Source organism: Clostridium celatum DSM 1785 (assembly GCF_000320405.1).
Taxonomy (GTDB): domain Bacteria; phylum Bacillota; class Clostridia; order Clostridiales; family Clostridiaceae; genus Clostridium; species Clostridium celatum.
The window spans coordinates 1-57,671 of record NZ_KB291618.1 but is presented as its reverse complement, the minus strand read 5'-3'; the positions used below and the strand labels follow the sequence as shown (position 1 = coordinate 57,671).

Genomic DNA, 57,671 nt, shown 5'->3' with positions numbered 1-57,671 from the left:
AGTCAGAAATTCTTATTAAAAAGATTGAGAGGTGTCTAAGTTAATGGAGGCATCTTTATTCTTTATAATTGTAAAATGTGTACTTGCTCCTATAATTGCAGTATTTTTGGTGGATAAATGGAATTTGTTTAAGAGTATTACTTTTATACCCAATGATTATGTATTTGAATTTGGACTAGCTGCGTATTTAGGTTTTCTGGAGTGGTTATATGCTGGACTAGTATGGAAAATTAAAGAAAATGAAGCTAAGATTGAATGTTTATTTTACTGTAGTGGACAGCAAGAAAGTATTGAAAGTAATCCAGCTATTCAATTTAGAAATGAAGTTGCTTATATTAATGGTAAAATTAATGTTTCAGGAAAAGTAAAGAAGCTGTGCAAAAATAATGTTTTGATAACAATACCTAATTGGGTAGATATTCAAATAGATAGTTGTGATGATTTAATTGTGATAGAGAATAATGTTTGTAAAATTAAAATTGATAAAATTATCAATTTAAGAGGAGATACTATAGAAAGTACAAGTGTTAAATTTAAAATCGGATTGATAAAGAATTATTCCTCAAATCAAGAGTACTCAACAGTTATCCAGCCTAGCTTAGAAAAAAAGTTTGGCTATAAGTTTACATATAATAAATTTAATTTAAATTAATATGGAGGTAAAATGGTTACTACGAGATGGTCAGATAGTGAGAATAGCATTTTAGATAATGTTATTGAAAGGTTATTGCAAATTCCAGAAGATGATGAGATAGGGGAATCTATAGCATATGCTGATTGGAAAATTAATAAGAAATTTGATGGTAATCCTAAAATTACGCTTAACAATAGAGAAATTAGCTATAATCTAATAAAATATTCATATAATCAAATATCATCAGGAAATCAACCGATAGAGGATAGGACAATACCTAAAAATGGGTTTATAGTTGTTTATTCTAATGGGGTAGGGATTGGTTACATAATTAGTAGAAATTCAGACGGAATGAAATTGTTAAGAAAAATGTTAAAATATTCAGGGAGAAATGAAATTTCTAAAAATAGTTTTGATATAAAAAGTGATTTTTGTATGGTTGATTAGTAAAGTATATACTGGTGAAAATATTATTGAAACAGAAAGTGAGATGTTGGGAAATATTTCGCTTGATACAATAAAAGGATTTAAAGGTGATACAGAAGATTTATTAAATAAAGTTTCGGCAACTGGAGAATCAGTTATAAATATAATAAGTACACTATCATTTTTATTAGAAAGTAAAAATCTAAATCAAATAAAACTTGATTTAGAATATAGAAATCATGAAAACATAGAGTTAGTATTAACTAATAATGGTACTGTAACTACGGCTTTAGAAAGATATCAAGGTGAGTATGAGGAGTTTGATGAAGAAGAATTACTAGCCAAGTTATACTTATTAATATACATTGAAATTCTTCCGTTATTAGTACAAGCTTATAAAACCGATATAGATAATGATAATTGGAATTCACAAAAAAATATTGAATTTTTAAAGATGGTTGCAGCAGATTTATCACAAAAAGTAGAAACAAGGATAGATATGCTAGAAAAAACAAATGGTAAATAGTATTATTTGTTTGTTATAATAATTATTTAAATGGATAATAAATATGCCCTAATACATCACACGCTGAGACGGTTGTAAGGCTGATTAAGAAATAGCCTGGTATCAAAGGTTTAGCGGGTTTTTAGAAAATTTAATAGTGTGTTTTATGTTCCCTAAGACTACGGTCTTGGGGAATTTTTGCGTTAGGGGGTCTAACGATTACACGAAATTAAAATAGCGAATTTAAATATTAAAAGCTAGTAATTAAATTATTAAAATAAAGTATTGACATTGTTATTTTGTGGATGTATACTTAAAACATAAACAAAGAGATAAAAATTTTAAAGAAAACAAGTTAGTAATTAAATTATTAAAAAGAGGTAAGGAGATGTTAAAATGAAAAATGTTAAGAGAGTTATTGATGAAGTATTAGAGGTTCAAAGGGGGGCAATTAGTGTAGAGGAGTTAGATTCAAGTACAGCGATATTGTTATTAGTAGGTTATTGTTCTAACAATGATATTTCTGACAATGTAAATTTAGATGTGATTTTAAATAGTGTCGATATTAAAGCTGCTATTAAAGAAGCATTAGACAACATAGGTGAAGAAGTACAAGAAATAAGAAGTGCTGTATCATATTTAAATAATTTAAAATTATCAAGTGAAGAAATAGCTAAAATACTAGTGATATTGAAAAGTTCATTCTTTAATGCAGAACAATATAGAGATGCATTTGAATATATGTTAGGTAGTACAACAGAATTATCAGGAAAGATGGGAGTTGCGGGATCAACGCCAAATTTTATAAACAAATTAGCAGTTGAAATAGTGGAACCTAAAGATGGAGAGTTTTATGATGGAAATTTTGGAATAGGTGGAGATGCTTTTGAGGCATATAAGTTTGCAGCAAGTTATGGAAATGAGCTTAAAATTTATGGTCAAGAATTAGAGTTAAAAACATATTCAATAGCTTGCATAAGAATGTTTATTAATGGAATTAAATCAGCAGATATAAGAGTTGGAGATGTATTAATAAATCCGGTATTTAAAGAAGGGGAAAATACGATTAAGAAGTTTGACACTGTAATAATGAATCCACCATTTAGCATGATGTGGAAGGATAGAGAAAATGAAATATTAAATGATAAGTATGGAAGATTTATATATGGAACTCCAGGAGTATCAAGTGCTGATTGGTTATTTATATGTAGTGCATTAAAATCATTAAAAGAAAATGGAAAAGCTGTAATAATAACAACTCTTGGTGCATTATTTAGAGCTGGTGCAGAGGAAAGCTTAAGAAAGAAAATTATAGGATTTGATTATATTGAGTCAGTTATAGAGTTAGCAAGTGGATTATTTACTAATACTGCTATACCTTGTGCAATGATTGTATTTAATATGAATAAAAGTGAAGAAATGAAGAATAAGATACAATTCATAAATGCTGATGATATATATGAAAATGTAAGAAGGGGTAAGAATATTTTAAATGCTGAAAATATCAATACAATTTTAGATATCTATAGAAACAAAAAAGTTGTTGATGGTATTAGTTCAATAGTAGAGTTAAACAATATAGAAAATAGTAATATTCTACCAAGTAGAAATGTTGTTAGAACAGAGTTTGAATCTTCTGAATTTGGTAAGGTTAAGATTCATTTAGACAAGCTTAACACATCGAAAACATTAGGTGATATAGGAAGCTTTTTTAGAGGAATAAATGTTACTAGTAAGAACGTTCAAGATGCTAATGGTGAATATAAAATAATAAATCTTGCAGATATTAAAAATGGTAAGTTAGATGTAGAGTCTATGCCAAGGTATTCTATAGAAAATAATGCTAGAGTTGAAACTTACAAGGTTGAAGCAGGGGATATAATAATATCGAATAAGGGTGCAACTAAGATTTGTATCATTCCAGAACATGATGGAGATATTTTAATATCACAAAACTTTATTGGTATAAGATTAAAACAAGGTAATAATCCTCAATATATAAAAGAATTTTTAGAAAGTCCTATAGGTGAATATTTAATTGAAGGTAGAAAAACAGGAACAGCAGTAGCTATGATTAATGCGAAGGATTTAAAGGAGATACCTTTAATAGATATGAGTAGTGAAGAGCAAAATAGGATTATGAATGAATATATAGAAGAAGAGAAAAGTTTAAAAAGAGAGATGGAAGCACTTCAAGCTAAAATAGACAATCTTAAGTTTGATTTATATGATAAAATGAATATAAAAGATATTTTTGAAATAATATAAGTCAAAATCTATATTAGCCTTACTTAATGATAAGTAAGTTAAGTAAGGTTAAGTAGAATTAAGTGGAAAATCAATAATTTATAGATTTAAAAAATAAATTTTAAAATAATGATGATTATATCATAAGAAATTAGATAAAAAATGGAGGAAATGAAATGGCTAACAATAATGAACGTACAGAATTACATCGTACTATTTGGGCGATAGCAAATGACCTAAGAGGGAGTGTTGATGGTTGGGATTTTAAGCAATATGTTTTAGGAATGTTGTTTTATCGTTATATCTCAGAAAATATAACTAATACAATAAATGCAGATGAACATGAAGCGGGAAATACTGATTTTGATTATGCAAAGATTTCAGATGAAGAAGCAGCTGAAATAAAAGATGACTTAGTAAGTTTAAAAGGATTCTTCATTTATCCAAGTGAGCTTTTTGAAAATTTAAAAGAAAGAGCTAAGAATGATGAGGATCTTAATATAACTCTAGAAAAGATTTTTAGAGACATTGAAAATTCATCACAAGGAACAGAAAGTGAAGGAAGTTTTAAGGGCTTATTTGATGATATAGATGTAAATAGCAATAAGCTAGGAGCTACAGTTGCTAAGAGAAATGAAAATTTAGTAAAACTTATAAATGGTATTGCAGATATGAAGTTAGGAGATTATCAAGATAATACTATAGATGCATTTGGTGATGCTTATGAGTATTTAATGGCAATGTATGCTTCAAATGCAGGTAAAAGTGGTGGGGAGTATTACACACCACAAGAAGTATCAGAGCTTTTAACTAGGCTTACTATTGTAGGAAAAACAGAAGTAGATAAAGTATACGATCCAGCTGTTGGAAGTGGATCATTGCTATTAAATTTTGCTAAGATACTTGGAAAAGATAATGTAAGGCAAGGTTTTTATGGGCAAGAAGTAAATATTTCTACCTATAATCTTTGTAGGATTAATATGTTCTTGCATGATATTCCTTATGATAAGTTTGATATTGCACATGAAGATACGCTTATAAACCCACAACACTTAGATGATGGACCATTTGAAGCAATTGTATCTAATCCACCTTATTCAATTAAATGGGAAGGAGACAACAATCCATTACTTATAAATGATCCAAGATTTTCAGATGCCGGAGTATTAGCCCCAAAGTCTAAAGCGGACCTTGCATTTATTATGCATAGCTTATCTAGCCTATCAACTAATGGAACAGCAGCTATAGTTTGTTTCCCAGGGGTAATGTATAGAGGTGGAGCAGAGCAAAAAATAAGAAAATACTTAGTTAGCAATAATTTCGTAGATTGTATTATTCAGTTACCAGAAAACTTATTTTTTGGAACACCAATAGCAACTTGTATTATGGTACTTAAGAAATCAAAAACAGAAAATAAAACATTATTTATAGATGCTTCAAAAGAATTTATAAAAGTAACTAACAATAACAAGTTAACTGAAGATAATATAAAGAAAATAGTTGAGACATATGTAGAGAAAAAAGATAAGATAGAATATTTCTCAAAGCTTGTTAGAAATGAGGATATAGAAAAGGAAAATTATAATCTTTCAGTATCTACGTACGTAGAGCAAGAAGATACAAGAGAAATAATAGATATCGATGTTTTAAATGCTGAGATAAAAGAAATAGTATCAAGAGAAGCTTCATTACGTGATGAAATTGATAAAATTATTGCTGAAATAGAGGTGTAAAATGAGTAGATTAGAAGAACTGATAGAAGCAATGTGTCCAGACGGTGTGGAGTACAAGATGTTAAAAGATATATCAATAATGCAACGTGGAACAGCGGTAACTAAAAAAGATTTAAAAATTGGAGATATTCCGGTAATTTCTGGAGGGAAGGATCCTGCTTATTATTGTGATAAATACAATAGAGAGGGTGAAACAATAACTATTGCAGGAAGTGGGGCTAGTGCAGGGTATGTACAATATTGGAATATGCCTATTTGGGTGTGTGATGCTTTCTCGATAAAGGCAATAGATAACAATTATACAAAATATTTATTTTACTGTTTAACTAATATTCAAGAGTATATATATGGTACAAAAAAAGGTAGTGGGGTTCCACATGTATATATATCAAGTATTGATAAAGTAAAAATTCCAGTTCCGCCGATAGCTATACAAGAAGAAATTGTACGTATTTTAGATAGTTACACAGAACTTAAAACTAAGCTAATATCAGAGTTAACATCAGAGCTAGAAGCAAGACGTAAGCAATATGAATATTATAGGGATGAATTGTTTGGAAAAGATTGTGATGAAATGATAAATAGATGTTTAAAAAACAACATCAAAGTAATTACCCTAGAAGAGCTTGGGAAATTTACCAGAGGCAAAAGATTTGTGAGAAATGATATAAAAGAAGAAGGAGTTCCATGTATACATTATGGAGATTTATATACTTATTTTGGTGTAAGTGCCAAAAAAACTAAGTGCTTTTTAGATAAGGAATTATCTAAAAAAATGCGTTTTGCACATAAAGGTGATGTTGTTATTGTTCAAGCTGGAGAAAATGATATGGATATTGGAATTGGTGTTGCATGGATGGGAGATGAAGATGTTGTAGTGCATGATGCTTGTTATATATTTGAGCATAATATTAATCCGAAATATATTTCATACTATTTAAGAACTAATATTTACCATTTGCAAATAAAAAAATACGTTTCAATCGGGAAAATATGTTCTATTTCGGCACAAGGAATTGGAAAAGCATTAATTCCAATTCCATCACTTGAAGAACAACAGCGTATAGTAGATATTTTAGAGAAATATGATGTTATTTACAAAGGCATTAGTATAGAGATTCAAGCAGAAATTGAAGCAATACAAAAGCAATATGACTATTATAGAGATAAACTTTTGACTTTTAAGGGAAAGAATTAAGGATTATAAAAGGGGGATGTAATGCATTTAGCATTATTGATTGATAATTATGAAATATAAAACTATTGCAGAAACCTACTGAAGCTACTGTTGTAGCTGAGTATATTCCTGAGAAAAGAACAGACACAGCATATCAAAACGAGGATAAGTTAGAACGTGAATTTATTAAGAGTTTAACTGAGCAAGGGTATGATTATATTAAGATAAAAGATGAGAAGGAACTTATAGCAAATCTTCGTCATAGGATGGAAGAATTAAATAACTATAAGTTCTCTGATAATGAATGGAAGAGTTTTTATAGTAATATAATTTCAAATAGTAATGATGGGATCTTAGAGAAAACTCGTAAAATACAAGATGATTATATTCAAAATCTTACTTGTGATAATGGAGAAACTAAGAATATAAAGCTAATTGATAAGAAGAATATTCATAATAATTATTTGCAAGTTTTGAATCAATATGAAGAAGATAATGGAGCTCATCAAACAAGGTATGATGTAACTATTTTGGTTAATGGGCTACCGTTAATTCATGTTGAACTAAAACGTAGGGGAGTGGCTATAAGGGAAGCATTTAATCAGATTAAAAGGTATCAAAGGGATAGCTTTTGGACTGGGTGTGCCTTATATGAATATGTTCAAATCTTTATAATTTCAAATGGAACTCATACTAAGTATTATTCTAATACTACTAGAGATAGACATGTAAAAGAATTTGAGCAAAAGATAAGCAGTAAAAAAAAGAAAACAAGTAACAGCTTTGAATTTACAAGCTATTGGGCAGATGAAGCTAATAATATCATTACTGATTTAGTGGATTTTACAAAGACATTTTTAGCTAAACATACAATACTAAATATCTTAACTCGGTATTGTGTTTTTACATCTGAAGATGCACTTTTAGTTATGAGGCCCTATCAGATTGTTGCAACGGAAAAGATTATAAATCGTATTAAAATATCTACAACATATAAGAAAACTGGAACATTAGAAGCCGGAGGATATATATGGCACACTACAGGTTCAGGTAAGACATTAACTAGTTTTAAGACAGCTCAATTAGCAACAAGTATTGATGGTATAGATAAGGTGTTATTTGTAGTAGATAGAAAAGATTTAGATTATCAAACAATGCGAGAATATGATCGCTTTGAGAAAGGCGCTGCTAATAGTAATAAATCGACGAAAATTCTTCAGAAACAACTTGAAGATCCTAACGTAAAGATTATTATTACAACTATTCAAAAGCTATCGGTATTCATATCTAAGAATAAGGAACATGAAATTTATAAAAAGCATATAGTTATTGTTTTTGATGAGTGCCACCGCTCACAATTTGGAGATATGCACGTTCAAATAACTAAGTCGTTTAAGAATTATCATATATTTGGATTTACTGGAACACCTATATTCTCTGTAAATTCAGGAAGTGGGAAGAATGTAAATCTTAAAACAACAGAGCAGGCCTTTGGAGATAGGCTTCACACATATACAATAGTTGATGCTATAAGTGATGGAAACGTACTTCCTTTCAAGATTGATTATAATAATACTATTGCTAAATCTGACATTATGAATGATAAGAAGGTAAAGGCTATAGATAAGGAAAATGCCTTACTTGATGATCGAAGAATAGCAGAAATAACTAAATATATATTAGAACATTTTGACCAAAAAACCTATAGGAACCAAGGTAAGTCATTCTATAATTACAAGGTTATTACCAATGTTGAGGAAATGGCCAAGTCTAAGAATAATACGGCTTCAGAAATAAAGGAGGATAGAAAAATAAATGGTTTTAACTCTATTTTTGCAGTAGCTTCTATACCAATGGCTATAAAGTATTATACAGAATTTAAAAATCAAATGTCAGAAACAGGAAAGGGGTTAAGGGTAGCAACAATCTTTAGTTACAGTCCTAATGAAGAAGATCCTGAAGATAGTCTTTATGAAGAAAACTTTGAAACAGATGAGTTAGACCAAACTTCAAGGGATTTCTTAGATGGAGCAATAGATGACTACAATGGAATGTTTGGTACAAGTTATGATACAAGTCCAGACAAGTTCCAAAACTATTATAAGGACCTATCATTGAGAATGAAAAATCGTGAAATAGATATCCTTATTGTTGTAAATATGTTCTTAACAGGGTTTGATGCAACAACATTAAACACATTATGGGTAGATAAAAATCTTAAGTATCACGGTTTAATACAGGCGTTCTCACGTACTAATAGAATCTTAAATTCTATAAAGGTATTTGGAAATATAGTATGTTTCCGTAACTTAAATGAGGAGGTTGAAAAGGCATTATCTTTATTTGGAAATAAAGATGCTAGTGGAATAGTAATTCTAAAAACTTATGAGGAATATCTAAATGGATATGAGGAAAAAGGAAAGCACGTAGAAGGCTACAAAGAGGTTATTAGCAATCTAGAGAATTTATATCCACTTGAAGTAGAATTGATTACAGAGAAGGATAGAAAAGGATTTATAAAGCTATTTGGTAAGGTGCTAAAGCTTAGAAATATTCTTAATTCCTTTGATGAATTTTGTGGTAATGATATAATTACTCAAAGAGATTTACAAGATTATCAAAGTAGATATATTGATTTATACCAAGATTATTCTAAAAAGGATGATACAGAGAAAGAAAAAATCAATGATGATATTGTATTTGAAATAGATCTTATAAAGCAAGTTGAAGTAAATATTGATTATATTTTAATGCTTGTAGCCAAGTATTATCAATCTAATTGTAAGGATAAAAGTATACTTACAACTATTGATAAATCAATCAATTCAAGTATGGAGCTACGTAGCAAGAAGGAATTAATAGAGAACTTTATAGAAAGTATAAATGGTGAACTCGATGTAAATAAGGAATGGGTACAGTTTGTTAATATGAAAAAAGAAGAAGAATTAAATAGTATTATCACTGAAGATAAATTGAAGGAAGAAGAAACTAAAAAGTTTGTAGATAATTCTTTTAGGAATGGTGAGCTAAAAACCATAGGCACTGATATTGATAAAATACTTCCGCCAATGTCTAGATTCGGTGGAGCAAGAGCTAAAAAGAAGGAAAAAGTTATTGAAAGATTAGGCCAGTTCTTTGAAAAGTATTTTAGAATATAATAGAAGATTAGCTTTATACAGGTTTAAATAAATCTAGCAATAAAATATTTTCGTTTTAGCAATGATATAATTTTATTTAACTAAAATGATATATTAGGAAAGTAATTTAAAAGGGGAATACTCGATAAAATACTTATTGTTTGTAGCTGGTATTATAAAGATAATGACTAAGTGGCAAAGAATATTTACGTTAATATGAAAGCTTGTGTATTATGGCTTATAAACAAGTAACAATAAAATTGTTTAAAGAACAGTTTGTTAATATAAAGACATGTCAATACTCTTAGAAGGAGGTGTTGGCATGTCTTTTAAAATTTCATGGAAGATTCATATCTTATGTTTCTTATTAGCATATAGCTTTTGCTATATTCAAATAGACAACATAAGTAATGTATTTTTAGACTTAGTTATTAACTACAAATTTTTTAGTTTAACAGGATTTTATTTCTTAGATATGATAATTACTACGTTAATACTAATGATACCAATTACTTTAGTGCATGAAATAATACATGGAATAGCATATACTATCTTTGGGGGTAAGATTAAATTTGGATTTAAGGGGATATATGCATACACACAAGAAATATCAGGGGTAATATTACATAGGACTAAATTTGTAATAGTATTATTAGCTCCAGTAACTATTATTTCATTAAGTGTATTATTGCTTACAAGTAGTTTAGGTTCATTAATATTTTTATTAAATTTTTTAGGAAGTACAGGAGATATTATTATGGCTATTTATTTATGTAAGAGTAATTGCAATAGCTACATTAAAGATAAAGAATACGGATTTGATATTATAGAGAAATAGTTGAAAAATAATTAAAGTAAAACACCATCACTTGATAGGGGGAGTGATGGTATTTTACTTTATAATATTTGTATCCTCCTAGAAGTATTATTATGAATCTTAATTAATCCGTCTTTCTCTAACTTAGCTAAATTATTATGAACAGAGGCTGTAGATTTAAGATTAACAAGAATACATAAATTTCCAACTGATGGTAGAAATCTATTTTCTTTTTGATATTTAACTATTGTTTGATAAATTTCATTTATTAATACCATTAATATTCATAAGACCCCTATAAAATATAAATATAGTACTTAAACTATAACAGAACACAAATTCTTTAATAACATATTATTTGGATAAAATAAATAAAAAATACTTTTTTAGGAAAATATATTGCAATTAAATGGAATTTGCTATATTATGTAATTAGCAGTTTAGCTTACAAGCATATTGGCCTTGTGTATGTAGCAATTCTGAAATATAGTTAATAAAGCTATCCAAAACAAAGAGTAAGAGTTAATAAAAGTATGAAGATAGTATGGATTTTAAAAGAGTATAATTTGAAAATTAGTGTTTAAAGAATAGAGATAAGAGTAAATAATAATTAATACGCGTAATTAATTTTAAATATTTTTAAAAGTAAATGTGTATAGAGAGATAGGGATGTAAGAATATGAATATGTATAATGAAATGAGTTTTGGTGAATTTATTGCAAAGAAGAGAGAGGAAAAGAAAATAACTTTAAGAGAAATGGCCAGATTACTAAAGATTACACCACCATATTTAAGTGACATTGAGAAGGAAAGACGTAACCCTCCAGATAAGGACAAGCTTGATGAGTTAGCTAACATACTATCTTTAAGTGAAGATGAATGCAGATATATGTATGATTTAGCTGGGAAGAAGAGAAATTCTATATCAGTGGATCTACCAGATTATATTATGGAAAGAGATTATGTACGTGTTGCACTTAGAAAAGCTATGGATCTAGAAGTTGGAGAGGAAGAGTGGAAGAAGTTTATAGAAGAACTCGAGAATAGAAAGGGGTAGTTTTCATTTATGTACAATCCTAGTTTTAGAATGAAATCAAATAATGTACCAGTATTAAGTAAAGAAGAAATAGACAATATAGCAGAAAAATTTATAATGGATTTTAGTCCGGAAACTTTAGTAACGCCGCAACCTATAGATGAAGATAGGTTTTTAGCACAATATCTAGGATTGCAACAGGATTTTCAATATCTATCTCATTGTGGCTGTTATCTAGGAATGTTAGTATTTAATGATACAAGTAAAGTTCAAGTATATGATATATATACAGAAAGAGCTGAATACATAAGTGCGAAATCTGGTACCGTTATCATTGATAATACTTTATTAGAAGAAGGTCAAGAACAAAGATATAGATTTACAGCTATACATGAGGCAGGACATTGGATATTTCATAAGAAAAAATATTATAGGGATATGGCTCAAATATCATTATTTGATTTTCTTGATATGTCTAATATTCAATGTAGGACTGTAAGTGTTGAGCCTAAATTTAAGCCAATTAATAAATGGAATGATAACGATACCATGGAGTGGCAAGCAAATTATTTCGCTTCAGCATTATTAATGCCTAAATCCATGGTATTTAAAATTTGCAATGATGAAGATTATATTGAAAATTTGAAATTTATGAGTTGGGGAAATGAAAAAAGATATAATGAATTACTAATTCAAAAAATATCAAAAACTTTTAATGTGTCAAAACAAGCTGCAGAGGTAAGGTTAAATAACTTAAAAATAATGAATAGTTATGATAATAATCAATGTACACCTACAGTAAAATTTAATAACGCAATTTAAATAAATGGCATCCTTAAAAAGGGTGCTATAAAAAACAATAAAGTGTAAGCAAAAATGCTAACATGTTAATTTAAAAGGAGAGGTTATCTATGAGAGAAAAAATGAAGTGTCCATGCTGTAATAAAAGAGCGTTGGATATATTAAGAGCACTAGGAAATGTGGTTATAGAAATGAAATGTCCACATTGTAGAAATATAGTAGAAATAAAATATAATAAATAACTACCGAGCAACGAAACCAAATAAGAGTTATCAAATGGCCGGAGTAAAGCTAAAAAATAATAGCTTACTCTAGGTCATTTTTTATTTTAAAAAAGTTTTTAAAGTGTAAGTTAGTCTGCCGGTTTAACTTTTAATATTAACTTACAGAGCAAGAGAAAGGGGGTGAGAGTGATGGAAATGTTAGCAGATTGGATAACTCCAACTGAAAGAAGAATGGCAATTTTAAAAGTTCTTTGTAAAAGAAGAAGTGAAAAAATTAAAAATTTAGCTAATGAGTGTGGAGTATCTGAACGTACTATAAGAACTGATATTGAACATCTATCACTCTCATACCCAATAGAAACTATTCGTGGGAGACATGGTGGCGGAATTAGAATTGTTGGTGACTTTGATTTAGATAAGAGATATCTTAATCAACAACAAAAGAGCCTACTTGAAAAGTTAAAAGGTGAACTTTCAGGCCAAGACATACTGATTATGAATAGTATATTACAAGATTTTGCTCTAAGTACCAATTAAGGAAAGGAGGAGAAAGAGTGGATGAGTTAAATTCTAAAACAATAACTATCAATATGATAAGTAATATTTTAGATGAAAAAAGCAGAGAAGGAAAAGCACATAAGATAAAAAATCTGTTGAATAAGTATAATGCTGGAAAGCTGATTGAACTGGATGAGAAAGATTATTTTGATTTTATTCAAGAAGCAAAAAAACTATAAAAATTTAAGAGGAGTGAATACTATGGATATTAACGTGAAAATAACAGTGGAATCGCCACATATTATGGCTGCAATATTAGCTTTAGCAGAAGCATTACCTAAGGTGAATTTAGGAGCAAGTCTTTCTTCTGTTATAGAAGAGAATGTTGAAGTAAAAGAAATTGAGCCTAAGGTAGAGGAAGCTATTAAAGAAAAAGAAGTTAATGAAAATAAAGAAGAAGCAGCTGAAAAAACTATAACACTTGAAGAAGTTAGAAAAGTATTAGCTACAAAATCTAAGAATGGAAAGCAGGCAGAAGTTAAGGAGCTTATTAAAAAATATGGAGTTAATAAGCTAACTGATATTCATCCATGGAATTATAAAGAGATTCTTGAATTAGCGGAGGTTTTATAATGGCCAAGCATGCATTATTATCTGCTTCAGCTTCACATAAGTGGTTGCATTGTCCACCATCTGCAAGGCTTGAAGAGCATGAAGAAAATACAAGTAGTGTATTTGCAGCAGAAGGTACAGCAGCTCATGAGTTATCAGAATACAAATTAAGAGATTATATTGGTACTAAAACTGAAAGACCAGTTAGTGAATTTGATAGTGAAGAGTTAGAGCAATATACAGATGTTTATGTGAACTTTGCAACTGAACTTATTGATGAAGTTAGGATAAGCTGTAAAGATCCAGTGATATTAATAGAGCAAAGGCTAGATTACTCATGCTATGTGACAGAGGGATTTGGTACAGGAGACCTTTTAATAGTTGCAGATGAAAATTTGGATATAATGGACCTTAAGTATGGAAGAGGTGTTGCAGTTTCAGCAGAAGATAATCCACAAATGAAGCTTTATGCTATAGGTGCTCTAAACTTATTTGATAGTCTTTATGACATCAAAAAAGTAAGAATGACTATTGTACAACCTAGACTTGAAAGTATATCTACCTATGAGATGTTAACAGAAGATTTATTAAGTTGGGCAGAGAATGAATTGAAACCAAGGGCTGATTTAGCTTTTAAAGGTGAAGGTGAGTTTCTTTCAGGGGAACATTGTAGATTCTGTAGAGTTAGACATAACTGTAGAGCAAGAGCAGAAGAATTTTTAGATGCAGCTAAGTATGAATTTAAGAAGCCGGATTTATTAACTGATGAAGAAATAGCAGATGTGTTATTTATATCTGATAGATTATCAACATGGGCTAATGATATTCATAATTTTGCGTTACATCTAGCAATTAATGAAGGAAAACAATGGCCAGGATTTAAGTTAGTTCAGGGTAGAGCTAATCGTAAATATAAGGATGAAAAGACTGTTATAAAAGTTTGTGAAGATAACGGAATAACAGATATTTATTCTAAATCACTTTTAGGAATAACAGCTATGGAAAAGTTAATAGGCAAAAAGAAGTTTAATGAAATTCTAGGAACATTAATAGAAAGACCAGAAGGTAAGCCAACATTAGTTCCTAGTTCAGATAAAAGAAAAGAAATAAAAATAAATAACACAGCAGCTGCTGATTTTAAGGAGGAAATATAAATGGAAAACAATACAAAGGTTATAACGGGTAAGGCAAGATTCTCATATGCAAATGTGTGGGAGCCAAAATCAATCAATGGTGGAGATGAAAAGTATTCAGTTTCATTAATAATACCAAAGGCAGATACAAAGACAGTTAATGAAGTTAAAGCTGCTATAGAAGCTGCAAAGCAAGAAGGTAAAGCTAAGTTTGGTGGAAGAGTGCCGTCTAACTTAAAAACTCCATTAAGGGATGGAGATATCGATAGACCTGATGACGAAGCTTATAAGAACAGCTATTTTATTAACGCAAACAGTAAGGACAAGCCTCAAATAGTAGATAAAAATGTTAAGCCTATATTAGACCAGAGTGAAGTTTATAGTGGGTGCTATGGAAGAGCAAGTATAACTTTTTATGCATTCAATTCAAATGGTAATAAAGGAATTGCTTGTGGACTTGGTAATCTACAAAAGTTAGCTGATGGAGAGTCATTAAGTGGACGTACTAAAGCAGAAAATGAGTTTTCAACTTTTGAAGACGAAGACTTCTTAAGCTAAAGAGGTATAGTGTATGCAGAAAACATTAGCTATAGATATAGAAACTTATAGTGATATAGATTTAATCAGAAGTGGTGTTTATGCATACACCACTTCACCTAAATTTGAAATATTATTATTTGCTTACTCTTTTAATAACGATGAAGTAAAGGTTATAGATTTAGCATCAGGAGAAACTTTACCTAATGAAATTATTGTAGCGCTGGAAGATGAAAATATTATTAAAACAGCATTTAATGCAAATTTTGAAAGAGTATGTTTATCAAAATTTCTTAATAAAAGATTATCAGCGAAGTCATGGAGATGCACAGCAGTGCAAGCTGCAAGTTTAGGATTACCTTTATCTTTAGATGGAGTTGCACAAGTTTTAGGATTGCAAAAGCAAAAAATGAAGGAAGGTAAAGATTTAATTAGGTATTTTTCAATGCCTTGTAAACCTACAAAGTCTAATGGAGAAAGAACTAGAAATTATCCACATCATTCAATTGAACGCTGGTGTACGTATAAACGGTACTGTGCACAAGATGTAGAAGTTGAAAAAGCAATACGTAAAAAGCTTGATAGGTATCCAATCATAAATAGTGAGCAAGAGATTTATGTGTTGGATCAAGAAATCAATGATAGAGGTGTTCTTATAGATACACAGTTAGTTAAAAAAGCTATAGAGTGTGACAATCTCCATAAAGAAGATACTTATGCAGAAGCTAAAAAGTTAACAGGACTTGAAAATCCTAATTCAGTATTGCAGCTTAAGCAGTGGCTTTTAGAAAATGGAGTAGAAGTAGAATCTTTATCTAAAAAGTCAGTAGCAGATTTAGCTAAAGATTCAGAGGAAGATGTGCAAAGATTACTTAATTTAAGAGCTCAACTTTCAAAGACTTCTGTTAAAAAGTATGAGGCTATAGAACGAGCATTATGTCCAGATAAAAGAGTACGAGGATTACTTCAATTTTATGGTGCTAATAGAACAGGGCGTTGGGCTGGTAGATTAGTTCAGGTTCAGAACTTACCTCAAAATCATTTGAAGGATTTAACTTTAGTACGTGATTTAGTTAAAGATGGAGAGTTTGAGACTTTAGAAATATTATTTGATAATGTACCACAGGTTTTATCAGAGCTTATCAGAACAGCTTTTATACCAAAGGAAAACAATAGGTTTATAGTGGCAGATTTTAGTGCTATTGAAGCTAGAGTTATAGCTTGGCTTGCAGGTGAAAAGTGGAGGCTTGATGTGTTTAATTCTCATGGAAAGATATATGAAGCCAGTGCTAGTCAGATGTTTGGAGTACCTATTGAGGAGATAACAAAGACTTCACCTTTAAGGCAGAAGGGGAAGATTTCAGAGCTGGCACTTGGTTATGGTGGTTCTGTTGGAGCACTTACAGCTATGGGAGCCTTAGATATGGGAGTTAAAGAAGATGAGCTTCAAGGATTAGTTGCTGCATGGAGACAGGCCAATCCTAATATTACAAAGTTATGGTGGGATATAGACAAAGCTGCAATTAAAGTTGTAAAGGAAAAAGGCTGTGAAGTAGTAGGTAAAATTGAAATCTTCTATGAAAGAGGAATAATGTTTATTACTTTACCTTCAGGAAGAAATTTATCTTATATAAAACCAAGACTAGAAACTAACAAGTTTGGTAGAGAAGGAATTACCTATGAAGGCATAGGTGCAACTAAGAAGTGGGAGCTTATAGAAACTTATGGTCCTAAGTTAGTAGAGAATATAGTTCAAGCAATTGCAAGAGATTTATTAGCAGAAGCTATGATTAATGTAGATAAAAAAGGGTATGAAATAGTTATGCATGTGCATGATGAAATTATAGTAGAAACACCAATAGGTGAAGGTTCACTAAAGGAAGTTTGTGATGTTATGGCTATAGCTCCAGAATGGGCAAAGGGGTTACCACTTAGAGCTGATGGATTTGAATGTGAATATTATAGAAAGGATTGATGAGAGGTGCAGGTATTTATAAAAGAACTAGGTAAGTACAGAGGTTACTTACCTAGACAGATAATAAAGACATTAAGAGGTCAAGCCTTGTCAGGAGATTTAGTTGGAGCAAAAAAGGGATTGGAGAAAATTAAATTAAGATTAGAGAGAGGTGATAGTAGATATGAAAATTGCAGTAGCTAATTCAAGAAAAGATACAGTGTGGAAGAACATAGATATTACCTGGGACAATTTTTTAGTTATGGCAAGTAGTACAAAGGTAACTACTGAAACTATGGATGAGTTTAGGAAGCTGCCTAAAAATAAACAGGATGAAGTCAAAGATATAGGTGGATTTGTAGCAGGAGAGTTAAGAGATGGAAAACGTAAAAGTGGATTTGTAGAATACAGGTCCATGCTTACTTTAGATTTAGATTATGCAAGTTCTAGCTTATGGGACGAAATAACTATGTTTTATGGATTTAGATGTTGTATATATTCTACTCATAAACACACTTCAGAAAAACCACGACTTAGATTAATCATACCTTTAGCTAGAAATGTAAGTTCAGATGAGTATACAGCAGTTTCTAGGTTAATAGCTTCAGATATTGGAATAGATCAATTTGATGATACTACCTATGAAGCAACACGACTTATGTATTGGCCATCAACTTCTTATGATGGAGAGTTTGTTTTTGAAGACCAAGATGGAGAGTTGTTAGACCCAGACAAGGTGCTATCAAGATATAAAGATTGGAGAGATAGTAGTGAATGGCCAGTATCTTCAAGGCAACATAAGGTCATAAAGAATAATATCTCAAAGCAAGCAGATCCTTTGGAAAAGGAAGGGATGATAGGTGCTTTTTGTAGGACATATACTATTGAAGCAGCTATTGATAAATTTTTAAGTGATACTTATAAGCCAAGTTTAATAGAAGGTAGGTATGATTATATTCCAGCAGATTCATCAGCAGGTGTAGTTGTTTATGATAATAAATTTTCTTTTTCACATCATGCCAGTGATAAAGCTTGTAATAAGTTATGCAATGCTTTTGACTTAGTTAGAATTCATAAGTTTAGCGATTTAGATGGCGAGTGTGAAGAAGGAACTACACCAACTAAACTTCCATCCTTTAAGGCTATGCAGGAGTTTTGGATGAAGGATGAAGAGGTTAAAAAGCAATTAATAAATGAAAAAATGGAAAAGGCAAAGTCAGAGTTTGATGTAGTAGAAGATGGGCAATGGCAACAAAAACTTACTGTAGACAAGAATGGAAATATAAAACCAGAGCTACAGAACCTAGTACTTATTATGAAAAATGATGAGATGTTAAAGGGTATAGCTTACAACCAGCATAGAGATGGGATTGATGTGAAAGAAGAGTTACCTTGGAAGCAAATTAAAGTAGGTTGGAATGATTCTGATATGGCAGCTTTAAAAGTATATTTTGATAGAAGTTATGGTATATGGTCACCTGCTAAATTAAAGGAAGCATTAATATCAGTTGCAGCTGAAAGAGCATATCATCCTGTAAAAGAATATCTAAATAATTTAGAAGAGTGGGATGGGATTAAAAGAGTAGATATGCTTTTAATAGAGTATTTAGGAGCAGATGATAATGAATACTCTAAAGCTGTTATTAGAAAAACTTTAGTGGCAGCTGTAGCTAGAATTTATGAGCCAGGTACTAAGTTTGATAGTGTATTAATTTTAAATGGACCACAAGGTATAGGGAAAAGTACTTTCTTTTCAAGGTTAGGTAAAGGGTGGTTTTCTGATAGTTTAACTTTAGGTGATATGCGTGATAAGGCAGCAGCAGAAAAGCTACAGGGTTATTGGCTTTTAGAGCTTGGAGAGCTTGCAGGTATAAAGAAAACTGATGTTGAAACAGTTAAATCTTTTGTTTCAAGAACAGATGATAAATATAGGGCAAGCTATGGAGTTAATGTGGAAAGTCATCCAAGGCAGTGTGTTATTGTAGGGACAACAAATAGTGAAACAGGATTCTTAAGAGATATCACAGGAAATAGAAGGTTCTGGCCCGTTAGAGTAAGTGGAGACAGTTCAAAGAAAGCATGGGATTTAACAGAGGTAGATCAAGTATGGGCAGAAGTATTATTTATATATAAGCAAGGCGAGGATTTATTCTTAAAAGGAGATGAAGCTCAAATTGCTATAGCACAGCAGGCAGATGCTATGGAAAGTGATGATAGAGAAGGATTAGTTAGAGAATATCTTGAAAAGTTATTACCAGATAATTGGGATACTATGAGTCTTTATGAAAGAAGAAATTTCTTAAGTGCTAATGACTTTGGTGCAGCTTTAGTAGGTACTAAAAAGAGAGAACTTGTTTGTAGTATGGAAATTTGGTGTGAATGTTTTGGTAAAGATTCTGCAAGTTTAAAGAAAGCAGATTCTTATGAAATAACATCAATAATGTCTAGATTAGAAAATTGGAAACCATACAACGGGACTAAAAGTGGCACTACAAGATTTCCTATTTATAATAAGCAAAGAGCTTTTATGAGAGTTGAAAATGGAAAATAAGAAATATTGTGTTCCAAAATTAAAAGGAACAGTGGGTATATGCGTTAGCTTGTACTAAGGTAGTGTTTCAGTAAAGAAGTTAGTATTTTAAAGGGTTAAGCAAGGGTATAGGAACAGTGGAACAAGAAAATCTCCTATGAGATAAATAATATATATATAAGTAATAATAGTACATGTTACGTATATATACACGCGTAAGGGTTTTTTAGACCATTGTTCCCTTAATTGTTCCACCTAATATGAAAGGGGTATTTATGAGAGAAAGGGAAGTTGAAAAAGCTTTAACTAAGGAAGTTAAGAAACGTGGAGGGATAGCATTTAAGTTTGTATCACCAGGAATGGCAGGTGTGCCAGATAGGCTAGTTTTAATGAAAGATGGAAAACTTGCTTTTGTAGAACTTAAAGCACCAGGAAAAGAAATGAGACCTTTTCAAATATTGAGAAAAAGACAATTAGAATCATTAGGATTTTTAGTTTATTGCATAGATAGTAAAGAAAAGATTGGAGGTGTACTTGATGAAATATGTACCTCATGAATATCAAAAGTATGCACAGGATTTTATTATAAATAATTCAGCATGTGCCTTACTTTTAGATATGGGACTTGGAAAAACAGTAATAACTTTAACAAGTTTATGGAGTTTGTTATTTGATTATTTTGAAATAAGTAAAGTATTAGTTATAGCTCCATTAAGAGTAGCTCAAGATACTTGGAGTAAAGAGTGTGAAAAATGGGATCATCTTAAAGGTCTTAAAATTTCAAAAGTTTTAGGTTCAGAAAAAGAAAGAAGAATGGCTCTATTTGATAAAGCTGATATCTACATAATAAATCGTGAAAATGTAGAATGGCTTTGTAATAATTATGACTTTGATTTTGACATGATAGTCATTGATGAACTTTCAAGTTTTAAATCCTCTTCTTCAAAAAGGTTTAAAGCTCTTAGAAAAATTAGACCAAAGGTAAAAAGAATAGTTGGGCTTACAGGAACTCCAGCACCAAATACTTTAATGGATTTATGGAGTCAAATAAACTTAATTGATATGGGGCAAAGGTTAGGAAGATTTATTAGTAATTATAGAAATGACTTTTTTATTCCTGATAAAAGAAATGCTCAAGTAATATTTAGTTATAAACCTAGAGAAGGTGCTGAAGAAGAAATTTATAAAAGAATAGCTGATATTTGTGTCAGTATGAAGGCTTGTGATTATTTAGATATGCCAGAAAGAATAGATAATGTAGTTCATGTGAAAATGTCAGAAGAGGAAAAGAAACTTTATAAAAGATTAGAAAAAGATATGATTTTACCGTTAGCTGATGGAGACATAGATGCAGTTAATGCAGCAGCACTATCTAATAAATTACTTCAAATGGCAAATGGAGCAGTTTATGATGAGCTGAAGGAAACAAAGATAATTCATAATAAAAAGTTAGAAGGTTTAGAAGATTTAATTGAGGCAGCTAATGGAAAACCAGTATTAGTATTTTATGCTTATAAACATGATAAAGAAAGAATATCTAAAAAATTTAAGGTTACAGAAATTTCAACTAGTAAAGATATATCAAAATGGAATGAAGGTAAAAATTCAAATAGCGATAGCACATCCAGCAGCAAAAGGACATGGGTTAAATCTTCAAGCTGGAGGTTCAACAATTATATGGTTTGGACTAACTTGGAGTTTAGAGCTTTACCAACAAGCTAATGCAAGACTATGGAGACAGGGACAGAAAGATACAGTAGTTATTCATCACATTGTTTCTAAAGGAACTATAGATGAAGAAGTAATGAAAGCTCTTCAAAGAAAACAATGTGGACAAGAAAATTTAATTAATGCTGTTAAAGCAAGAATCGGGGGTATAAAAGATGGAGATTTATAGAGATAGTATTATAATGGTGGACTTTGGCCAAAACCAAGGATGTGTTCAAAGTGGAAGAAGGCCAGCAGTGGTTATTCAAAATGATGTAGGTAATAAGTTTTCTACCACAACAATAGTAGTTCCTATAACAGGAAAACATAAAAAGGAACTTCCTACACATCATGAATTATATAAAAAAGATTATAGTTGCTTAAAATATGATAGCACAATATTAGCAGAGCAGGTTTTAACAATATGTAAGGGGCAAATATTAAATGTTATAGGTCAGCTTAAAGAAGAAGACAGTACAAAACTTAATGAAATACTTTCTGTAAGTATTAATTTAAATAAAAAAGTATGCTAAATTAAGGAGGTATAGAAGGTATGGAATTAAGAGATATATGTGTAAATAAAGTTAGAAAGAATAAATGCAAAAGATTAGTAGTTGATATTTGTTTAGGTGATGAATGTCCTTTTAAACAAACAAGTAAACAACAAGAAGAAGCTCAAAGAAGTGTATTTAAAAGATTAAGTAGTTTAGATGGACAATTACAACTTTATATATCAGATAAATATTATAATGGTTCAATGCCTTGGCAAAAAGGAGGTAGAAGGATATGACAACTAAAGAGTACTTAGCTCAAGCTTATAGAATAGATCAAAGAATAAATAGTAAGCTTGAACAAATAGTGTCTTTAAGAGAATTAGCAACTAAAGCAACATCTACATTAAGTGATACACCTCCAAGTGGAAGTCGTAATGTTCATTCTATGGAAGGAATAATAGTAAAGATGATGGAATTAGAGAATGAAATTAATGCTGATATAGATGTACTTGTAGATTTGAAGAAAGAAATAATGTCTATAATAAAAAAGATTAATAATCCAGAACAGCAAACATTGTTGGAGTTGAGATACCTTTGTTTTAAAACTTGGGAGCAAATAGCTGTTGATATGGGATATAGTATTCAAAATGCATATAAGGTGCATGATAGAGCTTTAGAAAATATAATTGTTCAAAATGATAAAATTTTAATAAAAAAGTAAATTAATTATTGAGAAGATAAAATTCTTGTGATATAATTTAATCAATCGATCCCACCAAGCCTATGTGATATTTTTTTATATCACATGCGTAACATGGTGGGCCTTTTGTTTTAGGAGAAATTTATGGGAAAACCTTTTAAAAGTATAGAAGAACAAATAGAAATTTTGAAAGAGCGAGGTATGGTAATTAAAGATAATGACTATGCTTCTAGAGTTTTATCTCATGTTAATTATTACAGATTAAGTGGGTATACATTAACATTAAGGAGAGATAATGTTTTTTATAATAATGTAAAGTTAGAACAAGTAATGGAAATATATAATTTTGATGCAGAGTTAAGAGTTGCATTATTATATTTACTAGAATATATTGAGGTGGAGTTTAGAACTCATTTTGGATATTATCATTCAAAAGAATATGGGCCGTTAGGATATTTAGATAAAGAAAGCTTTGATGATGAGTGGAGATATGAAAAATTCATGAAAAACATAACTCAACTTATAGAAGAAAATGAAAAGAATGAAATATTCGTTAAACATCATAATGAAAAATATGATGGAGAGTTTCCATGTTGGGTAGTAGTAGAGTTAATGTCCTTTGGTTGTTTATCAAGAGGATTTAAAAATTTACATGCTGAAATTAAAGAAGAAATTTGTAAAGATCATTATGCATCTATACCATATAATTATATAGAAAACTGGTTGCAAGGTTTTGTTATACTTCGTAATATATGTGCTCATAGAGGAAGATTATATAACAGGTACATAACATTTGCACCTAAGCTGTCAAAAAAAGATAAGAATTTATTTAAAAATAATTCTTTAGATTTAAATAAAAATACAAAACAAGTATTTGCGTATATTTATATCATGAATAAATTAATAGATGATATTAATGTTAAAGAGAACTTTATTAATAGGTTAGAAACATTAATTAGTAAATACTCATTTGTTAATTTAAAGCATTATGGATTTCCAGAAACGTGGAGAGAAATTTTAAAATAAGTGTATTTAAAATTAAATTAAGAACATACTATATACTAATAGATCCTGCAAAGCCTATCAAAGAAGCGTAACAATGCAGGCCAGACCTTGGAGCAATCCAAGGTTAAAATTTATTAATAACTTAAAAAGTAGAGTAAAGTTGATAGAAGTAGAGTACAAACTTCTGATATTATTATAATAGAGAAAATAAATTAAGAGTCATTACAGCAAAAGTTGTAGTGGCTTTTTTCTTTAATGAGGTGATTTTAATGCCCAAGAAACCATTGAAACCGTGTAAATATTTGGGGTGTGCTAAGTTAACAGAAGATAATTATTGTGATGAACATAAAGATTTTAGGGTAAAAGAAAGAGCTACTGCTACTGAACGTGGTTATGATAGTAAGTGGAGAACTGCTAGGAATATATTCTTAAAAGTTAATCCTTTATGTGTTAGATGTAAAGAGGAAGGTAGATTAGTTAAAGCTACTGTAGTTGATCATATTAAACCTCATAGAGGAGATAAGAAGTTGTTCTGGGATGAAAGTAACTGGCAAGCTCTTTGTAAGAAGTGTCATGATAAGAAAACTATGACTGAAGATAGATACAAAGAGTATGAATATTAAAAGAGTAGAGTAAAGTTGATAGAAGTAGAGTATGAATTTCTGATATTATTATAATAGAGATAAAGAAATTGATTTAATGGTTGGGGTTAAGGTTGGGTAGGGGGATATCTAATCTTAAAAGAAGGACAAGCCAACGACCGCCGCCCCCTCTCACGTGAAATTTCGCATAATTACACAAGGGGGGTACTAAAAAATCGCAAAATATAAAGTTGTAATTAAGTAACTGTAAGGGATAGCAGTTACTTTTTTTATTGCAAAAAAGTTTAATGAAAGGAGCAATTAACATGACCACTGAGGAAAAGGAAAGAATAAAAGAATTAAGATTAAAAGGTATGGGATATAAGGCTATTGCTAGTATTACAGGATTATCAAGAGATTCTGTAAGAGGGTTCTGTAGAAGAAATGGTCTTATAGGTGTTTCAGCTGTAGTTGCTCTAAATTTAGAAGAAAAAATAAAGAAAAATGAACTTTGTATTTATTGTGAAAAACCTATTAAACAAAAACTGCAAGGTAGGGCCAGAAAGTTTTGTGCTGATGAATGTAGATATAAATGGTGGAATGAAAACTTAGATAAAAGAAATAAAAGTGAGGAAGCAATTTATAAATACACTTGTCCTTATTGTAATAAAAAGTTTACTGCCTATGGAAATAAGAAAAGAAAATACTGCAGCCATGATTGTTATATAAAAGATAGATTTTGGAGGGAAGAGGATGGAGTTTAAAAAGTTAAAAATAGATTCATTAGTACCAGCTGATTATAATCCAAGAAAAAAATTAAAACCTGGTGATGCTGAATTTGAAAAAATAAAAAATAGCATTAATGAGTTTGGATATGTGGACCCTGTTATAGTAAATAAAGATTTAACTGTAATTGGAGGGCATCAAAGAGTATCAGTTTTAAAAACATTAGGTTATGAGGAAATAGATTGTGTAGTTATTGAAGTCGATAAGACTAAAGAAAAGGCTTTAAATATAGCTCTTAATAAAATTACAGGTGAGTGGAATAAAGAATTACTTGCTGATTTAATTAAGGATTTACAAGACTTAGATTATGATACATCTTTTACAGGATTTGAACCACCAGAGATTGATGCATTATTTAATGAGTTACATCCTAAAGGTGTAAAGGAAGATAACTTTGATGAGGTTCCACCAGAAAATCCAGTAACACAAAGCGGAGATATTTGGTTACTAGGAAGACATAGATTAATTTGTGGAGATAGTACAAAGCTTGAAACTTATGAAAGGTTAATGGATGGGAAGAAAGCTAATCTAACGGTAACAGATCCTCCTTACAATGTTGCTTATGAGGGTACAGCAGGGAAGATTCAAAATGATGATATGGATGATAAAAAGTTTTATGAATTTTTGTTAGCTGCCTATAAAGGAATGTATGAAAGTCTTACAGATGGAGGTTCAATCTATGTGTTTCATGCTGATAAGGAAACTGTTAACTTTAGAACTGCCTTTAAAGATGCAGGTTTCTTTTGTCACCAAACTTGTATATGGGTAAAGAATTCACCGGTATTAGGGAGATGTGATTATCAATATAATCATGAGCCAGTACTTGTAGGGTGGAAGCCTACAGCAGGACATAAATTCTATGCAGATAGAAAGCAAAGAACTACTTGGAATTTTGATAGGCCCACAAAATCTAAATATCATCCAACAATGAAGCCAATAGCATTAGTAGCTTATCCAATTACTAATTCAAGTTTAATAAACTCTATTGTACTTGACCCATTCGGAGGAAGTGGTTCAACGCTTATTGCTTGTGAGCAAACAGATAGAATTTGCTACACTATTGAGCTTGATGAAAAGTATGCTGATGTTATTGTTAGTAGATATATTGAGCAAGTTGGTAATGATGAAGGTGTGTATCTATTAAGAAATGGTGAAAAGATTAAGTATAAAGATGTAGTTAAAACTGTAGAAGAGGCACTTTAAATAGTGTCTTTTCTGTTGTCATTAATGTATAAATAATGTCGTTAAAAACCTGTGTTTTTTCTTTAAATATAACTGGATAAGTACACCTGTCAGAGGTAATATGTACACTAGCAAAAGGGTATTGAATACCATTTAGGAGGTAAGCAAAAATGAAAAACCAAACAATAGGTGTAGAGATTGAAATGACAGGAATAACAAAGGCAGAAGCAGCAGCGGTTGCGGTAAACTTTTTAGGAGGAAGAATCACAAGGGAATATGATGGATATGATACTTACAACATAATAGCACCAGACCAAAGGGTTTGGAAGATAATGAATGATGCAAGCATAAAGACAATGAAAAATACAAAAGGAAAACTTAAGGCGGTAAACAACAAGGATTACAGTGTGGAGCTAGTAACACCGATTTTGAGATATGAGGACATTGAAACCTTACAAGAATTAATAAGAAGGTTAAGAAAAGCAGGAGCAGTTAGTGATAGCGAGCTACAATGTGGAATACACATACACATAGGAGCAAAAGACCATACACCAAATACTTTGAAGAACTTGGTAAACCTAATGGCTGCAAAAGAGGATTTGATTTACAAAAGCTTAGAAATAGATCCAGCAAGAGTAAGATGGTGCAAAAAAGTAAATGAAGATTTGATACAAGCCATAAATAAGAAAAAGCCGAAGACATTAGAACAACTTGCAGACCTTTGGTACAGCGGATATGGATTTGAAAGCAGAGACAGGCATTACCACACAAGCAGATATCATGGATTAAACTTACATAGTACTTTTACAAAAGGAACTATTGAATTTAGACTTTTCAACGGAACATTACATGCAGGAAAAATAAGAAGCTACATTGTTTTATGCCTAGCAATAAGCCACCAAGCATTAACACAAAAGAGTGCAAGCGCAAGAAGAACGCATACAGATAATGAAAAGTACACCTTCAGATGTTGGCTTTTAAGACTAGGGCTTATCGGTGAAGAGTTCAAGAATTGCAGAATGCACCTTATGAAAGCACTTGATGGAAACTCAGCATGGAGAAATCCAAATGCAGCATGAGATTAAAATAAAGCAAGGGGGAGCAATCCCCTTTGAAAAATTAAAAAAGGAGAAGTTGAGAATGAAAAGAAAAATATATGGTGCTTATGGTTCTAATATGAATCTAGAGCAAATGGCACATAGATGTCCCAAAGCTAAGGTTATAGGAAGTGGAATACTTCAAGATTATAAATTAACCTTTAGAGGCAGGTATAAAGGTGTTGCTAATATTGAACCTTGCAAAGATAAAGAGGTGCCAATAGTACTATGGGAAATAACTGATGACTGTGAAAGCGCACTTGATGTATATGAAGGTTTTCCAAGTCTATATGTAAAAAAAGAAGTTAAGGTAATAGTAGATGATAAGCCAGTAAAAACTATGGTTTATATAATGGCTAAAGAATATACAGATATGGTTGCAGCACCTACTGAATATTATTTCAATGTGATAGTGACAGGGTATTCAGATAATGCTTTAGATTTAAAGCCATTGCAAATTGCATATGAGGAATGTTTAGAGGAACTTAAAAAGTAAGAAAGTTTAGATTAGGGTCTATAGAAATATAGGCTCTTTTATTATATAAAATTTTAAAAGATTGGGGGTGAAACCTATGGCACAAAGAGGAAGAAAACCAAAGCCAACAGCAGTTAAAGTACTGGAGGGTAATCCAGGTAAAAGACAGCTAAATGAATTAGAACCTAAACCTGAAAAGAAAGCACCTAAATGTCCAGCATGGCTAGATAAAGAAGCTAAAAAAGAATGGAGAAGAATATCTAAGCAATTAGAGGACCTTGGGATATTAACAGAAGTTGATATGGCTGCTTTTGCTGGATATTGTGAAGCTTATTCTAGATGGAAGGAAGCAGAAGAGTTTATTTCAAAACATGGAACTATTGTAAAAACACCTAGTGGTTATTGGCAACAGGTGCCACAGGTATCCATTGCTCAAACGTACCTTAAAATTATGATTAAATTTTGTGAACAGTTTGGTCTTACTCCATCTTCAAGGAGTAGAATTGTTGCAGATAAAGGTAATAATGATGTAGTAGATCCTATGGAATTGATGTTAAGGGGTGAGCTTAAATAATGTTTGATGAAGCAAAAGCACAAAGAGCAGTTAACTTTATTAATTGTTTAAAGCACACCAAGGGCCAATGGAGAGGTATCCCTTTTGATTTACTACCATGGCAGGATAAAATAATCAAAGATATATTTGGAACAGTTAAAGAAAATGGATATAGGCAATACAACACTGCATATGTAGAAATTCCAAAGAAAAATGGTAAGTCAGAACTTGCAGCTGCAATAGCATTACTTATGACTTGTGGTGATAGTGAATGGGGAGCAGAAGTTTATGGATGTGCATCAGATAGACAACAAGCTTCAATAGTTTTTGATGTTGCTGTAGAAATGGTGGAGCAGTGCCCAGCGTTAAAGAAAAGAATTAAACCTATAATGTCTATGAAGAGATTAGTATATAAACCTACTAATAGTTTCTATCAAGTTTTATCTGCTGAAGCTTATACAAAGCATGGCCTCAATGCTCATTCAGTAATTTTTGATGAACTTCATGCACAGCCTAATAGAGAGTTATTTGATGTTATGACAAAAGGTTCAGGGGATGCTAGACTTCAACCATTATTCTTTTTAATAACTACAGCTGGAACTGATAGAAATTCAATATGTTTTGAACAGCATCAAAAAGCTGTGGATATTATTGAAGGGAGAAAAATAGATAAAACTTTTTATCCTGTTATTTATGGTATTGAAGATAATGATGACTGGGGAGAAGAAAAGAATTGGTATAAGGCAAATCCATCACTTGGACATACAATCGATATTGAGAAAGTTAGAAATGCTTATAATAGTGCAAAGGAAAATCCAGCTGAAGAGAATATATTTAGACAGCTTAGATTAAATCAATGGGTGAAGCAATCTACACGTTGGATGCAAATGGACAGATGGGATGAATGTGATTTTAATATTGATATAGATTCTTTAAGAGGCAGAGAATGTTATGGCGGCCTTGACCTTTCAAGTACAACAGATATTACTGCTTTTGTTTTAGTTTTTCCACCAAAGAATTCAGAAGAAAGTTATATAGTATTACCTTACTTTTGGATACCAGAAGATAATTTAAAACTTAGAGTAAGAAGAGACCATGTACCTTATGATGTTTGGGAAAAGCAAGGATTTATAAAAACTACAGAAGGAAATGTTGTTCATTATGGATTCATTGAAACTTTTATTGAAGAGTTAGGAACTAAATATAATATAAAAGAAATTGCCTTTGATAGATGGGGAGCAGTACAAATGGTACAAAATCTTGACGGCATGGGCTTTACAGTAGTTGCATTTGGTCAAGGTTATAAAGATATGTCACCACCATCAAAGGAGTTAATGAAGATAACGCTTGAAAAGAAAATAGCTCATGGAGGAAATCCTGTACTAAGATGGATGATGGATAATATTTATGTTAAGACAGACCCGGCAGGAAACATTAAACCAGACAAAGAGAAAAGTACAGAAAAGATTGATGGAGCTGTTGCATTAATAATGGCTTTAGATAGAGCTATAAGGAATCAAGGAAGTTGTGGAAGTGTATATGATGATAGGGGAATATTGATTCTATAAAAATTGCATAATATATTTCAAGAGAGTAAGTTAAATGATATACTAATTTTAGGAAATATAAGAGGAGAATTTTTATGGATGATTTATTAGTGATTGATGATTACACTTCAATAGATTTAGTTAATGGTTCAGAAATTTTAAAGAGTAAGTTTAGTAATCGTTATATTAATATTAAGGAAAATTTATTAAATGAAATATCTGAGATGGTCTCTGGGGCAGGAAAAATAAAAGATATAATAAATCCAGAAAAAGCTTACATGGCTAAGTTTCCAACAGATATACTTGAAAAAATGAATAGTGGACAGTATGATATAATGAAGTGTAAAGATGGAGAGTTATTGTCCACTATTATAGATAAAACATTACCTAAAAATAAAAATATAGTTCATCAGATAAGACTTGAGGAAGTGAGTATTGGAGTAGAGGAAAAATTAAAAGATTTATCGGCTAATATATCTAATATGGTTTTACAGCAACAGTTAGCTGATTTAGCACAAATGTTAAATCAAATACAGAAAACTCTTATTGATGTAAAAAGAGGGCAAGTATTAGATAGAATAGCGTTAGTTAAATCGGGAAGAGAAAAGTTAGAGCAAGCAATGAAGTTAAGTGATAGCAATGAAGATAAAAAGCAACTAATAATTAATGCTATTAGTGGTTTAAATGATGGAAGGGCTAAACTAGAATTATATATAAGAGACGAAATGGAAAAAGATATAAAAATACCAGAGAATAAATTAATTTTAATGTTTAAATCTCTATTTAATAATAGTTATTATGATGATATTGAAAGTAATTTTGCAGAGTTAGAAGAAGGAATAAATGCATACTTTGAAGCAACTAATTTATTGGCAATCTCATATGAAGTAACTAATAATAGAGAGGCTATAGAAGAGGTTTTCAAACCAGCTAAGAGGTTAATACAGGATTCTGCTTATAAAATGAAAGCATTATCAAAAGTCGTTTTAAATGGAGAAGTAAGCAGCTTGGCTTGGTATGATAATGAAGAAAAGATATTATCAGAAATAGATAATTATAGCAACTTAAAATTACTACAAGAAAAGAAATATATTTGTATAGAGTTTAAAGGAAAAGATTTATTAAGGGGGAGAGCTAATGAGTAAATGTATTTTTTGTAAAAAAGAGAATGATGGAACTATATGCAAGCACTGTTTAACGAAAGGTGCAGCTAAAACGGGAAACGCTATGAAGACAGGCGGGGAAGTTGCAATTAAAGCTATTCCAGTTGTGGGATCAATAGTATCTTTAGTAATGGCAAAGGGAAAATTTAAAACAAAATCTTAGCTAACATACATAAAAATTAATATATAAATTTAGTTCTCTATAAAAAGAGAACTTTTTTTATGCATTTTTAGGAGGAAAGTAAAATGAAAATACCAATAATATCAAAGTTATGGGAACCTAGAGCAGGCCCAAAGAATAGTTTAATAGGAAGTAGTTATAGCTTTTTCTTTGGAGGAACTTCTAGTGGAAAGACTGTAAATGAAAGAACTGCCATGCAGACTACTGCTGTTTATTCTTGTGTTAGAATACTTGCAGAAACAGTATCTTCATTACCACTTCATACTTTTAAGCATACTGAAGGCGGTAAAGAAAAAGCTACAGAACATTCAATATATCATTTGCTTGCAGATGAGCCAAATCCAGAGATGACTTCATTTGTGTTTAGAGAAACACTTATGGGTCATCTTTTATTATGGGGAAATGCATATGCACAGATAATTAGAGATGGAAGAGGAAATATTATAGCCTTATACCCTCTTATGCCAGATAGAATGACTGTGGATAGAGCTGATAGTGGAGAGATTTATTACATTTATAACAAAGAAGGTAAGCAATATTATCTTAGAAATTATGAAGTATTGCATATACCTGGACTTGGTTTTGATGGATTAATAGGCTATTCTCCAATAGCTATGGCTAAAAATGCAATAGGCATGGCAATAGCAACAGAAGAATATGGCGCTAGTTTCTTTGCAAATGGAGCAAATCCAGGAGGAGTTCTTGAACATCCAGGTGTAGTTAAGGACCCAGCAAGAGTAAGGGAAAGCTGGAATAGTGTTTATCAAGGTACTAAAAATGCACATAGGGTTGCTGTATTAGAAGAGGGAATGAAGTTTCAAAGCATAGGTATTCCACCAGAACAAGCACAGTTCTTACAGACAAGAAAGTTTCAACTTAATGAGATAGCAAGGATATTTAGAATACCACCTCATATGATTGGAGATTTAGATAAATCAAGTTTTTCAAATATAGAGCAACAAAGTCTTGAGTTTGTAATGTACACCTTAGATCCATGGGTAGTTAGATGGGAGCAAGCTATTAAAAGAGCATTGTTTTCAGAAAGTGAAAAGAAAGAATACTTTGTTAAGTTTAATGTAGATGGATTATTAAGAGGAGATTATCAAAGTCGTATGAATGGTTATGCAGTTGGAAGACAAAATGGTTGGTTATCAGCTAATGACATAAGGGAACTAGAGAATTTGAATAGAATATCAGATGACTTAGGTGGAGATTTATATTTAGTAAATGGTAACATGACAAAGCTTTCAGAAGCGGGAGCATTTGCTAATAAAAATAATACAAAATTGGAGGGCAGTAATGAATAAAAAGTTTTGGAATTGGGTTAAAAATGAAGAAGGAAGAACTTTATATTTTGATGGATATATAGCTCAAGATAGTTGGTTTGATGATGATATTACACCAAAGCAGTTTAAATCAGAATTAACTAATTCAGGTGGAGATATTGTAGTATGGTTAAACTCACCAGGTGGAGATGTTTTTGCAGCAAGCCAAATTTATAATATGTTGAAGGAGTATGATGGAAAAGTAACTGTGAAAATTGATGGAATTGCAGCCAGTGCAGCTTCAGTTATTGCTATGGCAGGTAGTGAAATATTAATGTCACCAGTTGCAATGATGATGATTCATAATCCAGCTACAGTTATATTTGGAGAAGCTTCAGACCTACAAAGTGGAATTGATATGCTTTCAGAAGTAAAAGAAAGTATTATTAATGCTTATGAGAAAAAGACATCACTTCCAAGAAAGAAGATATCTAAAATGATGGATGCAGAAACTTGGTTCAGTGCACAAAAGGCAGTGGAGCTAGGATTTGCAGATACGGTTTTATATGAAGATAGTGAGGAAATTACCGATGGATTTATTTTTGACAAAGTAACAGTTACTAATGCTTTGATGAGAAAGATACCAAAGGTAAAAGAAACACAGCCTGTAGAAAATATAGGAACACCACATGATCAATTATTAAAAAGATTAGAGTTATTAAAATATTAAATTTGGAGGAATGTGTATGAATAAAATATTAGAATTAAGAGAAAAAAGAGCAAAGCTATGGGATAGTGCAAAATCATTTTTAGATAGTAGAAGAAATGATAAAGGTTTATTATCAGCAGAGGATACAGAAACTTATGAGAAGATGGAAGCTGATGTTGTTAACTTAGGAAAAGAAATTGATAGATTGGATAGACAAGCAGCATTAGATTTAGAGTTATCAAAGGCTACGTCAAATGCAATAAGAAATAATCCAAAAGCAAGTATTCAAGGAGAAAAGACAGGAAGAGCAACAGATGAGTATAATAATGCTTTCTGGAATACTATGAGAAATAAAAACAGTTTTGAAATTCAAAATGCACTTCAAGTTGGTACTGACAGTGAGGGAGGGTTTCTTGCACCAGATGAATTTGAAAGAACATTAATTGAAAGCTTGGAAGAGCAGAATATATTTAGACAGCTTGCTAATGTAATAAAGACTTCTTCTGGAGATAGGAAGATACCTGTAGTTTCAACTAAAGGAACTGCTTCATGGGTTGATGAAGAAGGTTTAATTACAGAGTCAGATGATGCATTCGGGCAAGTATCAATAGGAGCATATAAATTAGCCACTATCATTAAAGTTTCAGAAGAACTTCTTAATGATAGTGTTTTTAATTTAGAGCAATATATAGCAAAAGAGTTTGCTAGAAGAATTGGAGCTAAAGAAGAGGAAGCATTCTTTATCGGAGACGGGACAGGAAAGCCTACAGGAATATTTGCAAATACTGGTGGAGCAGAAGTTGGAGTTACAGCTGCAGGTGCAACAGCTATAACATTAGATGAAATAATGGATTTATTTTATTCTTTAAAATCTCCATATAGAAAAAATGCAATATTCACAATGAATGATGCTACAGTAAAAGCTATTAGAAAGCTTAAAGATGGAAATGGACAATATATCTGGCAACCATCAATTACAGCAGGAGCACCAGATACTATTTTAAATAGGCCAGTTAAAACATCAGCATATATACCAACTTTAGGAGCAGGAGCAAAATCTATTGCTTTTGGTGACTTTAAGTATTATTGGGTAGCAGATAGACAAGGTAGGTCATTCCAAAGATTGAATGAATTATATGCGGCTAATGGACAAGTTGGATTTAAAGCAACACAAAGAGTTGATGGTAAGTTGATATTACCTGAAGCTATAAAAGTAATACAAATGAAAACATCATAATAATTTAGTGGAGGTGAGTGTATGGTAGTTTCATTAGAAGAAATTAAATTATATTTAAGAGTTGATGGTGAGGAGGAAGATACACTCATCTCAACTTTTATTAACGTATCAGAAGATTTAGTAGAAGGTATTCTTAGATATTCTGTATCAGAGTTTGAAGTAGTGCCAGAGATTGTTAAACAAGCAGTAATGTATTCTGTAGCTAATATGTATGAAAAAAGAGAAGATTATGATGCTAAAGAAGTTATAGATATTATGACTAAGCTTTTATTTTCATACAGGAAGGATGAATGGTGATGATAGGAAGTTTAAAACATAGAATTACTTTTCAGATATTAGTTACAGCTATTAATGAAAATGGATTTGAAGTTAGTGAATGGAAAGATTATAAAACTGTATGGGCTAAGGTTTTAAATTTAAGTGGTAAAGAATACTTTGAAGCTGCAACTATAAATAAAGAAAAGACAGTTAAGTTTATTATAAGGTTTATAAAGGATATAGATGAAAGTATGATAATTAATTTTGAAGGTAGGAAGTACAACATAACAGATATAAATAACATAAGATATGAAAATAAATATTGTGAAATAAAAGCTATGGAGGTGGACTCTAATGGCGAAGATTCAACTTGAAGGAATGGCTGAACTTATTGATAAGGTAAATAAGTTAGGTGAGAAGTCAGAAGAAATTAAAAAGAAAGCGTTAGATAAAGCAGGTGAACTTGTAAAAGATAGTATGGAAAAGAAAGCTCCAAGATCTAGTGATATAAAAAAACATATGGCTGATAATATTAAAGTTTCAGAAATAAACAAAGATAATGGAGTAGATTTTGTAATGATAGGTCCTAATAAAGGAGATAATACAGAGTTCTTTTATAGTAAGTTTACTGAATGGGGTACAAGTAAAATACCAGCTCAACATTGGGCAGAAAAATCAGTAATTGAAAATGAAAAAGGAATAAATAATGTAATAAAAGAAGAACTTCAAAGGGGGCTTGATGAGTTTGATAAATAAATTAATTATTGATGCTTTAAAGCCTTTAAAAATGCCAGTATCCTTTCAAAAGTATAGTGGAAAAGCTAAAGTATATATAACATTTCATGAGTATTCAGTTAATGGACAAGAATATGAAGATGATATTGAAGCTATGACAGGACATTATATACAAGTGGATATATGGAGTAAAGAAGATTATACACAGTTAGTAAGTAATGTAAAAGAGTTATTAATTAGTTGTGGATTTAAGAGGCTTAATGAAGAAGATTTATATGAAAGTGATACAGCAATATATCACAAGGGAATTAGATTTTATTTTTTAGAAGAAAAGGGGGAAGGATAGAATGGCTAGACAAATGGGATTAAAAGATATTCATATAGCAATTTTAACAGAAGATACTGCAAGTGGAGCAACTTATGAAACACCAGAAAAATTAGAAAGAGCTATAAGTGCAAAGCTATCACCAAAATCAAATACTGAAAATATATATTCAGATGATTCAGTAGAAGATGTTATTGCTGCATTTGAAGGAGTAGATGTTGAGATAGAAGTTAATCAATTATCTTTAGCAAGTAGAGCAAAACTTCAAGGAGCAAAAGTTGTAAAAGGCGTACTTATAGAAAATAAAGATGATATACCACCAACAATAGCTCTTGGGTTTAAATCTAAAAAGACTAATGGAAAGTATAGATATGTGTGGTTATTAAAAGGGAAGTTTGAACTTTCAAGTGATGAATATGATACTGAAGCAGAAAAACCAAATCCTAAAAGTGCGAAACTATCAGGAAAGTTCTATGCTAGAGATTTTGATGGCAATTATAGATTTATAGTTGATGAAGATGGAACTGGGGTTGATACTTCAATAGTTAGTGGTTGGTTTACAGAAGTTCCAGATGAGCCAGCTGTGACTTTATAAGCTATTTCATTAAAGTTATTTGAATTAAATGGAAAGTTTAGTATAATAAGTGTATTATGATGTTTCTTCTAATATCTATGGGTATTGGGAAAGGTGTAAGAAAATTATGATTACTCAATGAATTGTTAGATGGAACAAGAGAAAAGAAAGGGGGATAGAAATTAATGAGTAATAGATTTAATGATATCGATTGGTATTGTGACCGTTGCAATGCATATTTAAATCAACAGCTAGGGTTTGATGATCATAGATATATTTGGAAATGTACAGAATGTGGTCATAAAAACAGTATTTCAGAATCAAATATTTATGAATCCGAAGAGGCGTTTAGAAGTGGTAATAACTAGAGGTTCATTTATATATGTAGGAGGAAAATGGTAATGAGAAGATTGTTTAGTATTTTACGTATAGCATCTTTTGTGGCATTGATAATTTTTCTAATTTGTAAATATGTATTTAGTATAGAATTATCAATAGGGTTGGCGATAAGCTATCCATCTATACTGTTTTTATCATGGCTGTATTATAAAGTGTTGCACAAAAAATATCCTAATTATAAATCTACACTTATTGAATATATTCTTATGGATGATGTTTCTATGTTTAATATGGATACAAGAAGATCAATGAGATTATGGAATATATGGCATTTTAGAAATGATAAAAGTTCAACTAGATCATTTGGAGAAAAAGTTAAAGTTTGGATATTAACAAGTGTTATATTATGTATACTGATTGGAGTAGTAATTGCTTTTATATAAGTAAAACATTAGGGAGGCGCGAAATATGTCTGAAGGCTGGAGTTATGCGAATTTATCACGTAAAGCAAAAGAAAATGGTGGTCCTGAGAAGTATATAGAGACTGTTAAGAAGCATAGCTTTCAAGAGGGGGCAAACTTAAGAAAGGATGAACAGTTTTCAATAGCCTTAGTGGGACTTGCTGGGGGAATACTGCTTTGTCAAATACCAAAAGCTATTCGATATTTCAAAAATAAATCAAAGGAAGTAACTAGTGAAGAGGCTAAAGCAGCTGAAGAAAAGTTAATTGACGAAATAAAAAATACTGAAGATGAAGAAACAGCGGGAGTGGTACCGAATAGAGATGAAGGATCATTTGAGTGAATAATGAGTAGTTCTAAATTTAAGGTAGAGTAACGTATAGTATAATTAGTCCAGATAATTTTACCATTATAGATTAACAGGGAAAAATAAGCCCTGTTTTTTTTGATTAAAAATTTAGAAAGGAGTTGATAATTTTGAAAGCAGCAGAATTAAGAAATAAAGGTATTAAATTTACCTTAGGAAATAAAGAATATGAATTAAAGTTTAATATGAATACATTTTGTGAATTAGAAGAGGTTTATGGTGATATTAATAAAGCCTTTGAAGATTTGCAGCTTATGAAAATTAAAGCTATAAGAGCTCTTTTATATGCAGCAATTAAAGTTGAAGATGATACTGTAACTTTAAAATCAGTAGGAGATCTATTACAGCTTGGTGATTTGGAAAGATTAGGAACAGTAATTAATGAGGCATTAAGTGAGTCAATGCCTGAAATAGAAGAAAATATGGGGGAATAGAAAGCCACACCGATTCGGATACATGGAATTGGGAGTGGCTTTATTATTTGGGGACAAATTTATTAGGTATGAGTGAAGAGCAGTTTTGGAGAAGTACTCCTAAGAAATTAACTGCTCTTTTTAGTGTTTATAAAAAAGTTAATGGAATAGAAGAAAAAGAAGAATTTGATTATATAGATAATGTTCTTTTCTAAGGGAGGTGAGATACAGATATGGCAAGTGGAGGTAATACAGTAGTTGCTAAAATTGGTCTTGATGATAAAGGATTTCAAGATGGTATAAGTAAAGTTCAAAGAAGTTTAAAACTTGTCCAAAGTGAGTTTGCTGCTGCAAGCACTAAGATGGGTGTCTATGGTAAAGTAACAGAAACCTTGAAACTAAAGCAAGATACATTAAACAAGCAGATGGAACTTCAAAAGCAAAAGGTAGCAGCACTATCCAAAAGTTATCAAGAAAGTGCAGAGACAAAAGGTGAAGATGCTAAAGCTACTGAAAACTTAAAGATTAAATTAGATTATGCTCAAGCAGAGCTTAATAAGATGGAAAATGAACTTAAAAGTGTTAATCAGGAGCTTAAAGTTCAAAGTAGCGGCTGGACTCAAATGGGTAAAACTTTTGAGGGGATTGGCAACAAAATGAAAACTGTAGGTGAAGGGTTTTCTAGTGTAGGTAAAACACTTTCTATGTCTGTAACTGCACCTATAGTTGCAGCTGGTACAGGTCTTTATAAATTAGCTACAGATTTTGAAAAAGCTAATAATACTATAAGAATTGGAACAGGTGCTACAGGAGAATCTCTTAAAGGATTAGAAAATGACTTCAAGGCAGTGTACACTACAGTGAATACTACAATGAGTGATGCTAGCCAAGTAATAGCAGATTTAAACACAAGAACAGGATTAAGTGGAGAATCACTACAAGAATTATCTACACAAATGTTAAGACTAGCAAAGATAACAGGTGAGGATATAAACACACTTATTCCAGCTGCTACAAGAATGTTTCAGGATGCAGGGATAAGTACAGAAGATTATGCAGAGGCATTAGACTATACCTTTAAGGTTAGCCAAAGTACAGGAATAGGAGTTTCAAGACTTCAAGAGTTAATGACTAAGTTTGGTGGGCCACTTAGACAAATGGGATTTGATTGGCAGACTTCAGCAGCTATGCTTGGTAAGTTTGAAAAGGAAGGTGTAAATACAGAACTTGTACTTGGAAGTTTAAGAATTGCACTTGGAAAGATGGCTAAGGAAGGAATAAGTGAACCTAATAAAGCACTTGCAGAAATGATAGAAAGAATTAAAGAAGCTGGTACAGCTGGTGAAGCAAATACTTTAGCTATGGAGATGTTTGGAGCAAAAGCAGGACCAGATATGGCAGCTGCTATTAGAGAAGGTAGATTAAACCTTGATGAATTAATAAGTAGTATAGAAAGTAGTCCAGAAACAATAGAAAAAGCTGCAAAGGATACGGAAACTATAAGTGATAAGTTTGTAATATTAAAAAACCAAATGGCTGTAGCTTTAGAACCTTTAGGCAAAAAGTTAATTGAAGCTGTAGAGGGAGCTATGCCATCTATAGAAAGATTAATTCAAGCAGTTACAGGTATTATTGAAAAGTTCACATCACTAAGTCCAGCACAACAAGATTTGATAATAAAGTTTGCAATGATAGCTGCAGCTATAGGTCCCGTAGTAAGTATTATTGGAAAAGTTATTAGTGTTGGGGGTTCATTATTCACAACTTTTGGATCGATATCCACAGCTATAGGAGCAGCAAGTGGAGCAACAGGGGCTTTAGGAACTGTCCTTACAGCGTTAACAGGACCAATAGGAATAGTTATTGGAGTAATAGCAGGTCTTATTGCTATATTTGTTACTTTATATAATAGCAATGAAGAGTTTAAAAATGTAGTTAACGCTACTTGGAATGAAGTCAAAAATATAATAGGTGGAATTATAGATGGACTAAAAGAATTATTTAAAGTCTTTATTGAATTTGCAAAACAAATATGGAGTCAATGCGGAGATAGTATTGTAAATGTAATAACCAGTGCTTTTACATTAATATCTACTGTTATAAAAAACACACTTGAAGTTATAAAAGGTGTTATTAACATAGCAGTGAATATTTTTAAAGGTGATTCGCAAGGTGCATGGGAAGCTATTAAAAATCTAACATCAACTGTATGGGAAAATATGAAGACCATAATATCTACTACACTAGATTTGATAAAGGGAATAATTAACACTACATTAGAACTAATAAAAGCAATAATATCAACAGTGTGGGAAGCTATTAAAGGGATAACCACAGCTGTGTGGAATAGCATAAAAGCTACAACATCAAGTGTTTGGGAATCTATAAAAAATAGTATTTCTACAATAATAGATTCAATGAAAAATACAATAACAACTGTATTTAATGCTATTAATTCAGTGGTAACTAGTATATGGAATGGAATTAAAACTATAACGACAAATACTTGGAATAGTATAAAGAGTACGACATCAACTATATGGGAAGGAATTAAAAGTGTAATTTCTAATGTTGTAAATGGGGTTAAAAATGTAATATCAACGGTGTTTAATTCTATTAGCTCAACGATATCAGGAATTTGGAACGGCATTAAAAATACTACCACAAGTGTTTGGAATGGAATTAAAACTGCAATTACTACACCAATAGATGCAGCAAAGAATACGGTTAAAGGAGCGTTAGATTCAATAGCTAGTTTCTTTAGAAATTTAAGATTGCCAGAAATAAAAATACCTAAAATTAAATTACCTCACTTTAGTTTAAGTGGAGAGTTTAGCTTAGTACCACCAAGTGTACCAAAACTATCAGTTAGTTGGTATGCCAAAGGTGGTATTTTTAATTCTCCAAGTGTTATAGGTGTTGGTGAAGCTGGTACAGAAGCAGTATTGCCTATAGATAGATTAGATGATTTATTAGCTAAGGCATTGCAAAAAGTAAATGGAACATCAAATGAAAATAGTAATAGTACATTTACGCTGTATATTGAAAACTTCATAAATAATACTGAAAAAGATATAGAACAATTAGCTTATGAGTTAGAGTTCTATAGACAAAGAATAACTATGGGAAGAGGTGGTAAATAGATGTTTAGTTTTAATTTTAGAGGTAAAAACAGCTTTTCAGATTATGGAGTATATATTTCTAAAAGACCAGCTATACCATCTCCTAAAAGAAGAATTACTAACGTAGTTATTCCAGGAAAAAGTTCAAGCTTGAGGTTTGATGAGAATACTTATGAAGATATTACTATTGCTGTGGAATCTTCAATTAAAGATAAAGTATTACCAAATAAAATAGATGAAATAAAAGAATGGCTATTGTCATATGGAGAAAGTAATTTAATTTTTAGCAATCAAGATAATAAAAAGTATATAGCTCAAGTAGTTAATGTAATAGATTTTACACAGGTACTAAAGTATATTTCAAAGTTTGTTATAGTTTTTAATTGCAGACCTTTTAAGTATGAAGTAGAAAGTGATGTTATTGAAATGACAGCAGAAGGAAGTGTAACAAATCCAGGAAGTATATATTCAGAGCCAATAATTAAGATATTTGGTAGTGGAGATATTAATTTAACTATTAATTCAGAAGTTATAAAGTTAAAAGAAGTTACAAATCATATTATTTTAGATAGTGTTCAGCAAAATTGCTATAACGAAGCTACAGATAATTTGAATAATAAAATGACTGGTGAATTTCCTAAGTTTGAAATAGGAGAAAACAATATATCATGGACAGGTAGTGTTTCCAAAGTGGAGGTTATTCCAAATTGGAGGTGGCTATAAGTGTTATGCATATATGATAAAAAAACTATTAAAGGTAATTTTGATAATAATGGACTTGGAGTTTTAAATGAACCAATATTAGCAGAAGTAACAGAAGAGTTAAATGGACAATATTATTTAGAAATAGAATATCCAGCCAATTCAAAGAAGGCAATATATCTTAAAGAATTTAATATAATAAAAGCTGATAATCAGTTATTTAGAATTTATAAAGTTGAAAAAGTCCAATCTGCTGATAAAAGAGTAAAAGCATATGCTAATCATATATATTATGATCTAGCTAATTATTTTATTGAAGATGAAAGACCAACTAATGCTTCAGTAAAAACAGCAATGCAAAAAGCTATGATAAGTGATTTATCTACAATATATAGTGTAGATAGTGATATTATTATTCCTAATACTTTATATATGGTAGAACTTAGTCCAGCTGAAGCTATGTTTAAGATAATTGATAGATGGGGTCAAGGAGAATTAGTTAGAGATAATTATGATATAAAAATACTAAAGCAAAGAGGGGAAGATAATGGTGTACTTATAAAGTATGGGAAAAATATTAGTGGGTTAAAAATAACAATAGACACTACTGATGTTGTCACAAAAATATATCCCAAAGGAGCTAATGGAATAAGACTTTATGAGAAATACATTAATGTTCCAAATTGGGATAGTGATTTATATCCACCATTTCCTATTATAAAGAAAGTTGAAATTAAGGAAGCAGAAGATGAAGTTACTCTAAGAAAGGTAGCAACTGAATTAGCAAAAACCATAGGGTTAAGCTCAATTAATATACAAGTTGATTTTATAGAGTTAAGTAAGAGTAGAGAATATTTAAGATTTAAGGATTTAGAAAAAGTTAATGTTGGAGATATTGTAACTGTTAGACACAGTGAATTTGATATTGACGTTAAGGTTAAAGTTATTAAGATAAAAAAGGATTTACTTACAGGTATAAACACAAAAGTTGAATTAGGACAACCATTAGGAGATTTTCTTAAATCAATGGACCCAGCAGCATTGATAAAAAGTGCTACAGATGAATTAGGCAATCAAGTTGCTCAGGCATTAACCTCAATGCTTTACTATGGAAATCCATTAGAGTTAACAGTAAGTACTACTGAAATTCAGCCAATGTATTTAGGAGTAAGTGCTGTTTCAAATACTAATTTAGCTTTAAATGTAGCAATAAGCTGCATAGCAAGTTCAGAGTGTACATTAACAATTAAAATAGAACTAGATAATGTTGAAATACCATTTAAGCCAAAGCAAAAACTTCATCAAGGAGATAATGTTATAGGTATACCTTTAGGAATACCACAGGTTAGTTCAGGTGCACATTATGTAGGAATATATTTAAAAACGGACACAGGTACAGTAAAAATACCTATATATAATATGCAATGTATGATAGATGGTAGGAATCTTCAAGGAGGATTAAGTTCAGAGCTTCCACATGCAGAAGTGAAACAAGAAATTCAATTTGTAAGAGTAGACACGAATTTAAATATAGGAAGTGCCGTAGATATTTTATTTAATGATTTAGTAAATAAAATAATCACTGAGGAAATAAATTATTTCAGTATTAATGGAGAGAAGGCAAGTGATAGTTGTATTGTAGAGTTAAATTAAAAGGGGGTAAGGGTTTTGGAATTTAGAGAAAGTATTGCTTACAATATAGACTTAATAAATGAAGATAGAAAAGAGTTGTTAAAACAAAAACCAAAAGTTCCAACTAGGGGAATTGCAACAGTTGAGTTATTTGATAGTGAAAATGGAGAAAAAATATATGAAGCTAAAACTGAAAATATTATTAATAATTATGTTAGCAAAATAGCATATATGGATTATTTTTATTCAAAGATAAAGGGAAATAGAAATAGTAATTATTATTCGGCTCCATTTCAAAACATAGTTTTAACTAGTTATAGTGGAGAGGAAAGTGCTGATACTCCTTATTATAAAGGTGAGTTAGTTGCTTATGCTGATAAAGCAACTTCATATTCTGGAAGTGATATTTTAAAGGGAACAATAAATACGGCTGAAACCAAATTAGACACAGAGGGAAATGGATTATTACATTTTGTTTTTGATTTTCCTACACATGCTGCTAATGGAACTTTCCAAAGTATATGGTGGATTGGAGATATGACTACTTTACCAACTAAAAAAGAAGAAATCACAGTAGTATGTCCATGTACTAGAACAGATGCTATAGCAGGTGGAAGTAATTATTATGTTGGAAAAGCCATGACTAGATCATCAGATAAATGGGTTTGTATATTAGGAGAGAAAAGTACAAGTAGTTATACATCAATATTTTATCCTAAATATGCATTAATTTTAAATGATGATTTTACCTTTTATAAATATATAGATATTTCAGGAAAATTAAGCAGCAGTATAACTAATACTTTTTGTGGATGGGGAGCTAGTGATAATGGAGTAATTATTATAAATGCCTACAGTAAAACTAATAACTTAGCAATTATAGATATAGATACAGGGCAAGTACAAACATTAAGCCTTGATACAAGTAATATAGGTAGCCAATATGTAAATGTGAATATTAGAGCAAATAAGGTTTATGTAAGTGGAAGTAAATTCAGTGAGTACGTTATAAATGGAGGGACATTAACATTAGTAAGAGACTATGGTAAAGCAACATCATATTTTTTTAGTGATTTTAATGATAGTGTAGCTTTTTTAAGTGAGGATAAAAAGATATGCTATTTAAATAATAATGCAGTGAAAGCAACTCCTATAATAATAGATACATCATCAACTCAAAGGCATTTAAAGTATAGAGTAGATGATAACGAAATAGGATATACCTTAGAACAAATTAAACAAGATGGAGCAAATGTAACTTTGACAATAGGAAAATATTCTATTGGAACACATGTAGGAGCACAAACTTTATTAGCAGCACCGGTAACAAAAACTCCTACTAATACAATGAAAATACAATATGATTTTCAGATACAAAAAATATTGTAATTAAAAGAGAGGTGTATAAAAGGATGAAAGAATTTATTAATGTAGGACAATTTTTCATTACAGTTTTAGGTGGGTTCTTTGGGTGGTTGTTAGGAGGTTTAGACGGTTTAGCGTATGCGTTAGTATTATTTGTGGCAGTAGATTATATTACTGGAATTATGGCTGGAATAGTTGAAAAGAGAATTTCAAGTGAAGTTGGGTTTAAAGGTATATTTAGAAAAGTAGTAATTTTTATATTAGTATCAATAGCTCATATAATTGATTCAAAAATATTAGGGAACGGTAGTGCAATTCGTACAGCCGTTATTTTTTTCTACATTTCTAATGAAGGTATTAGTATTTTAGAAAATGCAGGTAGGGTAGGGTTACCTATCCCAAAGAAACTTATAGATATATTACATCAATTAAATAAGGAGGATGATATTAATGAGTAGATTATGTTTTGATTATGGACATGGAGGAAATGATCCAGGAGCTTGTTATAATGGAAGAAAAGAAAGTAATGATGTTTTAGCAATAGGAAAAGAGGTATCTAAGGAAGTAAGAAGACATGGAGTAATTGTTGATGAGATAAGAACTACTGATACTACTTTAACATTGCAACAAAGAAGTAATTATGAGAATAAAAGTAATTATGATTACTTTATATCATTTCATAGAAATGCATTTAAGCCTGAAGCTGCAACTGGTGTAGAAACTTATACCTATTTAAATCAAGATGCTAGATCTAAGGCTATGGCTGATAAAATACAAGCAGCTATTGTTAATATTGGATTTGTAAATAGAGGTGTTAAGAAAGAAAATTTTCATGTTTTAAGAGAAACAAAAGCCCCAGCGGTATTAATTGAATTAGGATTTTTAGATAATTCAAGGGATAATAGTTTATTTGATAGTAAGCAAAAAGAAATAATTAAAGCTGTTTCAAAAGCTATATTATCTCAATTAGGAATAACTTATAAAGAAGAATCTGTTAGCAATTCTAGTAATGGTAAAACATTATATAGAGTTATGGCAGGTTCTTTTTCTATTAGAGAAAATGCAGATAAGCAGGTTCAAAAGCTTAAAGCCGGTGGATTTGATGCAACTGTTATGATTTTTAATAAATAGAATTAATATGGATAATGTTGACTTATATAAATTTCAGAGTGATATGTAGTAATAAATTTATATAAGTCGATTTAGGAGGATTCATATGACTAATAATGAAAAAGAAAAAATAAAGGTTTTCAGGGAAAAAGGATATAGTTATTCTAAAATAGCAGTAGCTTTAGAGATATCAGAGAATACGGTAAAGGCTTTTTGTAGACGAAATAATTTAGGTGGAGTAAGAGCAAGTAGAGTTAATACTAAGATAGAGGAACATATTAAATGTAAGCAGTGTGAAAAGGAATTAGAGCAAAGTGAGAAAGGTAAAAGAAAAAAGTTCTGTTCTGATAAATGTAGGAGACAATGGTGGAAAGAACATGATTATTGTATTGATAGAAAAGCATATTATACATTAACTTGTTCTGAGTGTGGTAATAAGTTTAAAAGCTATGGAAATAAGAATAGGAAGTATTGTAGTCATAATTGTTATATTAAGAAACGTTTTGGTAAAGGGGATAGGGAAAATGAATGAAGAACAATTTAATCGTGAAAAGAATTATAGAGTAGCAATAGCTATAGCAAAATCAATGCTAGTAAAAGAAATAATAGATAAAAAGGATTATAAGAAAATAAATAAGTTATTAGTTAAAAAATATAATCCTGTAGTTGGGGCTTTATAACTTGATTTATATATTTAGTAGAGCTAACATTGATACCTGGAAGGAAGTGATTTAATGGAAAGAACTATTAAAGTGATACAAAAAGGAATTTCAAAAATTCCAAGTAAAAAACGTGTAGTTGCTTATGCAAGAGTATCAAATGGTAAGGATGCAATGCTTCATTCACTTTCAGCACAGGTAAGTTATTATAGTAATCTTATTCAAAATAATAATGAATGGAGCTATGTGGGTGTTTATGCAGATGAAGCTGTAACTGGAACTAAGGACAATAGAGAAGAATTTAATAAGTTATTGGATGAATGCAGAAATAGAAAGGTAGATATGATTATAACAAAATCAATTTCTAGATTTGCAAGAAATACAGTAAAGATGTTGGAAACTGTAAGAGAATTAAAAGAGTTAAATGTAGATGTATTTTTTGAAAAAGAGAATATTCATAGTATGAGCGGGGATGGTGAGTTAATGCTTACTATCCTCGCTTCTTTTTCGCAAGAGGAAAGTAGATCAGTAAGTGAAAATTGTAAATGGAGAATAAGAAAAGGATTTGAGCAGGGAGAGCTTATAAACTTAAGATTTATTTATGGTTATAGGATAGACAAAGGGAAAATTGAGATTTATGAGGAAGAGGCTCAAATAGTTAGAATGATTTTTCAGGATTATTTAGATGGATATGGGTGTACAGTAATAGCTAAAAAGTTAAGAGAAATGAAGGTGAAAAAATTAAGGGGTGGAAAATGGAATTCTGAAAGGGTAGCAGACATTATTAAAAATGAAAAATATATAGGTAATGCGTTACTGCAAAAGAAATACGTTAAGGACCACTTGACTAAGAAGCTAATTAAAAATAAAGGAACAATACCACAGTATTATGCAGAAGAAACACATCCTGCAATTATAGATATTGAAACATTTAAAAGAGCTCAAGAAATAATGAAAGTTAATAGGATTAAATATAAATGTGAGCCAGGAAAGAAAAATTATATATTTACTTCTAAAATACAATGTGGAATTTGTGGTAAAAACTATAAGCATAAAGATAGAAATGGAAGAAGCACTTGGGTTTGTTCAAATCATCATAAGTATGGAGATGAAGGGTGTATAGCAAAGCCAATATGTGAAGAACAATTAATAAAGATACTTAGTGTAGTATTACAGATAAAAGAGTTTGATGAAGATATATTTAATGAGACTATAGAGAAAATAAAGATTGAAGAAAGCAGAACAGTAATTGTGATTTTAAAAAATGGAAAGGTAATAAAGAAAGGAATGGTTTAAATGACAACGGCAAGAAGGGTAACAATGATACCAGCAGTAGAAACTTTTGCTACAGTATCTAGTGAAGGTAGTTTAAGATTAAAAAGGGTAGCAGCTTATGCAAGAGTTTCTACTGATAATGAAGAGCAGCTTTCAAGTTATGAAGCACAGGTAGATCATTACACAGGATATATTCAAAGTAATAATCAATGGAAGTTTGTAGAGGTCTATGCTGATGAAGGTATATCAGCAACAAGCACCAAAAAGCGTGATGGATTTAATAGAATGATTAAAGATGCTTTAGCAGGAAAAATAGATTTAATAATAACTAAATCAGTATCAAGGTTTGCAAGAAATACAGTAGATACATTAACTACAGTTAGAAAGCTAAAGGATAAAGGGGTAGAGGTATATTTTGAAAAGGAGAATATCTACACATTAGATAGTAAAGGAGAATTGCTGATCACGATAATGTCCAGCTTGGCTCAAGAGGAAAGTAGGTCAATTTCAGAAAATGTTACATGGGGACAAAGAAAGAGATTTGCAGATGGAAAAGTAAGCTTACCCTATAAGCAATTCCTAGGATATGAAAAAGGTGAAGATGGATTACCTAAGATAGTAGAATCAGAAGCTAAGACAGTAAGATTAATATATAAAATGTTTTTAGAGGGAACAGCAGGAACAACAATAGCTAAGTACTTAAGTGAAAATAACATTCCATCACCAGCAGGAAAAAAAGTGTGGAGTGAAAGTACTATTAGAAGTATTCTTCATAATGAAAAATATAAGGGAGATGCAATTCTTCAAAAGAGCTTTACTGTAGATTTTCTTACTAAAAAGAAGAAAGTTAATGAGGGAGAAGTTCCACAGTACTATGTTGAGAATAGTCATCCAGCAATAATAAGTGCAGAAGTATTTGATTTAGCACAAGCTGAATTTGAAAGGCGAAGAAGTGATAGAGGATTGAGAAGAAGTAATTCTTGCTTTTCTGGGAAGATAATATGTGGTGAGTGTGGTGGATTTTATGGGAGTAAGACTTGGCACTCTAATAGTAAATATAGAAAGGTTGTATGGAGATGCAACCATAAGTATGATAACAATGAAAGGTGTAAAACACCACATATATATGAAGACAAGCTTAAAGAATTATTTGTTAAAGCTTTTAATGAGATGATAGAAAATAAAGATGAGATATTGAGAGATTATAAAGAAATAATTGATAGGTTAGGTGATACTTCAAAACTAGAAAAAGAGAAGTTGCAATTAGAAAATGAAGCTGAAATTTTGATAGAGTTACTTAAAAAACAAGTAGAAAGAAATGCACATGCAGCATTAAATCAAGAAGAGTATGAAGAAAAATATAATGAATTAGTTACTAAGTATGAGGAAGTAAAGAATAGAGTAGAAGAGGCAGAGAAAAATGTATTTAAGCAAAAGATTAAGTTTGAAAATATAAAAGAGTTTATAGGAAGATTAGAAAAGTGTAATGAGTTAATTACAGGGTTTGATGAAGGAATATGGAATAGTGTTATTAATAAAATTGAAGTAAATTCCAAAGATGAAATAGTATTTGAATTTAAGAATGGTAATGTATATTCTACAGGGGATGGCTTTATTTGAATATCTATAAAGGAATAAAAGCAATAGAATTGGGAACAATAAAGAAATGATAATAGGTTAATATTGTAATTTGTGATATAATTTACTTAAAATTTTAAATTAATAGAAAATTTTCAAGTAACTAGCTAGGAGGCACAGAGGATGATAGATATTACTATTAATATTACAGATTACATAACAATCGAACAAATTACGAATGAATTTAACAAAATTAATAATAAAAGAGAAGAATACACGCTTAATTTAGTATTATATAAATTTGTACAACCCGAGACTTTAGCTGTTATAGTATCACTATACAAATATAAAATATCAGAAGAATACACAATTTCTATAATTATAAAAAATTCTAATAGTTATGCAGAAAGGCTAGATTTTTATAAGCATTTAAATAAAGAAACGGTAGTTAATAACTATAGATATAGTAGTGAGGGAAGATTTGTTGAGATTACAAACTTTGATAATACTAATAGTATAGAATTAGTTAATGAGGTAATGAAAATTTTTAGAAATAATCTTGAGTTAGAAGAATCAGTTTTTAAGATGTTAAATTATTGTTTTTTTGAAGTTGTAGATAATGTTCAAAATCATGCTGATTCTAATATTGGTGGATTTTTAGTTGCACAACGATATCCGACAGGACGTAAATTATGTATCTCAATAATTGATTGTGGTAAGGGAATATATAGAAGTTTAACAGAAAATGATAAAAGCGAGTATAGCAATCTAACAGAAGAAGAGGCTATTTCTTATTGTATAAGAGAATCGGTTACTAATGGAAAAGGTATGGGGAATGGGCTTTATCATACTACTAGGTTTATTGAGTTAAATGATGGGAAATTAATGATATACTCAGGAAATAAAAAGCTGATAATAGAAAATAATGAAAAGGAAATAAGGGATATACCATATTTTAATGGTACGATAGTATCACTTCAAATAGAGATGGATAATGAGGTTAGGCTAGAAGATATATTTGGAGAAAATATTCCAGTAAGTGTTGATGAAGCAGAAGACATGGTTTTTGATTTGTGGTAAAGGAGAATAATATGATTATAAGATTTTGTGAATTAGGAATTTCTTTAGGAACAAGAGATTTAGGAAATAAATTAAGAGAGAAAATTGAAGAGTCTATTGAGAATAATGACAAGGTTATTTTTGATCTAGATAATATTGAAATATTATCAAATTCATTTGCAGATGAATGTTTTGCTAAACTATTATTAAAGTTTGATTTCGATACAATAAAGAAAAATACGTCTTTTATTAATGGTAATAATAGTAATAATACTATTATTTTAAAAGCATTTAAAGATAGAATGAAAAAAATTAACAAAGAATCTTAGTTATACTTTTTAGCAGAATACAGTTTAGTGTAATTGTAAAAATAACATTAAAATGTATCCAAGCTTTAGTCATTAGACATGAAACCCACTAAAATCTAAATTGATTTTAGTGTGTTTATTTATATTATTTTGAGATTTAGATATAGTAATATATAATTAAAGCATAAAGCTAATAAGGAAGTATGAGAAACTTATGAAGAAACGTGAAATAAAGTATCCAATAGAATTAGTAGTTTCATTATTGTGTGATAAATGGAAATTTATAATATTGTGTAAGTTAAGAAAAGGTACAAAGAGGTTTGGTGAGCTTCAAAATGAAATTGGAAATATAAGTGCAAAAGTTTTAACAGCACAACTAAAGGAATTGGAAAGGAATGGATTTATAAAAAGAGAAGTTTACTCAGAAGAAGTACCAATAAAAGTGGAATATTCGTTAACAGAATTAGGTCAAAGCTTATATCCAATAATGGAATCTATGTTTGATTGGGGAATGAAAAATAAAGATAAATTTACAGAAGAATATAATATTATTATTGATGAAAATTTGAAATTTTCAAAGTAATAACAAATCAATCCGTATCATTAAAAATTTGATACGGATTAATTTTTAAGCTAAGAATGTTTCAGGAACCTTTTCATTGTGTGCAAAATTAGCAATAAGCATATTCTGCATATTTTTATAAGGTTCTGAAGTCATTGCTTTAGCATTTAAGGGACATCTCTTAACACAGCTATTACACTTTATGCATTTAGAAATATCAATAGTTCTGTAGTCTAAAAAGTCTATAGCACTAGTTGGACAGTGTTTTGCACATATTCCACAAGTAACACATTTTTCATTAGTTTCAGGAGCAAATGGCATAGATGGAATATTCTTTTCTACATATGGCATGCTTCCGGGTAGGGTTAAAGAATTTAAATCTGATAATGAGTTAATTTCTTTTAATCTTTTTATAATTTTACATCCAAAATCAGAAGCAGTTTTTAAATCTTCAGCATGTGGTCTTCCAGTAGCTAATTTACTTGTTGATGAATGTTCTGTAATAAAGGTAGCAGCACCTAATCCTATAAATCCTTTTGAGGTAAAAATATCATATTGCTCTAATAAGGCATCTTCATAATCTCTATTACCATAAGTAGTTATAAATACCCCAAGTGTATTGTTAGCAGTAATCTTATCTAGAAAATTATGTAGTAATCTTGGAAATCTTCCAGCATAAGTTGGCATACCTACTATAACTAAATCATCACTAGAAAAAGTTATGTTATTAGTTCTGTTTTGTGGCAATGTTATATCAAATTCTTCATAGTTTGAATCAATAGATTCGGCTATAGCTTTAACAATTTTTTTAGTTCCACTAGTAGGGCTAAAATATAATATTTTTAAATTTTTATTCATATAAATCATTCCTTCTATTTTGATAAAATTACTATATCAAACAGGTGAAATATTAACAATAATGTACTTTTTAGTAAGGTAGTTACCAAAGGGTAAGTAAGCCGTTAGTGAAATTATGGAAACAAAGTATTTATATGAGGAGTCAATATTAGCGGGAAGTGATCATGCATTAATAACATCTATTATAGCTATTACAAAATAAAATTTACAATGTATGTAAAAGTAAGTTATAATAAAAGCCGATTATTTAGTTATTTAGAAAAATAACTAAGCGATTGGAATAAAGATAAAGTATTGACAAAAAATCAAGAAGATATAACTATTATAATATCTAAAGACATTGGAGGATGGTCATAGAGATGAAGATAGCAGTATGTGAGGATGAAGCTAAAGAAATTGATTTTCTTAATGTTAAAATTAAAAAATGGGCAAAAGAAAAAAATATTGATGTATCAATTGATAACTTTACAACAGCAGAATTATTTTTGTTTGAATGGTCTGATTATGATAAATATGACATAATATTTTTAGATATAAAATTAAGTAAGATGTCAGGAATCGAGTTATCAAATATAATAAGAGAAAAAAATAATAAGGTTGATATTGTATTTGTAACAGGATTTTTTAAATATGCATTACATGGATATAGGGTGGGGGCATTACAATATCTAATAAAGCCTATAGAAAGTTCTGATTTATATTTCTGTTTGGACAAGTCCTTAAATAGAATAACTAATGAATTTAAAGAATCTATACTTATTTTAGAGACAACTAAAAAAACTATTAAATTAGATTATAATGATATAAATTATTGTATAATGTTTTCACCTTATATAGATATTCATACAAATTCAGGGAAAATAACACTAAGAAAGAAAATAAGTGAAATAGAAGAAGTATTACCTAGTGAATATTTTATAAGATGCCATAGATCGTACATAGTAAATGTAAAGTATATAAAAGCGATAATAAAAAATAACGTATTGCTAGTAAGTGGTTTAAAAATACCAATAAGTAGAGGAAGGTATAAAGAAGTAAATGACGCTTTTATAAATTATATATGTCAATAAAGCTTGAGGTAATTATATGATTGATTTATTTGTGATGGAAGTAATTGGTGAATTTATAAATGTTCTTATTATGATGTATTTTTTTAATAAGGTTATGCCACCTAAAAATAAAAGATATAGTCAAGTATGTACAATAATTATGATAATTATTTATACATTAATACCATCCGATTACACCAATAACGTAATTTTTAATATACAAGGAAATGGAATAATTTTATTTATTTTTGGTTATTATATTTTATTATTAATATACCCTATTGTATTTAGGAGAGGGAGAATGTCAGAAAAATTTTTTTTATCATCAGTTTATCTTACTATTATGTTAATAATTTCTTTTATAGTATTAATAGTAGTTGCAGAAATATTCAATACAACTATAGCTGAAATAGCTTTTTACGGTAATTATAAGAAAAGTGTAGCAATGCTTATTAATAGATTTATTCAATTTATATGTATTAGTATATTGGCAAATAATATAGGTTTTATAAAATATATAAAAAATAAAACTTTATATGTAGGAGGAACTATTTTAGTTTTACACCATATATTAATATTTATAATGGAAAGAGACTTAGTTGAAAGATTAGATAGAATAAATATAAATATTATAATAATAGTGTCTAGTTTATGTATAATTCAAATATTATTAATATATGTTTTAAATACATTCTCAAAAGAAACTGAAGAGAAGTTTTTGTTAAAAATGGAATTGGACCGTAAAATGCATGATGAAGAAATTATAAATATGTACACAAGAATGATAAGATGGAAGCATGATGTTAGAAATCATATAAGTATGATTTTAGGATTATTAGAAGCAGGTACAAAGGAAGAAGTTATTTCATATATAAATGAAATAACTAGTAATATTATTAAGCTTGATAAAAATATGTATTCAAATAATATAGCTATAAATTCTATATTAATGAGTAAAATGAAAATGGCAGAAGAAAAAAATATAAAGGTAAATTTAAATCTGAAAATAGATTCAGAAATAAAAATTTCTAATGTAGATATATGTATTATTATAGGTAATCTGTTGGATAATTCCATAGAAGCCTGTGATGTTATTGAGGAAGATAAATTTATAGATTTAAAAATAGCTTCTGAAATGAATAGATTAGTAGTTAAGATAAGTAATAATACTAATGGATATGTCAATGAAGTAAATGGTAAATTCTTAACTACGAAGCATAGTAATATGCATGGTATTGGGCTAATTCAAGTTGATAAAGTTGTTAAAAAATATAATGGATATATTAATAGAAAACATGAAAATAATATATTTACTACATATCTAATGGTTTAATATAAAATTTAATTATAACATATTGAAGGATACTGATTTTAAACAGTATCCCTTTATTTTTTTATGTTTAAATTATTTAATAATGCAATTTAGGTACAAAAATAGTCATTTAGCGACAAATTGAAAATAAATTAAAATAAATAAAGTAAAATGATTAATATAACAATATTTTGCATGAAAAATTAATGTATAGAAAAAAATATATAAGTTTATTTAATATATTAATTAAAATATTAATTTACATCAAAGTAGATTTAACAGTGAGAGGTTTTAATGTATACGATATTAAGAATGTTCATTATATTTATTTTATTAAATATTTTCATGCCTATAAACTCAGTTGGGGCAATATTAAATGAGGCGAAATTTGAAAATATATCTATTGATGAAGGGCTTTCAAATGAAAATGTAACTTCAATATTTCAAGATAGTAGAGGTTATATGTGGATAGGAACAAAAGATGGACTTAATAAATATGATGGGCAAATAATAAAAATATATAACTGTAATGTTAAGAGTGAAAATACTTTGAGTTCCACTTACATAATGGATATAGAAGAAGATGTTTATGGGAATATGTGGATAGCTACTGATAATGGATTGGATTTTTTGATGGCCGATACAGGTGTCATTGTAAGAATGAAGGATAGAAAAGATAAGTATAACTTAGGGGAGTTAAGTATAACATCACTAATAAAGAGTAAATATGACGAAAATATTATGTGGGTAGGAACGGAAAATGGATTAATGAAAATAGATGTTAGAAATAACTCAATTCAAACTTTTTATCATGATCCAAGTGATTTAAACTCATTAACAAATTCATCAATAACTTGTTTAGAAGAGGGGGAGGATATTTTATGGGTTGGAACTAAACAAGGGTTAAATATAATAGATAAAGATTTAAAAGTAAGCAGTAACAGAAGTGATAGTAGTACAGATAAATTATTTATTTCAAATATGACCATGGATGAAAATGGTAATTTGTGGATATCTACTAAAGAAGGTATTTTTATTTATAACATAAAAGAAGAGAGAAGAGATTATATATATATAATTGATAGTGAGAGTATTAAAGAATACAATATCACTAAAAATAGTATAAATAGCATTTACGAATTTAATGGTAAAAAAGTTAAATTCTATAATAACTATGTTTTTAATGATAGTAATAATAACATATGGATATCTAGTAGTAATGGTGTGATAAGATATTCAAGTGAGAACGAGAAATTTGATATATTAAAAAAAGATGAACTATCTAAAAATTCAATTAGTAGTAATATTATAACCTGCTTTTATGAAGATTTTAATGGTACAATGTGGATTGGAACGGATAAGGGGATTAATATATTAAATGAAAATATTATATTTAAAAGTATTAATAAATATGACAACAATGCAGTAGCTATATTAAATCATAATGATTATATATGGATAGGTACTAAATTTTATGGTATATATATCTATGATTATAAGACTAGTGAGCTAGTAGATGTTTTATATGAAGAAGAAAATTTTAATTTAAAGGATAGATATATAAGATCTATGTTTGAAATTAATAATAAATATATTATTGCTGTTACCAATAAAGAGTTAATATACTTTGATACCGAGGATAATTCTTATAGTGAAATACTTATTGGAGATGATTATTATTCAGAATTGAGCTATATGTATAGTGATTGGGAGAATATCTGGATAGCAACAACAACGGATTTTTACTCTTACAATATAAGTTCTGGAGAAAAGACATATTATAGCGAAAATATGAAAGAGTTTGGGATAAATCCAGGAAACATAAAATATATACTTCAAGATAATAAAGATGAAGATATTATTTGGTTAGGTGGAGTTAATATTGGATTAATAAAATACCATAAACAAAATGGTGTTATGGACAAATATGTAAGAGAAACTTTAAATGAGAATTCGTTAATAAATGATTATATAAATTGTATGGTATTTGATTCTAGTGATAACTTATGGATAGGCACCAATATAGGATTAAGCAAATTTAATTTAAAAACAAATGAATTTACTTCGTATACTACAGCTGATGGATTAACTAATAACTTTATTAATTCTATTTTAGTTGATGATAATGGTGATATTTGGATAAGTACTAATAAAGGATTAAATAAATTTGATATAGAAGAAGAAGTTTTTACAAATTTCACAAAAATGGATGGTTTACATGCATATCAATTCAATTTAAATTCAAGCTTAAAACTTGATTGTGGATATATAATGTTTGCTAGTACAGAAGGAATTACATATTTTAATCCAAGCGAATTAAAAGATTATAAAACATATAATAATGAAGTTGTAATTGGAGATATATATGTTGGTAAAAATAAAGTTGTATATGATGGAGATGAATTAGTTTTAGAGCATAACTACAAAAATTTGTATATTAGTTATTTTTTACCCAACTATGAAAGGATAAATAGTATAACTTATGAATATATGCTTGAAGGGTTCGATTCAGATTGGATATATATTGATTCAAGAAATCAGTTAGATTTTAAATATCTAGAATCAGGAACTTATACTTTAAAAATACGAGCTAGAGATGGACAAGGTAAAAAGACAAAGGAAACAAGTATTAAAATAAGAGTAAAAAATCCAATATGGAAAACCCAGTTAGCATATATTATATATATATCTATAATAATAGCATTGTTCATTTGTATATTTAATTATGTTAAGATACTACGTCATTTGGTTAATCAAAAAACTATTAAGTTAAATAAACAATTAGAAGAAAATAAAAGATTAAGTAAAGAAATAATAAATAAAGAAAAATTTAAAAATAATTATTTTGTAAATTTATCTCATGAGCTTAGAACACCAATAAATGTTATAGGATCAATGGTGTTAGTATAAAGTAGTGGACACATT

Annotated in this window: 65 protein-coding genes and 1 pseudogene (1 of these 66 running past the window's edge); 64 read left to right on the top strand and 2 right to left on the bottom strand. The window is 29.8% G+C overall.

The window, feature by feature from the left end:
• From HMPREF0216_RS04360 to HMPREF0216_RS04320, 9 genes are all read left to right on the top strand, one after another.
• Window positions 1-44 carry the final stretch of a hypothetical protein gene (locus tag HMPREF0216_RS04360; protein ID WP_005211602.1) on the top strand. It extends 445 nt beyond the left edge of the window, so 44 of the gene's 489 nt are visible here — the last part of the coding sequence; the start codon falls outside the window, past its left edge; the stop codon is at window positions 42-44.
• A complete protein-coding gene (locus HMPREF0216_RS04355) occupies window positions 44-652 on the top strand; it encodes a hypothetical protein (protein ID WP_005211600.1) in 609 nt (202 codons plus the stop codon). The genes HMPREF0216_RS04360 and HMPREF0216_RS04355 overlap by 1 nt, the downstream gene beginning before the upstream one ends.
• A gap of 12 nt (window positions 653-664) precedes the next feature.
• On the top strand, window positions 665-1,081 hold the full coding sequence (locus tag HMPREF0216_RS04350) for a hypothetical protein (RefSeq protein ID WP_005211598.1): 417 nt from the start codon (window positions 665-667) through the stop codon (window positions 1,079-1,081).
• Window positions 1,074-1,586 carry a hypothetical protein gene (locus HMPREF0216_RS04345; RefSeq protein WP_147576240.1) on the top strand — a complete coding sequence of 171 codons (513 nt, stop codon included), beginning with the start codon at window positions 1,074-1,076 and terminating at the stop codon, window positions 1,584-1,586. The genes HMPREF0216_RS04350 and HMPREF0216_RS04345 overlap by 8 nt, the downstream gene beginning before the upstream one ends.
• Before the next feature lie 375 nt (window positions 1,587-1,961).
• A complete protein-coding gene (locus tag HMPREF0216_RS04340) occupies window positions 1,962-3,833 on the top strand; it encodes an N-6 DNA methylase (protein ID WP_005211594.1) in 1,872 nt (623 codons plus the stop codon).
• A gap of 155 nt (window positions 3,834-3,988) precedes the next feature.
• Window positions 3,989-5,545 (top strand): type I restriction-modification system subunit M, encoded by a 1,557-nt coding sequence (locus tag HMPREF0216_RS04335; RefSeq protein WP_005211592.1) that lies wholly within the window; start codon window positions 3,989-3,991, stop codon window positions 5,543-5,545.
• A gap of 1 nt (window position 5,546) precedes the next feature.
• On the top strand, window positions 5,547-6,743 hold the full coding sequence (locus HMPREF0216_RS04330) for a restriction endonuclease subunit S (RefSeq protein WP_005211590.1): 1,197 nt from the start codon (window positions 5,547-5,549) through the stop codon (window positions 6,741-6,743).
• Between the two features lie 65 nt (window positions 6,744-6,808).
• Window positions 6,809-9,880: a type I restriction endonuclease subunit R gene (locus tag HMPREF0216_RS04325; protein ID WP_005211588.1), complete on the top strand. Its 3,072-nt coding sequence runs from the start codon at window positions 6,809-6,811 to the stop codon at window positions 9,878-9,880.
• Between the two features lie 301 nt (window positions 9,881-10,181).
• Window positions 10,182-10,697, top strand: a complete 516-nt coding sequence (locus HMPREF0216_RS04320) for a DUF3267 domain-containing protein (protein WP_040418848.1) — start codon at window positions 10,182-10,184, stop codon at window positions 10,695-10,697.
• Window positions 10,698-10,756: 59 nt separating this feature from the next.
• Here the strand turns inward: HMPREF0216_RS04320 and HMPREF0216_RS04315 are convergent, their stop codons facing one another.
• Entirely contained in the window at window positions 10,757-10,954 is a 198-nt protein-coding gene (locus HMPREF0216_RS04315; RefSeq protein ID WP_005211584.1) for a LexA family protein, read from the bottom strand.
• A gap of 401 nt (window positions 10,955-11,355) precedes the next feature.
• Between HMPREF0216_RS04315 and HMPREF0216_RS04310 the strand changes: the two genes are divergently transcribed.
• From HMPREF0216_RS04310 to HMPREF0216_RS04075, 52 genes and pseudogenes are all read left to right on the top strand, one after another.
• Window positions 11,356-11,733, top strand: a complete 378-nt coding sequence (locus tag HMPREF0216_RS04310; RefSeq protein ID WP_005211583.1) for a helix-turn-helix domain-containing protein — start codon at window positions 11,356-11,358, stop codon at window positions 11,731-11,733.
• 9 nt (window positions 11,734-11,742) lie between these two features.
• Window positions 11,743-12,534, top strand: coding sequence for an ImmA/IrrE family metallo-endopeptidase (locus HMPREF0216_RS04305; protein WP_051040661.1), 792 nt, complete (start codon window positions 11,743-11,745; stop codon window positions 12,532-12,534).
• A gap of 89 nt (window positions 12,535-12,623) precedes the next feature.
• Window positions 12,624-12,755 (top strand): hypothetical protein, encoded by a 132-nt coding sequence (locus HMPREF0216_RS17880; protein WP_005211581.1) that lies wholly within the window; start codon window positions 12,624-12,626, stop codon window positions 12,753-12,755.
• A 171-nt stretch (window positions 12,756-12,926) separates the two neighbouring features.
• Complete coding sequence (locus HMPREF0216_RS04300; protein ID WP_005211579.1) at window positions 12,927-13,274, top strand: DeoR family transcriptional regulator; 348 nt, start codon at window positions 12,927-12,929, stop codon at window positions 13,272-13,274.
• 17 nt (window positions 13,275-13,291) lie between these two features.
• On the top strand, window positions 13,292-13,474 hold the full coding sequence (locus tag HMPREF0216_RS04295; protein ID WP_005211577.1) for a hypothetical protein: 183 nt from the start codon (window positions 13,292-13,294) through the stop codon (window positions 13,472-13,474).
• Window positions 13,475-13,496: 22 nt separating this feature from the next.
• Complete coding sequence (locus tag HMPREF0216_RS04290; RefSeq protein WP_040418846.1) at window positions 13,497-13,868, top strand: hypothetical protein; 372 nt, start codon at window positions 13,497-13,499, stop codon at window positions 13,866-13,868.
• A complete protein-coding gene (locus HMPREF0216_RS04285) occupies window positions 13,868-15,001 on the top strand; it encodes a DUF2800 domain-containing protein (protein ID WP_005211575.1) in 1,134 nt (377 codons plus the stop codon). Before HMPREF0216_RS04290 ends, HMPREF0216_RS04285 begins: the two co-directional genes overlap by 1 nt.
• Window positions 15,002-15,538, top strand: coding sequence for a DUF2815 family protein (locus tag HMPREF0216_RS04280; protein WP_005211574.1), 537 nt, complete (start codon window positions 15,002-15,004; stop codon window positions 15,536-15,538). It abuts the gene before it with no gap.
• A 13-nt stretch (window positions 15,539-15,551) separates the two neighbouring features.
• Window positions 15,552-17,492, top strand: coding sequence for a DNA polymerase (locus tag HMPREF0216_RS04275; protein ID WP_005211571.1), 1,941 nt, complete (start codon window positions 15,552-15,554; stop codon window positions 17,490-17,492).
• Window positions 17,493-17,498: 6 nt separating this feature from the next.
• Entirely contained in the window at window positions 17,499-17,675 is a 177-nt protein-coding gene (locus HMPREF0216_RS17310; protein ID WP_005211569.1) for a hypothetical protein, read from the top strand.
• On the top strand, window positions 17,656-20,022 hold the full coding sequence (locus HMPREF0216_RS04270) for a virulence-associated E family protein (protein ID WP_005211567.1): 2,367 nt from the start codon (window positions 17,656-17,658) through the stop codon (window positions 20,020-20,022). Before HMPREF0216_RS17310 ends, HMPREF0216_RS04270 begins: the two co-directional genes overlap by 20 nt.
• Window positions 20,023-20,276: 254 nt before the next feature.
• Window positions 20,277-20,558, top strand: a complete 282-nt coding sequence (locus HMPREF0216_RS04265) for a VRR-NUC domain-containing protein (RefSeq protein ID WP_040418844.1) — start codon at window positions 20,277-20,279, stop codon at window positions 20,556-20,558.
• Window positions 20,539-21,898 (top strand): annotated as a pseudogene (locus tag HMPREF0216_RS04260) (SNF2-related protein). Before HMPREF0216_RS04265 ends, HMPREF0216_RS04260 begins: the two are co-directional and overlap by 20 nt.
• Window positions 21,885-22,241, top strand: a complete 357-nt coding sequence (locus HMPREF0216_RS04255) for a type II toxin-antitoxin system PemK/MazF family toxin (RefSeq protein ID WP_005211562.1) — start codon at window positions 21,885-21,887, stop codon at window positions 22,239-22,241. Before HMPREF0216_RS04260 ends, HMPREF0216_RS04255 begins: the two are co-directional and overlap by 14 nt.
• A 20-nt stretch (window positions 22,242-22,261) precedes the next feature.
• Window positions 22,262-22,498 (top strand): hypothetical protein, encoded by a 237-nt coding sequence (locus HMPREF0216_RS04250; RefSeq protein WP_005211561.1) that lies wholly within the window; start codon window positions 22,262-22,264, stop codon window positions 22,496-22,498.
• A complete protein-coding gene (locus HMPREF0216_RS04245; RefSeq protein ID WP_005211560.1) occupies window positions 22,495-22,923 on the top strand; it encodes a DUF1492 domain-containing protein in 429 nt (142 codons plus the stop codon). Before HMPREF0216_RS04250 ends, HMPREF0216_RS04245 begins: the two co-directional genes overlap by 4 nt.
• A 123-nt stretch (window positions 22,924-23,046) precedes the next feature.
• Complete coding sequence (locus HMPREF0216_RS04240; RefSeq protein ID WP_005211559.1) at window positions 23,047-23,928, top strand: Abi family protein; 882 nt, start codon at window positions 23,047-23,049, stop codon at window positions 23,926-23,928.
• Between the two features lie 248 nt (window positions 23,929-24,176).
• Entirely contained in the window at window positions 24,177-24,530 is a 354-nt protein-coding gene (locus tag HMPREF0216_RS04235) for an HNH endonuclease (protein ID WP_040418842.1), read from the top strand.
• A 284-nt stretch (window positions 24,531-24,814) separates the two neighbouring features.
• A complete protein-coding gene (locus HMPREF0216_RS04230) occupies window positions 24,815-25,252 on the top strand; it encodes a hypothetical protein (RefSeq protein WP_040418840.1) in 438 nt (145 codons plus the stop codon).
• A complete protein-coding gene (locus HMPREF0216_RS04225; protein ID WP_005211556.1) occupies window positions 25,242-26,477 on the top strand; it encodes a site-specific DNA-methyltransferase in 1,236 nt (411 codons plus the stop codon). Before HMPREF0216_RS04230 ends, HMPREF0216_RS04225 begins: the two co-directional genes overlap by 11 nt.
• A gap of 149 nt (window positions 26,478-26,626) precedes the next feature.
• Window positions 26,627-27,535 carry an amidoligase family protein gene (locus tag HMPREF0216_RS04220; protein WP_005211555.1) on the top strand — a complete coding sequence of 303 codons (909 nt, stop codon included), beginning with the start codon at window positions 26,627-26,629 and terminating at the stop codon, window positions 27,533-27,535.
• Between the two features lie 61 nt (window positions 27,536-27,596).
• Window positions 27,597-28,049 (top strand): gamma-glutamylcyclotransferase family protein, encoded by a 453-nt coding sequence (locus HMPREF0216_RS04215; protein WP_040418884.1) that lies wholly within the window; start codon window positions 27,597-27,599, stop codon window positions 28,047-28,049.
• Between the two features lie 76 nt (window positions 28,050-28,125).
• Entirely contained in the window at window positions 28,126-28,602 is a 477-nt protein-coding gene (locus tag HMPREF0216_RS04210) for a phage terminase small subunit P27 family (RefSeq protein ID WP_040418837.1), read from the top strand.
• Window positions 28,602-30,149 carry a terminase large subunit gene (locus HMPREF0216_RS04205; RefSeq protein WP_005211552.1) on the top strand — a complete coding sequence of 516 codons (1,548 nt, stop codon included), beginning with the start codon at window positions 28,602-28,604 and terminating at the stop codon, window positions 30,147-30,149. The genes HMPREF0216_RS04210 and HMPREF0216_RS04205 overlap by 1 nt, the downstream gene beginning before the upstream one ends.
• A gap of 74 nt (window positions 30,150-30,223) precedes the next feature.
• Window positions 30,224-31,273, top strand: coding sequence for a hypothetical protein (locus tag HMPREF0216_RS04200; RefSeq protein WP_005211551.1), 1,050 nt, complete (start codon window positions 30,224-30,226; stop codon window positions 31,271-31,273).
• The gene (locus tag HMPREF0216_RS04195) at window positions 31,266-31,454 is read left to right on the top strand and encodes a hypothetical protein (RefSeq protein WP_005211550.1); all 189 of its coding nucleotides are present in this window, start codon (window positions 31,266-31,268) and stop codon (window positions 31,452-31,454) included. The genes HMPREF0216_RS04200 and HMPREF0216_RS04195 overlap by 8 nt, the downstream gene beginning before the upstream one ends.
• A gap of 83 nt (window positions 31,455-31,537) precedes the next feature.
• On the top strand, window positions 31,538-32,779 hold the full coding sequence (locus HMPREF0216_RS04190; RefSeq protein ID WP_005211549.1) for a phage portal protein: 1,242 nt from the start codon (window positions 31,538-31,540) through the stop codon (window positions 32,777-32,779).
• Window positions 32,772-33,467 carry a head maturation protease, ClpP-related gene (locus HMPREF0216_RS04185; protein ID WP_005211548.1) on the top strand — a complete coding sequence of 232 codons (696 nt, stop codon included), beginning with the start codon at window positions 32,772-32,774 and terminating at the stop codon, window positions 33,465-33,467. The genes HMPREF0216_RS04190 and HMPREF0216_RS04185 overlap by 8 nt, the downstream gene beginning before the upstream one ends.
• Window positions 33,468-33,483: 16 nt before the next feature.
• Entirely contained in the window at window positions 33,484-34,683 is a 1,200-nt protein-coding gene (locus tag HMPREF0216_RS04180) for a phage major capsid protein (protein ID WP_005211547.1), read from the top strand.
• 21 nt (window positions 34,684-34,704) lie between these two features.
• Window positions 34,705-34,980 carry a head-tail connector protein gene (locus HMPREF0216_RS04175; RefSeq protein ID WP_005211546.1) on the top strand — a complete coding sequence of 92 codons (276 nt, stop codon included), beginning with the start codon at window positions 34,705-34,707 and terminating at the stop codon, window positions 34,978-34,980.
• A complete protein-coding gene (locus HMPREF0216_RS04170; protein ID WP_005211545.1) occupies window positions 34,980-35,315 on the top strand; it encodes a phage head closure protein in 336 nt (111 codons plus the stop codon). The genes HMPREF0216_RS04175 and HMPREF0216_RS04170 overlap by 1 nt, the downstream gene beginning before the upstream one ends.
• Window positions 35,296-35,697 carry an HK97-gp10 family putative phage morphogenesis protein gene (locus HMPREF0216_RS04165; RefSeq protein WP_005211541.1) on the top strand — a complete coding sequence of 134 codons (402 nt, stop codon included), beginning with the start codon at window positions 35,296-35,298 and terminating at the stop codon, window positions 35,695-35,697. Before HMPREF0216_RS04170 ends, HMPREF0216_RS04165 begins: the two co-directional genes overlap by 20 nt.
• Window positions 35,681-36,022 (top strand): hypothetical protein, encoded by a 342-nt coding sequence (locus tag HMPREF0216_RS04160; RefSeq protein ID WP_005211540.1) that lies wholly within the window; start codon window positions 35,681-35,683, stop codon window positions 36,020-36,022. Before HMPREF0216_RS04165 ends, HMPREF0216_RS04160 begins: the two co-directional genes overlap by 17 nt.
• A 1-nt stretch (window position 36,023) precedes the next feature.
• Window positions 36,024-36,596, top strand: a complete 573-nt coding sequence (locus HMPREF0216_RS04155) for a major tail protein (protein ID WP_005211538.1) — start codon at window positions 36,024-36,026, stop codon at window positions 36,594-36,596.
• 164 nt (window positions 36,597-36,760) lie between these two features.
• Window positions 36,761-36,943: a Sec23/Sec24 zinc finger-containing protein gene (locus HMPREF0216_RS04150; RefSeq protein WP_005211536.1), complete on the top strand. Its 183-nt coding sequence runs from the start codon at window positions 36,761-36,763 to the stop codon at window positions 36,941-36,943.
• 33 nt (window positions 36,944-36,976) lie between these two features.
• Window positions 36,977-37,357 carry a hypothetical protein gene (locus tag HMPREF0216_RS04145; RefSeq protein ID WP_040418834.1) on the top strand — a complete coding sequence of 127 codons (381 nt, stop codon included), beginning with the start codon at window positions 36,977-36,979 and terminating at the stop codon, window positions 37,355-37,357.
• 25 nt (window positions 37,358-37,382) lie between these two features.
• Window positions 37,383-37,718: a hypothetical protein gene (locus tag HMPREF0216_RS04140; RefSeq protein ID WP_005211531.1), complete on the top strand. Its 336-nt coding sequence runs from the start codon at window positions 37,383-37,385 to the stop codon at window positions 37,716-37,718.
• Between the two features lie 134 nt (window positions 37,719-37,852).
• The gene (locus HMPREF0216_RS04135; protein ID WP_005211529.1) at window positions 37,853-38,176 is read left to right on the top strand and encodes a hypothetical protein; all 324 of its coding nucleotides are present in this window, start codon (window positions 37,853-37,855) and stop codon (window positions 38,174-38,176) included.
• A gap of 47 nt (window positions 38,177-38,223) precedes the next feature.
• Window positions 38,224-38,370, top strand: a complete 147-nt coding sequence (locus HMPREF0216_RS17045) for a hypothetical protein (protein WP_157464282.1) — start codon at window positions 38,224-38,226, stop codon at window positions 38,368-38,370.
• Window positions 38,371-38,388: 18 nt separating this feature from the next.
• Window positions 38,389-41,298, top strand: a complete 2,910-nt coding sequence (locus HMPREF0216_RS04130) for a phage tail tape measure protein (protein WP_005211525.1) — start codon at window positions 38,389-38,391, stop codon at window positions 41,296-41,298.
• Window positions 41,299-42,000 carry a distal tail protein Dit gene (locus HMPREF0216_RS04125; RefSeq protein ID WP_005211523.1) on the top strand — a complete coding sequence of 234 codons (702 nt, stop codon included), beginning with the start codon at window positions 41,299-41,301 and terminating at the stop codon, window positions 41,998-42,000.
• Window positions 42,001-43,632, top strand: a complete 1,632-nt coding sequence (locus HMPREF0216_RS04120) for a phage tail spike protein (RefSeq protein WP_005211520.1) — start codon at window positions 42,001-42,003, stop codon at window positions 43,630-43,632.
• A gap of 15 nt (window positions 43,633-43,647) precedes the next feature.
• On the top strand, window positions 43,648-45,000 hold the full coding sequence (locus HMPREF0216_RS16255) for a hypothetical protein (RefSeq protein WP_005211516.1): 1,353 nt from the start codon (window positions 43,648-43,650) through the stop codon (window positions 44,998-45,000).
• A gap of 23 nt (window positions 45,001-45,023) precedes the next feature.
• Window positions 45,024-45,434 carry a phage holin family protein gene (locus HMPREF0216_RS04110; protein WP_005211515.1) on the top strand — a complete coding sequence of 137 codons (411 nt, stop codon included), beginning with the start codon at window positions 45,024-45,026 and terminating at the stop codon, window positions 45,432-45,434.
• The gene (locus tag HMPREF0216_RS04105; RefSeq protein WP_040418832.1) at window positions 45,427-46,107 is read left to right on the top strand and encodes an N-acetylmuramoyl-L-alanine amidase; all 681 of its coding nucleotides are present in this window, start codon (window positions 45,427-45,429) and stop codon (window positions 46,105-46,107) included. The genes HMPREF0216_RS04110 and HMPREF0216_RS04105 overlap by 8 nt, the downstream gene beginning before the upstream one ends.
• An 85-nt stretch (window positions 46,108-46,192) precedes the next feature.
• The gene (locus tag HMPREF0216_RS04100) at window positions 46,193-46,618 is read left to right on the top strand and encodes a transcriptional regulator (RefSeq protein WP_005211512.1); all 426 of its coding nucleotides are present in this window, start codon (window positions 46,193-46,195) and stop codon (window positions 46,616-46,618) included.
• On the top strand, window positions 46,611-46,766 hold the full coding sequence (locus HMPREF0216_RS17305; RefSeq protein WP_005211510.1) for an SHOCT domain-containing protein: 156 nt from the start codon (window positions 46,611-46,613) through the stop codon (window positions 46,764-46,766). The genes HMPREF0216_RS04100 and HMPREF0216_RS17305 overlap by 8 nt, the downstream gene beginning before the upstream one ends.
• A gap of 54 nt (window positions 46,767-46,820) precedes the next feature.
• A complete protein-coding gene (locus HMPREF0216_RS04095; protein WP_005211509.1) occupies window positions 46,821-48,041 on the top strand; it encodes a recombinase family protein in 1,221 nt (406 codons plus the stop codon).
• Window positions 48,042-49,640 (top strand): recombinase family protein, encoded by a 1,599-nt coding sequence (locus tag HMPREF0216_RS04090; RefSeq protein WP_005211508.1) that lies wholly within the window; start codon window positions 48,042-48,044, stop codon window positions 49,638-49,640. It abuts the gene before it with no gap.
• 141 nt (window positions 49,641-49,781) lie between these two features.
• Window positions 49,782-50,678, top strand: a complete 897-nt coding sequence (locus HMPREF0216_RS04085; RefSeq protein ID WP_005211507.1) for an ATP-binding protein — start codon at window positions 49,782-49,784, stop codon at window positions 50,676-50,678.
• Window positions 50,679-50,689: 11 nt separating this feature from the next.
• A complete protein-coding gene (locus tag HMPREF0216_RS04080) occupies window positions 50,690-50,986 on the top strand; it encodes an STAS-like domain-containing protein (protein WP_040418830.1) in 297 nt (98 codons plus the stop codon).
• Window positions 50,987-51,179: 193 nt separating this feature from the next.
• Window positions 51,180-51,548 carry a winged helix-turn-helix transcriptional regulator gene (locus HMPREF0216_RS04075; RefSeq protein WP_005211505.1) on the top strand — a complete coding sequence of 123 codons (369 nt, stop codon included), beginning with the start codon at window positions 51,180-51,182 and terminating at the stop codon, window positions 51,546-51,548.
• A gap of 45 nt (window positions 51,549-51,593) precedes the next feature.
• Here HMPREF0216_RS04075 and HMPREF0216_RS04070 read toward each other — a convergent pair whose 3' ends face one another.
• Entirely contained in the window at window positions 51,594-52,385 is a 792-nt protein-coding gene (locus HMPREF0216_RS04070) for an EFR1 family ferrodoxin (protein ID WP_005211504.1), read from the bottom strand.
• A 359-nt stretch (window positions 52,386-52,744) separates the two neighbouring features.
• Between HMPREF0216_RS04070 and HMPREF0216_RS04065 the strand changes: the two genes are divergently transcribed.
• The 3 genes from HMPREF0216_RS04065 to HMPREF0216_RS04055 all read left to right on the top strand — a co-directional run bounded on the left by HMPREF0216_RS04065 (window position 52,745) and on the right by HMPREF0216_RS04055 (window position 57,656).
• The gene (locus HMPREF0216_RS04065; protein WP_040418828.1) at window positions 52,745-53,455 is read left to right on the top strand and encodes a LytR/AlgR family response regulator transcription factor; all 711 of its coding nucleotides are present in this window, start codon (window positions 52,745-52,747) and stop codon (window positions 53,453-53,455) included.
• 280 nt (window positions 53,456-53,735) lie between these two features.
• On the top strand, window positions 53,736-54,767 hold the full coding sequence (locus HMPREF0216_RS04060; RefSeq protein ID WP_169317568.1) for an ATP-binding protein: 1,032 nt from the start codon (window positions 53,736-53,738) through the stop codon (window positions 54,765-54,767).
• Window positions 54,768-55,040: 273 nt separating this feature from the next.
• Window positions 55,041-57,656, top strand: a complete 2,616-nt coding sequence (locus HMPREF0216_RS04055) for a ligand-binding sensor domain-containing protein (RefSeq protein WP_147576235.1) — start codon at window positions 55,041-55,043, stop codon at window positions 57,654-57,656.
• The last annotated feature ends 15 nt before the right edge of the window (window positions 57,657-57,671 follow it).

What these genes read in the sequence shown, in the direction of transcription:
- HMPREF0216_RS04355 (WP_005211600.1), top strand. Translation starts at nt 44, where the DNA reads ATGGAGGCATCTTTATTCTTTATAATTGTAAAATGTGTACTTGCTCCT.
- HMPREF0216_RS04250 (WP_005211561.1), top strand. Translation starts at nt 22,262, where the DNA reads ATGGAATTAAGAGATATATGTGTAAATAAAGTTAGAAAGAATAAATGC.
- HMPREF0216_RS04305 (WP_051040661.1), top strand. Translation starts at nt 11,743, where the DNA reads ATGTACAATCCTAGTTTTAGAATGAAATCAAATAATGTACCAGTATTA.
- HMPREF0216_RS04080 (WP_040418830.1), top strand. Translation starts at nt 50,690, where the DNA reads ATGATTATAAGATTTTGTGAATTAGGAATTTCTTTAGGAACAAGAGAT.
- HMPREF0216_RS04320 (WP_040418848.1), top strand. Translation starts at nt 10,182, where the DNA reads ATGTCTTTTAAAATTTCATGGAAGATTCATATCTTATGTTTCTTATTA.
- HMPREF0216_RS04235 (WP_040418842.1), top strand. Translation starts at nt 24,177, where the DNA reads ATGCCCAAGAAACCATTGAAACCGTGTAAATATTTGGGGTGTGCTAAG.
- HMPREF0216_RS04300 (WP_005211579.1), top strand. Translation starts at nt 12,927, where the DNA reads ATGGAAATGTTAGCAGATTGGATAACTCCAACTGAAAGAAGAATGGCA.
- HMPREF0216_RS04210 (WP_040418837.1), top strand. Translation starts at nt 28,126, where the DNA reads ATGGCACAAAGAGGAAGAAAACCAAAGCCAACAGCAGTTAAAGTACTG.
- HMPREF0216_RS04240 (WP_005211559.1), top strand. Translation starts at nt 23,047, where the DNA reads ATGGGAAAACCTTTTAAAAGTATAGAAGAACAAATAGAAATTTTGAAA.
- HMPREF0216_RS04225 (WP_005211556.1), top strand. Translation starts at nt 25,242, where the DNA reads ATGGAGTTTAAAAAGTTAAAAATAGATTCATTAGTACCAGCTGATTAT.
- HMPREF0216_RS04145 (WP_040418834.1), top strand. Translation starts at nt 36,977, where the DNA reads ATGAGAAGATTGTTTAGTATTTTACGTATAGCATCTTTTGTGGCATTG.
- HMPREF0216_RS04055 (WP_147576235.1), top strand. Translation starts at nt 55,041, where the DNA reads ATGTATACGATATTAAGAATGTTCATTATATTTATTTTATTAAATATT.
- HMPREF0216_RS04140 (WP_005211531.1), top strand. Translation starts at nt 37,383, where the DNA reads ATGTCTGAAGGCTGGAGTTATGCGAATTTATCACGTAAAGCAAAAGAA.
- HMPREF0216_RS04315 (WP_005211584.1), bottom strand. Translation starts at nt 10,954, where the DNA reads ATGGTATTAATAAATGAAATTTATCAAACAATAGTTAAATATCAAAAA.
- HMPREF0216_RS04095 (WP_005211509.1), top strand. Translation starts at nt 46,821, where the DNA reads ATGGAAAGAACTATTAAAGTGATACAAAAAGGAATTTCAAAAATTCCA.
- HMPREF0216_RS17880 (WP_005211581.1), top strand. Translation starts at nt 12,624, where the DNA reads ATGAGAGAAAAAATGAAGTGTCCATGCTGTAATAAAAGAGCGTTGGAT.
- HMPREF0216_RS04205 (WP_005211552.1), top strand. Translation starts at nt 28,602, where the DNA reads ATGTTTGATGAAGCAAAAGCACAAAGAGCAGTTAACTTTATTAATTGT.
- HMPREF0216_RS04155 (WP_005211538.1), top strand. Translation starts at nt 36,024, where the DNA reads ATGGCTAGACAAATGGGATTAAAAGATATTCATATAGCAATTTTAACA.
- HMPREF0216_RS04350 (WP_005211598.1), top strand. Translation starts at nt 665, where the DNA reads ATGGTTACTACGAGATGGTCAGATAGTGAGAATAGCATTTTAGATAAT.
- HMPREF0216_RS04185 (WP_005211548.1), top strand. Translation starts at nt 32,772, where the DNA reads ATGAATAAAAAGTTTTGGAATTGGGTTAAAAATGAAGAAGGAAGAACT.
- HMPREF0216_RS04090 (WP_005211508.1), top strand. Translation starts at nt 48,042, where the DNA reads ATGACAACGGCAAGAAGGGTAACAATGATACCAGCAGTAGAAACTTTT.
- HMPREF0216_RS04170 (WP_005211545.1), top strand. Translation starts at nt 34,980, where the DNA reads ATGATAGGAAGTTTAAAACATAGAATTACTTTTCAGATATTAGTTACA.
- HMPREF0216_RS04195 (WP_005211550.1), top strand. Translation starts at nt 31,266, where the DNA reads ATGAGTAAATGTATTTTTTGTAAAAAAGAGAATGATGGAACTATATGC.
- HMPREF0216_RS04130 (WP_005211525.1), top strand. Translation starts at nt 38,389, where the DNA reads ATGGCAAGTGGAGGTAATACAGTAGTTGCTAAAATTGGTCTTGATGAT.
- HMPREF0216_RS04150 (WP_005211536.1), top strand. Translation starts at nt 36,761, where the DNA reads ATGAGTAATAGATTTAATGATATCGATTGGTATTGTGACCGTTGCAAT.
- HMPREF0216_RS04175 (WP_005211546.1), top strand. Translation starts at nt 34,705, where the DNA reads ATGGTAGTTTCATTAGAAGAAATTAAATTATATTTAAGAGTTGATGGT.
- HMPREF0216_RS04335 (WP_005211592.1), top strand. Translation starts at nt 3,989, where the DNA reads ATGGCTAACAATAATGAACGTACAGAATTACATCGTACTATTTGGGCG.
- HMPREF0216_RS04290 (WP_040418846.1), top strand. Translation starts at nt 13,497, where the DNA reads ATGGATATTAACGTGAAAATAACAGTGGAATCGCCACATATTATGGCT.
- HMPREF0216_RS04200 (WP_005211551.1), top strand. Translation starts at nt 30,224, where the DNA reads ATGGATGATTTATTAGTGATTGATGATTACACTTCAATAGATTTAGTT.
- HMPREF0216_RS04280 (WP_005211574.1), top strand. Translation starts at nt 15,002, where the DNA reads ATGGAAAACAATACAAAGGTTATAACGGGTAAGGCAAGATTCTCATAT.
- HMPREF0216_RS04270 (WP_005211567.1), top strand. Translation starts at nt 17,656, where the DNA reads ATGAAAATTGCAGTAGCTAATTCAAGAAAAGATACAGTGTGGAAGAAC.
- HMPREF0216_RS04190 (WP_005211549.1), top strand. Translation starts at nt 31,538, where the DNA reads ATGAAAATACCAATAATATCAAAGTTATGGGAACCTAGAGCAGGCCCA.
- HMPREF0216_RS04070 (WP_005211504.1), bottom strand. Translation starts at nt 52,385, where the DNA reads ATGAATAAAAATTTAAAAATATTATATTTTAGCCCTACTAGTGGAACT.
- HMPREF0216_RS04310 (WP_005211583.1), top strand. Translation starts at nt 11,356, where the DNA reads ATGAATATGTATAATGAAATGAGTTTTGGTGAATTTATTGCAAAGAAG.
- HMPREF0216_RS04265 (WP_040418844.1), top strand. Translation starts at nt 20,277, where the DNA reads ATGAGAGAAAGGGAAGTTGAAAAAGCTTTAACTAAGGAAGTTAAGAAA.
- HMPREF0216_RS04330 (WP_005211590.1), top strand. Translation starts at nt 5,547, where the DNA reads ATGAGTAGATTAGAAGAACTGATAGAAGCAATGTGTCCAGACGGTGTG.
- HMPREF0216_RS04085 (WP_005211507.1), top strand. Translation starts at nt 49,782, where the DNA reads ATGATAGATATTACTATTAATATTACAGATTACATAACAATCGAACAA.
- HMPREF0216_RS04220 (WP_005211555.1), top strand. Translation starts at nt 26,627, where the DNA reads ATGAAAAACCAAACAATAGGTGTAGAGATTGAAATGACAGGAATAACA.
- HMPREF0216_RS04230 (WP_040418840.1), top strand. Translation starts at nt 24,815, where the DNA reads ATGACCACTGAGGAAAAGGAAAGAATAAAAGAATTAAGATTAAAAGGT.
- HMPREF0216_RS04065 (WP_040418828.1), top strand. Translation starts at nt 52,745, where the DNA reads ATGAAGATAGCAGTATGTGAGGATGAAGCTAAAGAAATTGATTTTCTT.
- HMPREF0216_RS04110 (WP_005211515.1), top strand. Translation starts at nt 45,024, where the DNA reads ATGAAAGAATTTATTAATGTAGGACAATTTTTCATTACAGTTTTAGGT.
- HMPREF0216_RS04245 (WP_005211560.1), top strand. Translation starts at nt 22,495, where the DNA reads ATGACAACTAAAGAGTACTTAGCTCAAGCTTATAGAATAGATCAAAGA.
- HMPREF0216_RS04100 (WP_005211512.1), top strand. Translation starts at nt 46,193, where the DNA reads ATGACTAATAATGAAAAAGAAAAAATAAAGGTTTTCAGGGAAAAAGGA.
- HMPREF0216_RS04255 (WP_005211562.1), top strand. Translation starts at nt 21,885, where the DNA reads ATGGAGATTTATAGAGATAGTATTATAATGGTGGACTTTGGCCAAAAC.
- HMPREF0216_RS17305 (WP_005211510.1), top strand. Translation starts at nt 46,611, where the DNA reads ATGAATGAAGAACAATTTAATCGTGAAAAGAATTATAGAGTAGCAATA.
- HMPREF0216_RS04165 (WP_005211541.1), top strand. Translation starts at nt 35,296, where the DNA reads ATGGCGAAGATTCAACTTGAAGGAATGGCTGAACTTATTGATAAGGTA.
- HMPREF0216_RS04285 (WP_005211575.1), top strand. Translation starts at nt 13,868, where the DNA reads ATGGCCAAGCATGCATTATTATCTGCTTCAGCTTCACATAAGTGGTTG.
- HMPREF0216_RS04340 (WP_005211594.1), top strand. Translation starts at nt 1,962, where the DNA reads ATGAAAAATGTTAAGAGAGTTATTGATGAAGTATTAGAGGTTCAAAGG.
- HMPREF0216_RS04060 (WP_169317568.1), top strand. Translation starts at nt 53,736, where the DNA reads ATGTCAGAAAAATTTTTTTTATCATCAGTTTATCTTACTATTATGTTA.
- HMPREF0216_RS04275 (WP_005211571.1), top strand. Translation starts at nt 15,552, where the DNA reads ATGCAGAAAACATTAGCTATAGATATAGAAACTTATAGTGATATAGAT.
- HMPREF0216_RS04105 (WP_040418832.1), top strand. Translation starts at nt 45,427, where the DNA reads ATGAGTAGATTATGTTTTGATTATGGACATGGAGGAAATGATCCAGGA.
- HMPREF0216_RS04075 (WP_005211505.1), top strand. Translation starts at nt 51,180, where the DNA reads ATGAAGAAACGTGAAATAAAGTATCCAATAGAATTAGTAGTTTCATTA.
- HMPREF0216_RS04180 (WP_005211547.1), top strand. Translation starts at nt 33,484, where the DNA reads ATGAATAAAATATTAGAATTAAGAGAAAAAAGAGCAAAGCTATGGGAT.
- HMPREF0216_RS04215 (WP_040418884.1), top strand. Translation starts at nt 27,597, where the DNA reads ATGAAAAGAAAAATATATGGTGCTTATGGTTCTAATATGAATCTAGAG.
- HMPREF0216_RS04125 (WP_005211523.1), top strand. Translation starts at nt 41,299, where the DNA reads ATGTTTAGTTTTAATTTTAGAGGTAAAAACAGCTTTTCAGATTATGGA.
- HMPREF0216_RS04160 (WP_005211540.1), top strand. Translation starts at nt 35,681, where the DNA reads ATGAGTTTGATAAATAAATTAATTATTGATGCTTTAAAGCCTTTAAAA.